Raw genomic sequence first — 57,671 nt, forward strand, 5'->3', positions numbered from 1 at the left:
GGCGGGGACGAAACCTTTCGGCCCTCGTTCGTTACTGTGCAATATTGTTACTGTGCAAATACCGCTCTGTGATGCCGCTCCAGCGCGAGCAACAGAATATTTCCGAGCACTCCGACTGCCAGGATCTCTCCGATTCCAACAGTTACCATAGCGAACGGAATCAGATCTGTGGAGCCATAGGCATAACGCAGGACCCACGGAATGATGATGGTGTTGGAAAGGATCGGCGGAACACATACCAGCCATTTGCTTTTCTTTCCAAGATAGTAGGAACCCAGTGCCCCGATGAGGGTTGCGATGCTGCCGAACACCACATCGAGCGGTGCTGCTCCGCAAAGCAGGTTTGCGAGGAAACAGCCGATGGTAATGCCTGGTACTGCACCCGGAAGGAAATACGGAAGCACGCACAGTGCTTCGGAAATCCGGAACTGGATCGGTCCGAATGCAATCGGTGCCACGATCATGGTCAGTGCCACATAAATGGCTGCAATGGCTGCACTCTGGGTGAGACGGCCGGTTACAGAGTTGTAGTTGTACCTCTCGTTCATCATATGATTCTCCTTTAGTTTTGTTTTACGAGTGGAAGGTCACGAACACTCGATTCATTTTCGCGCAGCAATGTTCCAGGCAAACACGTTATATGTGCATCTGGCAACTGCTGCGGAGGCATATACCAACGGTATATGACCTACGCCGGAAATCGGCGATAGCCCTGTAAGACCTTGTTTTTATGGGCTTTGCAACGTGGAAGAGTATAGCATAGGCTCTATGCAAAATCAAGAATAAAGTTCTGCGATTCTCTGTTTACAATTTATTATTCATTCATCTTACAAGTTCCGGTAACCCCCCAGGAATCCTTCCCCATAGGTTTCCTTGGTCGGTGACACGATAATAAAGGCCTTCGGATCATGCCGGTCAATGATCTCTTTTACCAGGTGAAACTGTTTGCGGTCCACGGCGCAAGTCAGGGTCAGGCCTTCTTTCCCGCTGTAGCCGCCGATGCTCTTATAAAATGTAGTTCCACGGTCCAGGGTTTGCATGATTTCCTGGGCGATCTCTTCGTTCTTTTCGGAGTGGACCGTGATCATGCTTCCCCGGTTCATACCGTAGAGAATGGTATCCATGGCCTGGGTTGTGCAGACAATGGAGATGATACCGTACATGGCTGCCTCAATCTCACCAAACACCAGAATGGAAGCACCGACAACCACAAAATCCACCAGCATGATTGCATAGCCGGTCTGCATATAAGGACGGAGCTTCTGCAAAAGCTTGGCCAGGATATCGCCGCCGCCCGTTGTGGAATTACGCATGAAGATCAGTGCCATGCCGACTCCGGCAAAAATTCCGCCGAACGCGCAGGCGATCAGACGGTCTCCTTCATACTGCCATATTCCGGACGCAGAGACAAAATCCTGGACCACACTCATCCAGATAACCGTGCGGATCGTTTTGAGAGTCATTTCCCGGTCCAGTAAAAACCAGGAAGCCAGAAGAAGCGGGATATTAAATACCAGACTCATTGTACCAATCGGCAGGGAAAACAAATGGTTTAACATCAGCGCAATACCAGACACGCCGCCCGGCGCAACGTGGCTTGGCTCGATAAAACACCAGATTCCGATTGCCTGCAAAAAGGCCCCGGCAAAATCAAACAATGCATCCAGTCCCAGTTCTTTCCATTTTTTCTTTCTACTCATCACATGTCTCCTTCCTGCGTCTGGCGCCCAGCCGTCCAACGCTAAGTTATTCCTTCATGATTCTCCCTGGTTGCTTCAGCAATCAGCCGCCTTAGCGCAAGTATACTGCTTCACGGTTTTCTTTGACCGGTGCACAACAAGAACCACGGTCCCTCGATACGCACCGTAATAAAAAAGAGGACCAACTTTCCCGTCAGCCCTCTTCTCATTCATGTAGCCGCTGCACGAAAATAGTCTCTTCGCGGCTGCAAGAGGTTTTGTACCCTCGCAGCTGCGTCTCTTCTATAATCCATGCAAGCAGCATTTCTTTTCTTTCTCGTGACTCTGTCACTCGCTTGTCTCGCCGTTTGCCAAGATCGTGCACGCACGCTCCTGGCTCACTTGCGCTCATTATACCATATTTTGTCGTTTGTTACTGATTTTTCTTTCTATTTTCCGCAAATTCTTCCTTGATCTGATCCATCAGTCCGTCTGTTGTGATCAGGTCGTAGCAGGCACCGGCAATGGCTTTTGCACCATAGATCACACAATTATGTGCGTTCTCGCTCTTGCCCGCATCTACGAACTCCTGGGAATGGGAAGCAGTTCCCTCCGGTACGAATGCCACACGGATGCAGGAACCCGGGATCTCATACATGACATTGCCAAAATCAGTGGAACCGGTCTTTTCTCTCGGCGGTGCCAGCTGCGGTGCTCCCGCAAGCTCAGCATTCTCCATCAGAAGCTTGTTTAAGCCAAGCACCGGAATCTTATTGTAGAAGAAGGTTCCTTCCTCGATCTCATAAGTAACGCCTGCGATCAGCGCAGCGCCCTTGATGATGTCCTGGAAGCGCAGGCTGACTTCTTCCAGTTCCTTTCTGGAGAAGGAACGCAAGGAAAATTCACCTTTTGCGGTAGCCGGAACTACATTGGACGGACCCGGAAGTTCGGTCATGCAGTAGTGCATGCGCACATCATCCGGCACATGCTCCCGTAAGAATTCTACGCCCTGGAATGCCACCAGCATTGCATCGAATGCACTTCTGCCTTTTTCCGGCGCAAGCGCTGCATGGGCGCGGTGTCCGTGGAACGTAACATTGTAACTTTTCTGTGCCAGACACTTGATATCGGTACAGGTATTCGGGCCGCCGTGCATCATCAGTGCAACATCCAGCTCTTTGAAGCAGCCATTCTGGATCATCTGGACCTTGCTACCGAAGGTTTCCTCTGCTGGAGTTCCATATACCACTAACTGGAACGACTTATCAGTATCCAGGTTCTTTAAGGCAACTGCCGCGCCAAGGCAGCCCGGACCCTGCATGTGATGTCCGCAGCCATGACCAAGATTGCGGAGCGCATCGTACTCACACAGAATGCCAATCACCGGGCCTCCTTCGCCATGGCTGTAGGTGGCACGGAACGCAGTTTTGAAGCCGCCAACGCCCATCTGCACATCAAAGCCATTCGCAATCAGATAATCGGTCAGAAGACCGCTCGCAAAAACTTCTTCGCCCTCATACTCCGGGTTATCAAAAATCTGGTCTGCCATGGAGCACAGCGTATCCCGCTGCGCATCGATGGCCTGAAACAGGGATTTCTTATCACTCATGATTTCCACAATTCCTCCTTTTATACATTACGGCCCACACGCTGCACAAACAGCAGCGCGCCAACCGTACCTTTTATGCAACTTCCGGATATCCTCGCATGTTGCAATTGTTGTAACTTTACATTGGTCCGTAATTGATCAGCTGTGCAATCACAAGCAGAACCGTACCGACAACCAGCCAGATTGCGAACATCTTCCACATGAAACGCATCCAGCGGTCATACGGGATGTTGCAGGCGCTGATGATACCCATCAGTGCGGTAGAGGTCGGCAGGATGTAGTTACAGAAGCCGTCGCCGAAGTTGAATGCCAGGACTGCGGTCTGTCTGGTAACACCGATCAGGTCGGAAAGCGGTACCAGGATCGGCATAACAGCTGCTGCCTGTCCGGAACCAGAAGTTAAGAATACGTTGATGATGGTGTTTGCGATCAGCATAGCCGGTGCCTGTAACAGGGTCGGCACGCTGCCAAGGCCGCCAGCCAGGGCATGGACAACGGTATCGATGATCTTACCGTCAGACATGATCGTGCTGATGGACTGTGCCAGACCAATGATGATCATGGCAGACATCATCTTCTTGCAGCCTTCCAGGAAGTTCTTCGAAATGGTCTCAGTATCGAAACCGGAAATAAATCCTACGATGATCGCCAGCCAGATAAACATAGCTGCCATCTCCGGCATATCCCAGCCAAGCTTGATGCTGCCGTAAATAACAACACCCAGGGAAACAACCAGAGCAATGATGCTTAAGACCTTGCGGGTATCGATGGTTCCGAAATCATCCAGACCGCCTCCGGCACGAAGCTCACTGGTCTGGTCCAGATCGTACATCGGGCTCTTGGTGGGGTCCTTTTTGATCTTTAACGCATAGCGTACCAGGAAAATATTGGTGATCACATAGTAAACAGCAAAACATACCCAGCGGTATCCGATACCGGAGTAGAGCGGAAGCTCAGCAATCTTCTGCGCAACAACTGTGGTATTCGGGTTTAAGGTACCGGTGGAAAATCCGATCGCGCCGCCCAGCAAAATGATGGCTGCGCCAGTGATGGAATCCAGTCCGATTGCCAGAGCCAGCATGACCATGACCGGAGCAAATGCGATGAACATGTTCACAGCCTGGGTGGTGCAGATCAGACCAAACATCAGGGTCAGAATCGGAATGAACACATACAGGTTGTTGGAGAATTTTTTTGCCAGCTTTGCGATCACTGCCTGCAGTGCGCCAGACTGGGTCAGCATGTGGAATGCACCGCCGGAGAATAAGATAACCAGCATGATATCTACACGTTTTACAAATGCTTTTACAATGTACATCGGGATCAGCAGCGGGTTAACCGGCGTTCTCTGGATGTAACTGAACTGGGTCGGATCAATGACCTTAATGCCATCCGCATTCTCCACACGGACATACTCACCGGCCGGAATGATCCAGGTTAAGAGCACAGCTGCAATAATAATAGAAAATACGATCACGAAACTGTGCGGTACGCGAAACTTTTTCTTGGTACTCATACAAAAAGCCACCTCCTGTTAAACTTTATTGTGTTAAAGTATAACAGGAGCGGCAATTTTTTTCCATTTTGTTTTTTTTAAAGTATCTTTAAATTTTTTGAATTGTTTGTCGAATTCGTGTAGTTTTTGTCATGTTTTGCATCCACTCCACATGACTTTCGGAATGCTGGTGATAGACCGGCGAAAGTTTCCTCACTTATTGCGCATCCATCTGGTATCGCTGGCGGATCGTATCCTCTAAAATATCCATCAGATACTGCTCGCATTCTGATATCACATGTCCTTTGCGGTAAACCAGTACCAGGCTGGACTCGTATGTATCTTTCCCGATCAGAAAATAGCGCACATGGTCGAATTTCTGCATATCCTTAATGTAGCCGAGCCGGTTAAAGCCGACTCCGAGTCCCTGGTTTACCATGCTCATGATAATATCGAAATGCCCGATCTCGATCAGGCGCCCCGGGCGGATCCGGGCCTGTTCAAAAATGTGGTTTGCTGTTCTGCGCATACTCTGCGACTGCGTAGGAACAATAAAAGTCTCCCGGTTTAAATACTGCATATCCAGATGCAAAAAATCATCTCCCTCAACCGGATATGCATACTGGATTGCCGGGTGGGTATCCGGCAATGCCAGAAGTACCTGTTCTTTCGCAATCTCCCTATAGACCGCATCCGGCAATTCATCCCGGAAAATGGAGATCATAAAATCCACCGTTCCATCCCGGTACATCCCCGTCAGATCTTCAAGATTTCCATCCCGGAAGATCACGTCCACATCCGGATAACGTTCCATGAAACGCTGCAGCGCCTCCGGTACAATGGAAATGGCGCGCCGTTGCTGGATTCCTACCCGGATCGTCGCATGGCTTTTATGCAGTTCGTTTTCCAAAAGGCCATCAAACTCTGCCTTTAATTCCAGCATTTTTTCTGCGCGCACCACATACTCTTCTCCAATAGACGTCAGCACAAATGCTTTTCCCTTACCCGTCCGCTCAAACAGGCGGACTCCCAGATATTTTTCCAGATTGCTGATATAGACACTTAGTGCCGACGGTGAGATAAAAAGCTCCTCTGCTGCCCGGGAAATACTCTGGCACCGCGCCAGCGTGCATACATATTGCTGTTCTTTTAAATTCATGCTGTCTCACCTTCTGTATTTTCTTCCAGCTGCATACAAAGCTGCCCGTCACATGTTCTTTCCCTATCCAGATTTGTCTCAATCAGTACAAAGCGGGAAAACAGCGGATAAATATAGGAAACTCCGCGGATATCTCCCAGCGCCTTTGGCCGTTTCACATAAGGCTTCCCGCCATCTGGAAGAGCTTCTTTCATCTTCAATACGTTTTGAAATGCCATCCGGACGGAACTCCAGGTAATGGACTTGCTGTTTTCTCTGCGGTCTACCCACAATTCTCTGGTAAAGCCACCGCGTTTTCCCTGTTTCAGCGTATAAGTATAGGGAAGTCCGGACATCGTCAAAAACGATTCTCCCTGAAACGCCACAATGCACTCCCAGAGATGTTCCTCCGAAAAGTCTTCCAGAAGTCCTGACACTGCGTTCTGTTTCTCATCCAGCTCCATGATCTCACCCTTTCTTTTTCCTGCTGTAGTTTCTCCCTGATCAAGAGCAACCGCACTTCTCGCATCATATAAGATATAGTATAGCACAGGTTACAAAGAAAAAATTGACTTTCCGGCAGAAAAAGCATACAGTTAATGACAACCAGACAAACACAATTTACAAGCAGGAAGATCCAAATATCAACGACTCCCGCAGAAAGAAGGTTTTTATGAATTCCGGCATCCTGTCCCTGCCTCCGGGTTATACCCACGTTCAGCACACCTTTGACCCTGTTTTTAACACATACTCCCGTATCCTGATCCTGGGAAGTTTCCCTTCCGTAAAGTCCAGGGAGAACCAGTTCTATTACGGACACCCGCAAAACCGGTTCTGGAAACTCATGGCCCGGCTTCTGAATGTTCCGGTTCCTCAATCCATAGACGAAAAAAAGACCATGCTTCTTACACATGGTCTTGCTCTCTGGGATGTCATCGCATCCTGCGATATTAAGGGTTCCAGCGACAGCAGCATCAAAAACGCGGTCCCGGCAGATATCAGCCGCATTTTAAAAACAGCAGATATCCACACAATCATCACAAACGGCGGTACTGCATTTAAGCTTTACAGTCGTTACTGTGAACCGCTCACCGGACGGCCTGCCATTCTCTGTCCGTCCACCAGTCCGGCCAATGCTGCCTTTTCCCTGGAGCGGCTGGCTGAAAGCTGGGAGCCGGTCATAAAACCAGTCATTTCCGGTTTCTGACTGTACGGAGCCCTTTGCATGGAACACGCAAAAATCTATGGGCGCGCCTGCTTTCCGTCTTCCATCCGCTGTTCCATAATCTTTCGCAGCTCATCGACACAGGCACCAAGGGTTTTTCCTGTCTCATCGATGGTCACATCTGCATACTTCTCGTAAAGCGGCACACGTTCCTTGTAAAGGTCCAGAAGTGTCATACCGTCTTTTAACGCTACGCCGCGGTCTTTTAAATCGCCAAGACGCTGCTTTACATCTTCATAGCTCAGTTTCAGGTACACAACCGTGCTGATCTCATGCAGGTGTTCCATCGCCTTGGGGCCGTAGATAACACTGCCGCCCGGGGCGATCACGGAATGCTCCAGTTCCAGTCCTGCATTAACATCTTCCTCGACTTTTAAAAAGCCTTCCGTCCCGCGCTCTGCAATGATCTCTTTTAATAACTGGCCGGTCTTTTCCTGGATCACAATATCTACATCAACAAAAGAATAACCCAGGCGCTTTGCCAGCAAAACGCCGATGGTGCTCTTGCCGGAAGCCGGCATGCCTACTAAAGTAATGTTTGATTTCATTTTGCGTTCCTCCTGCGTGTGTGCTTCGCTGCTTCTGAAAGTTTTCCGCTTCTATTTCCAGTTCTGCCGGAGGTTTTTGCGGATTCTTTTTTCTTTTTCGTACCAGCTTTTGCCGAATCTTTCCGCACCGAATATCCAAACGTTCCGATCTTTTCTCCGAGCTCAAAATAGGTTCCGTGGGAATAGCTCACCAGCTTCGCATCATTTAAATGGAAGGTTCCCTTCGCATCCATGTAACGGTCATCCACCGTCACACCCACGATCTCCGCGATGAACATGTCATGGCTTCCAAGCTCCACCACCTGTTTCACGCGGCACTCCAGGTTCAGCGGGCTCTCGGCAATGCCGGGTGCGCTGATGTGCTGCGATGGCAGGGGTGTCAGCTTCATCTCTTTGAACTTATCGGTGTCGCGGCCGGATTTCACACCGCAGTAATCGGTTGCAAAGACCAGGTCTTTTGTCACCAGATTTACAACAAACTCTCCGGTCTCCTTTAAGATGTCGTAGGAATAGCGCTCCTTGCGCACGGAAATGGAGAGCATGGCCGGGGCAGAGCAGACGGTCCCGGCCCAGGCTACCGTTATGATATTTGGTTTTTCGCCAGGCCGTGCACAGCTTACCATTACGGCCGGTACCGGGTACAGCATATTGCCGCCCCGCCAACTCTGTTTTCCCATAATAATCTTCTCCTCTTATGCCTCGCTGGCAATCATGATCGACGGGATCAGCTGTTTCTTTCTGGATACCACGCCCGGAAGCTCTACGACATTCGCCTCTGCATCATCACTGGCATTTTCCATATGGAATGCCAGACGGATCAGATCTTCTGCACCCTCTCCCTCGCAAAGAAGAGAGGTGGATTCTGTCAGAATGTTGGTCAGCATGAAGAAGATCATATCTACCCCGTGCTCCTCGTGCGGCTTCTTTAAGAACGGAAGCAGACGGTCTTTTAACTCAGTCAGCTCGTCTGCGTTTAAGGAGCTGATCTGACCTACGCCGTAGCTGATCTTGCCGGAATTGAACAGTTTGAAATCCTGATAGAAGATTTCCTCATTGCTCTTGCCGCGCAGGTTGCTGCCTGCTGAGAACATATCTGCCGCATAACGGTCCATATCGATCTCAGCGATCTTTGCAAGCTCGGTTGCTGCCATCTTGTCGACCGGGGTGCAGGTCGGAGAACGGAATAACAAGGTATCGGAAATGATCGCACTGCACAGCATGCCTGCGGTCGCTTTGTCAATCTCTACATTATTCTCATGATACATCTGGTATACGATCGTTGCGGTACAGCCAACCGGCTGGTTGCGGAAGAATACCGGGGAGATGGTCTCAACGGTTCCCAGCTTATGATGGTCAATGATCTCCTGGATGTCGGCATTTTCCAGACCGTCTACAGCCTGGTTTTTCTCGTTGTGGTCTACCAAGATGATCTGCTTGCCCTTTGCGCCCAGTAAGTTTCTGCGGGAGATCATGCCGAGGTACTTGCCATCTTTATTTAAGATCGGGAAATCACGGTGACGCTTGCTTGCCATAACCTCTTTGATGTCATCGATAAAATCACTGTCCTCAAAGGTGATCAGGTCTTCGGTCTTCATGAAATGTCCGATCGGCATACTCTGGTTGATGAGACGTGCTGCGGTGTAAGCATCGTACGGAGTGGTCATAACGGTGCAGCCATGCTCCTGTGCCAGCTTGCGAATGGTCATGGAAACGGCAGCACCCTCACAGACGATAATGCAGTCTGCCTCCATCTCAATCGCGCACAGCTGGGATTCGTAACGGTTTCCAAGGATAACCAGATCATGCTCGGAAATATAATACTCCATCATATCCGGGTTTGCAGCTGCAATCAGAACCTTACCCTGATTGAAATAGTCGTTCTCGTCGCCGACTACCATTGCACCTTCCAGTGTCTCCAGAATGTTCTTATACTGGGTATGTGCCTTAGACAAAATGCTGCTGTCTAAAACGTTCATGTAGGATTTGGTGATATCGCCAACAGTGATGAGGCCTTCCAGCACGCCGTTTTCACTGACTGCCGGTAAGGTTGTAACGTGGGCATCCTGCATCAGGTTCCATGCCTTCTTTAAGGAAATGTTGCGGTTTACACCCTTGGTCGCACGGATCTCGATATCCTTGACCTGTGTCTTTACGCTCTCGATCAGCTGCGGTGCCTCTACGTTAAAATAGTTCAGCACATACTGGGTCTCCTCATTCACATGACCTGCACGGCCCGGAACATACTCTTTTCCGGTGATCTTGGATTTTAATGCTGCATAGCAGATTGCGGAGCAGATGGAATCGGTATCCGGGTTTTTATGACCGATCACGATCGTCCGTCTTCTTCTCTCTTCTGACATAATGTCCTCCTCTTAGTGGTTGTTACCAATTTTTCTTTTTGCTATTTTCACAAAGAAACTGCACTTCACGAAAGATAATTATTAATTTTGCACTACTTTTTACATTTTGTTCATGTGTCGTTCATAATTTATTCACAACTTTTTCCTATACTGAAAACAACTTAAGAAAAGGTTGTAACTTGATGAAACAGTCAAATTGCACATAGATTTTTCATAATTGCCCCGGCTGGACGAAAGTCCACCGGGGTCTCCTCATTTTATACGATTTTACGCGGTTTTGCAATAGTTTGCCCGGAGCAATCATGCTCCGGGCGTTTCTTTTTTTGATACATGTGAAGTTCTAACCAAGAACCAGACGGGCTGCCCCGTAGATTCCCGCATCATTTCCCAGCTTTGCCAGACCAATAACGCCCTTGTTCTCTGAGATCGGGGTGTAATGCTGGTAATACTTGTCGATGATATCGATCAAAAACTGACCAGCTTTTGATACACCGCCGCCAATGACAAACATCTGCGGATCGACTGTCATGGCAATGGTTGCCAGCGTCAGTCCCAGATAACGTCCTACCGTCTCGACAACGGAAAGCGCCAGCTCATCCCCTGCCTTTGCCGCATCCAGAACATCCTTTGCGGTTACGTCATCGCCATACTGGCGAAGTGCGGAAGGAGTCTCTTCTGCCGCCATACGGCGTCTTGCTTCCCTGGCAATGCCGGTTGCGCTGGCGATCTGCTCTACACAGCCTACGCCGCCGCAGTTGCAGTGCTCCCACTCTTCATCGCGGACATGGATATGACCGATTTCGCCGCCCAGTCCATGCTTGCCTGCAATGATCTTTTCATCGATAATAATGCCGCCGCCAACGCCGGTCCCGAGCGTTACCATGACAATATCGGTAAAGCCCATACCGCCGCCACGCCACATCTCACCAAGCGCTGCCACGTTGGCATCATTTCCGCTCTTAACCGGAATGCCGTCTAACAGGGCGCTTAATTCCTTCTGCGGATTCAAATCTCTCCAGCCAAGGTTTACGCAGACCTCCACGTAACCGTCCGGCAGGACCGGTCCCGGAATACCGAGTCCGGCTCCCAGGATATCTGCTAAATGAATCTCCCTTTCCGCCAGCACTTCCCGGATGGAAGCAGCCACATCCTCTAAAATATACCGGCCGCCCTCTTCTTTTCTGGTGGGAACTTCCCACTTAAACCGTAAGGTACCGTCTGTCTCAAATAAACCAATCTTGACGGAGGTTCCCCCCACATCAACACCAATACATTTCTTTCCGTTTTCGCACATGGCCAAACTCCTTTCTCCGATCAGGGTCTTCCCCTGTTCCTCTTTCCTTTTAGAAACAGGCACCCCTTTTCCAAAATCTTGTATTTCTTGTATGTAGTATAAAAGAATTCTGAGATGAATGCAAGAAAAAACCGCCCGGCAGTTTTTCTGCCAGGCGGTATCGTGTTACTTGTTCACGCGTTACTGTTTACGCAATGCGGTATCAATTGCAAATGAATGTTACAGGCTGCGTGCTACCTCAGCAACATGCTCTGCGGTGAATCCAAAATGCTCAAAGAGCTGGGAAGCCGGGCCGCTTGCTCCAAAACCGGTCATGGTGACACATGCACCGTCCAGGCCAACATATTTGCCCCATCCGAAGTCGCTCAGTGCCTCTACGGCAACACGCTTGCGCACTTCTTTCGGGAGTACGGACTCTTTATATTCAGCAGACTGCTCCTCAAAAAGATCCATGCACGGCATGGATACGACGCGGACCTTCTTGCCCTCTGCTGCCAGGATTGCTTTTGCCTTTACAGAAAGCTCTACCTCGGAACCGGAAGCGATGAGAATCAGGTCCGGGGTTCCCTCGCAGTCATCGATGACATAACCGCCCTTTAAAGCATCCTTGCAGCTTCCCGGCATCGGAGCCAGGTTCTGTCTGGACAGTACCAGTGCGGTCGGTGTGGTCTTGGAGGTTACTGCGCTGTACCATGCAGCTGCCGTCTCGGTTGCATCACACGGACGGAATACATGGAAGTTCGGCATTGCGCGGAACATAGCCAGCTGCTCGATCGGCTCATGGGTCGGGCCGTCTTCGCCGACACCAATGCTGTCGTGGGTGAATACGAAGGTTAACGGCAGCTTCATCAGAGCAGACAGACGTGCCATCGGCTTGGTGTAATCACTGAATACGAAGAAGGTGGATACGTAGGTACGCAGTCCTCCGTGCAGCATCATACCATTTCCGATTGCGGTCATAGCCAGCTCACGCACGCCAAAGTGCATATTTCTTCCGGCATAGTCTGCCTTGGAGAAATCACCTGCATCGCTCATATTGGTCTTGTTGGACGGTGCCAGGTCAGCAGAACCGCCGATCAGGTTCGGCATGCGGTCTTTTAACTTGTTGATGACTTTACCGGAAAGGTTACGGGTTGCTTCAGCTTTCTCGCTATTTGCCCAGAAGGATTCATCCTCCATGAGAGCCTTTGCCAGCTCGTCGGTACCGCCGTAGTACTGGTTCCAGAGTGCTTCCATCTCCGGGTACTCCTGGCAGTATGCAGCAAACATCACATTCCATGCTGCCTCAGACTCAGCCTTCTCCTCAGCTGCCTTCTTGTAGTGGTCATAAACCTCCTGCGGTACATAGAACGGCTCTTTGGATGGCCAGCCGAGGAAGTCTTTCATAGCCTCAATGTTTTCCTCACCTAACGGCTCTCCATGTGCACTTGCCTTGCCCTGTTTTGCCGGACAGCCATAGCCGATCTGGGTGTGAATGGTGATGAAGGACGGGCGGGTAGTATCTGCCTTTGCTTCCTCGATCGCCTTGCCGATCTCCTCTAAGTTATTGCCGTCTGCAACGTCCAGGGTCTGGAAGCCGAATGCAGCCATGCGCTCCTGAACATTCTCGGTAAATGCGATATCGGTACTTCCCTCGATGGAAATACGGTTGGAATCGTATAATACGATCAGCTTGGAAAGGCCAAGGGTTCCTGCCAGGGAGAATGCCTCAGAGGAAATACCTTCCATCATACAGCCGTCGCCGCCCAGTACATAGGTGTAATGGTCAACAACCGGGTAGTTTTCTTTGTTGAAGATTGCTGCCAGATGTGCTTCTGCTGCTGCCATGCCGACTGCCATACCCATACCTGCACCCAACGGGCCGGTCGTTGCCTCAACACCAACGGTGTGGCCATACTCCGGATGACCTGCGGTCTTGGAGCCTAACTGACGGAAATTCATCAGATCTTCTTTGGACAGATCACCATATCCGAATAAATGGAGCAGGGAATATAACAGCATGGAGCCATGACCGCCGGATAAGATGAAACGGTCGCGGTTTGCCCACTGCGGATCTGCCGGATTGTGGTTCATGTGGTTCATCCAGAGCTCATAAGCAGCCGGGGCACTGCCCAGCGGAAGACCCGGATGACCGGATTTTGCTTTCTGGATCGCATCTGCGGATAATACGCGGATCGCGTTCACAGACATGGTATCGATAGTGTTCATTGGTGAGACCTCCTGGTATTATATGATTTTGTATTGCATACCTCTTTTGCTGCCGGAGCCTGTACATAACTGAAACGCAGTTACAGCGGCGTAATGATCCAGCGGTCCGGCTAGCGCAGCTTCAGCTCACGCATCTGCTGGGGACCAGTCACCACAAGCGTGCCCGGGAACCGTCCCTTTCTGATCTTTGATACAGGGAAATCGAAGGCCGCATCAAGCTTCTCCGTTCCGCTCATATTATAAATCCTGCATGAATCTTCATTATACAGGATGATCAGATCTCCATCTAAATCTGCATTCGTATATTCAAAATTGAATTCCTTGCTGAGCACATGGGTGCCGTCTTTTTTATAAACCTCGAGCCTGCTTCCATACTCCCCGGTGGTGTTGCGGACAATGGCTGCCGCATACTCATCGGAATAGAAAACACTGTCGATCCGCTCATCGATTGCCCTCTGCTCCACTAACTCCGGAGATGCCAGATTCCGGGATGAGAAGAAGGTCAGGGCCTTTCCGGAGAAGGCGCAGGAATACGGGTCACCCATATACGTTACCCGCGGGACCATATCTCCCTGGAATTCATCGTCGAAGCCGCCTACCAGACGGTTCGGGACATTCTTTCCGATCTCTGAAAAATCATAAAATACAACGCGGTTTTTCAGTTCACTGCCCTGCAGGTACACGAAGGAGCACATAAGCTGGGTGCCATCCTCCGATAGTGCGATATCGAGCGGGTAGCCGTCACCCGACATATTCGTTTTTACCGTAATATCGAGAGATGTTCCATCCTTCTTAAAAAAGGTTATGTAGCTGGATGTGGAATCCTCGAGTACTGCTGCCGTTACGCCGGTACCGGATACTGCAACCTTACTGATCGGAAGCACCGTGACAGCCTGTCCCAGTGTACCATCGGTATTGCAGATATAAATACTGTTTCCCTGCTGGTCTGCAATGGCTGCGTAATCTCCCTTTATGGAAACGATGGGAGATTTCATTTCATAGCTTTCCGTCCACACCGTGCGTCCCCGGTTATCCATATAAGAGGCACCGTCCTTTGTATACTTTAAAACATTTGTTCCAAAGCTTTCATAACCAACAAGGCTTCCCTCGTTTAAATCCACCTGCCACGCTGTTTCATAGCTGGAATAGTGGTAATTGCGCTGGTAAAAGATCCACGCGGTTGCCCCTCCCGCAACGAGAAGCACAAGCAGGAGCACCAGTCCCCATCTGCGGCGCAGCACCCGGTTATGGGCCTTGCGCACCACCGTCTCACTGTCTTCCTGCGGATCAGCGTTCCATGCGGCCTGCTGCGGCCTGACAACCTGTCTGCGCAGCTTATCTTTCTTGCTTTCTCTGCTCATGGAGCTGAAATCACTCATCTCATTTGTCTCCTAATGCGTAACATATCTCGTTCCAGTATACCTCATTTTGCAGGAAGATACAACTCCTGCCCAACTGAAATATGATTCTCATCTGCCAGTCCATTCCATGCACAGATCTGCGGGATCTGCGCCATACTGTGGTACTGCTCCATACAGATTCCATACAAGGTTTCGCCCTCTTGCACCACATGCTTTACTGCATCTGCCGGGATCTGTACGGAAGCTGCTGCCTGGGCAGCCACACCGGTCTTAGCCCCCTGAAGCGGTGTCTGGGCAGCCGCGCCAGCCTCCGCTTCTTTCGCGGCTGGGTCATCCGCATGGTTTCCTGATTCCTTCACCACCGGACCACGCTCCGTTTCCCCGGACAGCGCATCCGCTGAAGCCCCGGCGTTACCGCCGTGAAGTGTCCCTGCTTTTTCCTGGCTTTCTGCCCCCGCTCCGCCTGCCGGCGCACCAGCTTCTGTCTGGGTGTTTCCAGCTTTACCACCCTCTGTCCCAGCCGGTACGGAACTTTCTGTGCCGCTTCCTTGCTCCGGGCTGATCACAATATCTGCAAGTGTCGGGTATACCTCACCCGGCACAGCTTCCACCTCTACCTCATCACTGCCATCTGCTCTCGCAAAGGACCGGAATGCCCCAGACTTTCCATCCGAAGGCATCACCGAAGCAATGACCGCCTCCATGTCCTTCATCTTCCGGTAGTTTCCGAACATCACAAGACCTCCGGCAAGGACAAGGACTGCCATAACACTGCACGCACCTCCTAAAAGTCCGATCGCAGACCGGGCCCTCGCCGCCCCCTGCCGGTTGTCCTCCATCCGCTCGCGGAAATCCTGGATCACCGTATCCCGCGTCCCGCTTTCTACCCGTCTTGCATCCTTCCGGGAAACCATATAATCCTGCATCATCTGGTTGCGCTCATAATAAATACTATAGCCGCGCAGCTTGTAAAACCCATCCTCCGATGCCGTGTAGATGGCCTCATCCCCTTCCAGGCCCGAATTTAAATACATGAGCTGGTTTTTTCCGGCAAAATACTGCCCATGCTGCTTCCAGTAATCAAGCGGGCTAAGCGCACAGCCCGGTGCCCCGCACAAAAACCACCCCTGCACACTGCGATGCGGGAACATCTGCTCCATAACCTGATACGCCTTCTTCCAGGCTTCCTCGGTAAATTCTACCTTTTCCCCTTCCTTTGTTACCTGCTCCATCTCTATGGCACCGTCAATAAAAAGAAACGGGACACCGTCCTCTGTGCGGATCTCTCCCAGCAAAAGGCCGACCCGCAGATCCTGTCCGCCAGCCGGATACAGCCGTTTTAAATATGTATTGACATAATCCTCGATATAAAGCTTTACCACCTGGTCCCGCTCCCCGACCTGCCGGATATTCTTCGGCAGCTTCGGATACGGATTATAAAGTTCTCCCATGACCTCACCCCACTACATGATATTTTATACTTTGATGCATCATATCACGGAGTCTGCGTATAATTTGTCAGTTCCGGTCACCACGTTCAAAAAACTCTTCGACAAAAGCTGCGCACATCCGGGCGCAGTGCCTGCCGGACACTGGCACAGATGTAATCGGCCATCCGCATCACCACGGAAAGGCGCACACTCTGCAGCATGAGCGGGTCATAGCTTCCGTATCCTCCCACGATCCCGGTAATAAAAATATCCCCCACCGCCTGCAGCTCCTTGCTCACCCCGAGTCCCGGGCGGAGCGCTCCTCTTCCCAGGGTAATGCAGCCCACGTGCTCTGTCTGTCCCACCGATGCATCCACTGCCACGATCACATACTCCGGGTAGCACCGGTGTACCATGAAAACTGCCTGCTCCAGGTTCATGGCGTGGACCGGGCAATCCAGTGTCCCCACCACCTGGACAAAGCAGTCCTCCAGCCCGGCGGCCTTCAGCTTGTGGCCGGTCAACGGACCAAGACTGTCACCGGTCGAGCGGTCTGTTCCAATACAAAAGAGCAGGACACCCTTCCGGTTCTCCCGCTGCATGATCTCACTGATCATCTGCCGGAGCATGCCGGCACAACGTCCGGTGTCCTCCTGCTCCTTCGAATCGAAATAGTATATGTCCTGCTCTCTGGTTTTCTTTTTCATGTTTTATCCCGCCTGCGCCGTTTTATTACTCCTATTATAGGCACATGGGACAACTTTTATGCGTCAGCGGCTTTTTTCCTCTTCCTGGTAAACGCTGATCGCTTCGCTAATATTAGTGGCCCGTCCCTGCTGGAGGATATTGCTCAGATCCTGCAGCTTGAACGGATCTAAAAATTCTCTTCCAAGATGGCTTCCATACTGGTCTGTCAGGGTCAGGCGGCGTGCCTTCACCTCTGCCGTGGTAAGCTGAAGCTGCTTTTTCACATCCGCATACTGGTGCTCCAGCTCCCCGATCTTTTCCCGGTGGCTATGCTCGATCTCATCCTGGAGAATGTTTTTTGTCACAGTCTCAAACGTATTCAAAGCCTCTTTTTTCTTCGCAGCCACCTCATTCAGTTCCTGGGTCAGCCGTGCGATCTCATCATCATATTTCTCCAGATTATAAAGCGACTCGTTGCGGTCCTTGCGGATCGTCCCGGTGATGACCTTGATCTTTTTATCGTTGGCACGCATCTGGTCGAGAATCTGGCGTCCCTCCCTTAAACACTCCGCATACTGAAGCTTGGTATGATTGCCGATCCACATATAAATGCCGCCCACCACCAAAATATCGGCCACATAAATAAGCGCCAGGTACCAGGTCTTATGCTCCGGCAATACTGCATAAACGCCAAACGGCAGCGCCAGGAAAAATAATGCGATAAAGATCAGAAGACCGAAAAACTCCTTCGCCCATCTTGGCATGTAAAGGCTGTAGTAAAGGCGGCTCCGGCACCAGGACGGCGCATGGTATTCCCGGAATTTTGCCTTCATGCGGCTGACCAGCTCCTTGTTGTACTCATGAAGCTCTGATGTCTCCTCCGCGATCCGCTCCTTAATTCCCTGGTTCTTCGCCTTTTCCCGCTTTGCCCGGGCCTTTTTAAGAAGGTCCTGAGCTTTGTTGATCTCTACGTCATAGCTGGAGCTTAAATCCTCTCTCCGCTTTTTTACTGTACTTCCAACGGCATCTGCCATCTGCTTTTTTTCTGCATCCAGGGATTTTTTCAGACGGGCTTCATCCTGCTTTAACTGCTCCTCCCGGTCTGCTGCAAGTGACAGCTCCTCAACAGATTCCCTGGCTGCTGCCAGATAGTCCAGGCATTCCTCAATTGTCTGCGCCATAACAGTTTCCTCCTTCGAAAGCTTGTCTTTTGCAAAAGCTTTTCCCAATATATTATATACAGTTTACTACAATCGGATGGATTGGTCCAACTATTTCTGACCGGAATGTGAGCAGTAACGTGAAAGTGCCTTTACAGAAGGGGAAAAATCTTCTATACTCTTAGGATAGTGAGCGGGAATCTCCAGGTTATTCCATTACCTGTACCGTTTACTAAAAATGAACATAACTGCGAGGAAACGAAGCAGCTACAAACAAAAAGGAGCAAAATTTATGTTTCGTATGTGGGGAAAAATCTGGAAAGACAGCCACCTCATAACCGACACCGTGATCTGCCTGACCGATTACAGCATCTCCCGCACCAGCATGGTATTTCAGGCGCTGGATGATATCTGTTATGAATTTGATCTCGGGAAACCAATCTGGCTCTCTTCCAACATCAATGACTTTAAGCGCCATGCAAAAACACGGTTCACCAAAGACAGCTTCATTGAGCAGATCGATTTCGATTATCTGGAAATTGAAGTGATAGAAGAATAAAATGTTACCATAGGTGCCACGTACCAGTGAAACTGCTGTAATGCACCACAGAAAAAGGACGCATTTTCCTTGTAATATGGAAAATGCGTCCTTCTTTGTTGCAATTCATGCATGTGTGCCTGGCAACAAGATTTTGTCAATGCCACACATTTCAATTATTATACTATTTCATTCCGGGTGCTATGCCAGATACTGCTTTAAAATATCTCCGATCAATTCAATCTCCTCCGGCTTCAGATCCCGGATCCAGTTTTCATCACCGTTTCTGTTTTTCTCCCGGCTTGCAGCCATCTGTTCCAATCCCCGCTTAATAAAATCTGCATCCCGGATACTCTTTTCTCGGTCAGGCGCCTCCTGCGCGGGATCTGCCTGCCCCAGTCCTGCCGCTCCGGACGAGACGGCTGCTACTCCCGGTGTTTTTCCGGATACCGTCATGCGGCCACTGTTTCTGCGTTTTTCCCTGCGCCCGGAAGAAGCTGTGGCAGCCGTCTGCACGGACTGTACCGCCTGTTCCTGCTCCTCTTCCGGCTCCACCCGGCCCATTCTGCCAGCCCGGTCCACCAGACGGCTTACCTTGCGCAGTGCGCCCCGGTCACCCATGCCTTCCGTGCGTCCATTTTCCATAGAAAGGTTCCGCGCCATCTTCGGACCGATCACATTATCGATCTGGTCCTGCAGGCTGATCAGAAGCTGCTCTTTCAAATCTCCGGCAATGCCGCCATCAAACAGCATTGTAAGCATTGCCATCAATACCGCTCCGCCTCCATACATCACAACATAGTAGGTATCAAGCCGGTACCAGTAAGAAAAGAATGCACAGGCACCGCCAAAAAGCAGGCAGAGCCAGGTCAGCCGGATTCCAAGACTGGTCCAGTTTAAAAGCCGGATCCCCATTGCTTTAAAATCATATAGCTGATGCTCCAGCCAGGCCCCGCTGTCTACCAGTCCCTGGTTCACCCGGTATGTATTCTCCGCTCTCTGCCGGAGTTCCTTTAAGCTTTTGTTTTTTGTCATTGAAAGGTCTTTGCTTTCCTTCAGCAATCTTTTGTAAGCACGTCTGGTGATCATCCGTGTCAGGATTCCCAGTACACAGGCTGCCGTCAGCACATACAGCGCACGGCCACTTTCCAGTAATTGCAGCATAAAAACAGCTCCCCTTTCTTTTCCTTTTACAGCTGCAAAAATTTCCAGGTGTGGATCCTCTCCACCTGGAAGTGCAGCTGCCCTGGTGTCTCAGACAGCTATCATTATAACTGCCCATGCACCGTTTGAAAAGTTCAGGGAGCTCAGAATCGTTCGTCAAATTCTGCTAAAAAACGCGTCGTAACTGTTCAGTACCTTCACAGTCACAACGTGTCTTAATATGCAAGGATCAGGGCGCGGGTCAGGTTCGTGCTGTGGATGATAGCCTTGCGCTCAAATTCCGGATAGTCCATAGATGCACTGTCATCTGCCTTATCGGAGATGGCGCGCACGATCAGAAACGGGATCTTGTTTAAGTATGCTGCCTGAGCGATGGCTGCGCCCTCCATCTCGGTGCAGGCACCATGAAAGGTCTCGCCAAGCCATTCCTTCTTGCTCTTGTCGCAGATAAACTGGTCACCGGTTAATACTCTTCCTTCATAAACACTGATATCCGGGTTTACCTCCTCGCAGCACTTCTTTGCCAGACTGCGCAGGCGCTCATCTGCAACAAAGTTCAGGGTTCCAAGCTGCGGGATCTCGCCCAGCGGATAACCAAAATTAGTGGCATCTACATCGTGCTGGATCGCATCGGTAGAAAGCACCAGATCGCCAATGTTGATCTCAGCCTTCAAAGAACCGGCAATACCAGTATTGACTACGCCATCCACGCCAAACCGGTCTGCCAGGATCTGCACACATAAAGCTGCGCTGACTTTACCGATTCCGGACTGGACTACCACCACCTCTTTTTCGCCGATGGTTCCCTTATAAAATTCCATGCCGGCTACGGTCACAACCTCCGGCTGCTTCATTTCCTGCTTTAACTGTTCTACCTCCGCCTTCATGGCACCAATAATTCCTAACATTTATAAATTCCTCTGCTTTCATTTAACTTTTACGGCTGTTTTTTATCTCTGGCAACCGCTCTGCTGTTGCTGTCCATGAACCCGGCAAACCTTGTCATTACAGTTCCCGCATGTGTGGCAGCAATGTTTCTGCTATTAGTCTAGCAAACCTTCTCCCGAAAGGCAATCGTAAAACGATTCAGGGTTGACATTTTTGGCACGGCAGTTACTATAGTAGTACAGCTATGTACCCGCGCGTAACTGTGAGAGTGACAGACTGTTACGATTACACAGACTTTTATCCAACCGGAGGTATTTCTATATGAAGAAGATCGTTCTGACCGGCGGCGGTACTGCCGGACACGTTACACCAAACCTGGCCCTGCTTCCATCATTGCAGGAGCGCGGCTACGAGGTCCACTACATCGGTTCCTACAACGGCATCGAAAAAAAGCTTATTGAGGGAGCTGGTATTCCTTACGATGGCATTTCATCCGGCAAGCTGCGCCGTTACTTTGACTTAAAAAACTTTTCTGACCCGTTCCGCGTCATCAAAGGCTATGCGGAGGCCCGCGCACTTTTAAAGAAATACCGCCCGGATGTGGTCTTCTCCAAAGGCGGCTTTGTAGCTGTTCCAGTCGTTCTGGCTGCCAAGCACTATAAGATCCCGACCATCATCCACGAGTCCGATATGACTCCTGGACTGGCCAACAAGATCTGTATCCCATCCGCGGCCAAGGTTTGCTGCAATTTCCCGGAAACCCTGCAGTACCTTCCGGCTGATAAAGCAGTCCTCACCGGTTCTCCGATCCGCCGGGAATTACTTCAGGGAGACCGCCTGACCGGCTTAAACTTCACAGGACTTTCAGCAGCCAAACCGATCATTATGGTCATCGGCGGAAGTCTTGGCGCTGTTGCCATCAACAACGCTGTGCGTGAACTGCTTCCAAAGCTTCTGCAGAAATACCAGGTAATACATATCTGCGGAAAGGGACATCTGGATGAAAGCCTCATCGGACGCCCGGGTTATGTCCAATATGAATATGTAGATGCTCCGCTGCGCCATCTGTTTGCCGCCGCAGATATTGTCCTCTCCCGCGCAGGCGCCAACTCCATCTGCGAGATCCTGGCTCTCAGAAAACCAAATGTATTAATCCCGCTTTCCGCTGCTGCCAGCCGCGGTGACCAGATCTTAAATGCCCGTTCCTTTGAAAAACAGGGCTTCTCCACTGTTCTGGAGGAAGAAAACATCACCGGCGACTCCCTGTATGATGCCATCGAATCCACCTACGAAAATCGCAGAAAATTTGTAGACGCGATGGAAAAAAGTGAGCTGTCCGATGCTGTAAGCATTGTCATGGGGCTGATTGCTTCTTATGCGGAATAGCAATTTAAGCATATAACAAGGGTCGTCTGAGTTGCCAAAAGGCAACTCAGGCGACCCTGTTGAAGTTTTACATTGCTATTTTTTACAGCCCTGCCTTTAAAGCTCCTGCAGTCTGCGCCAGTTCTTCCTGCTCCGGCTTACCCGGCTTCCAGTTTACCATATCCGGGCCACCCTCGTAGCGCGGAATGACATGAACATGCAGATGGAAGACCGTCTGACCTGCACTGGTTCCATTATTCTGGACAACATTGAATCCACTGGCACCAAGCTGGCTCTTCATTGCTTTTCCGAGCTTTGCAGCAAGCGGCAGGATTTTTGCCATAACTGCCTCATCTGCCTCGCAGATGTCTTTATAATGATTCTTCGGCAGGATCAGGGTATGTCCCTTGGATGCCGGACCTAAATCCAGGATCGCACGGAAGTCATCGTCCTCATATACAGTAGCAGACGGGATTTCGCCGTTTGCGATCTTGCAGAAAATACAATTATCATCTCTCATGTTCATTTCCTCCATTTGGTTTCTTGCAGTGCGCGTTTTCAACGTCCGCAGTGCACGTTCAAAAACACTTCGTGTTTTTTCACTAACGGGCTTACGCCCTATCAAAAACTCGCCTCACGCTCTGGCTCGTGCAAGCACAACCAGGTCGTTCTGCTCGTTTTTGGCACTGCGTATTGCTAAAACACATTATACATCCCATATTGTGGATCGGCAAGTGGGGCGGGGTTTTCGGTAGAAAAGTGCTGCCAGTATAATGCCGATGATCAGACCGCCCACATGAGCTGCATTGTCGACTCCGGTGCTGGTAAATCCCAGATACAGGGAAAATGCCGCCATTATCACCAGCTGCCGTGTGCTCAAATCCTCCAGACGTCCCCTGTTTACCGCCACCACATAAATCAAACCACCAACCACACCAAAGATTGCGCCGGACGCCCCGGCTCCCACAGACCAGTCCTCAAACGGCATTTCCAGCAGCATAGAAACCACATTGGCGCCGACACCACAGATCAGATAAAAAATCAGATATTTCACTTTTCCCAGTGCCCGCTCCAGGTTATCCCCAAGCACAAACAAAACCAGCATGTTATTCACAATATGATTGATGCCAAAGTGCATAAAGACAGATGTCAGCAGCCGGTAGTATTCGTGGCCCCGCAAAACAAACGGACCATACATGGCCCCGTGTTCCAGCATAAAATACGCGTCCTCCGTGGATCCCGCCAGTTCCAGATATAAAAAATAAAGGATATTCAGGATAATCAGCGTGCCGTTTACCCAGGCCCGCGGCCGCCGCTGCGGCACCATATAATAAGGATTCTGATATTGGTTCATGCAAACTCCGTTCTGAATGTTATTTATTTCCGGGGATCAGGGGGCCATTAAGATTGTCTTGATTCAGCGTTTCCTTCATGATGCTGTGAAAATCACGAATCATATGGATCAGGCATTTCTCAGCTTCTGTTAATCTGGCATTTTTCCGATAAATCAATGCTCGATTCCAGTACGGATTTTGCCGTATCATCCGGTAAATTAACCGGTCAGTCTGACCATATACTCCGTAATAATAAGACTGCGGAACCAGACTCAAATAATTTCCTCCCGCCACAAAATTAATCGCTGAGGCATTATTACTTGTCTCCAACATTACCTTTGGGACAAATCCTGCGTCCTGAAATGTTTTATCAACAAGACGTCTCAGACGGATTCTCGTTTCTGATGGAATCACAAATCCCTCCTCCTGAAAGTCCACAAGATTCACCACACTCTTTTCTGCTTCCAGACCGAGACGCTGCAACTTTTTCTGATAATACGGCGTATTCGGCATGATCAGCATAATCCGCTCTGTGTACAAGTCTACTGCCTTTACATCCGAACTTAAGCTGTTGGGTATCTGCGGCATATACGCAGCTTCTGCCAGATCCAACATGTTGTTGCATACCATCTGTTCCATTTCATATAAATGGTTTTCCACAATCTGGATCTGAACATTCGGAAATTTTTTCCGAAATCCCGGAAATATCTGCTGTATCATTGCATTTCCACGCTCTGGTCCGACTCCAATCAAAATTCTCCCGCGGTCCGGATTTGCGCAATCCTCCATTTCCCGCAATGCCCGGGCATGAAGTCCCAGAATTTCCCTTATATATCGGATATAGATTTCTCCCTCACGAGTCGGAATTAATTCATTATTTACCCGTTGAAACACCGGCATACCCAGTTCTTTTTCCACACTGGCCAACTGCTGGCTCATTCCAGATTGTGAAATATAACACTGCTCTGCTGCCCTGGAGATGTTTTTTGTTTCTACAACAGCCAACAGATATTCCATCTGTCGTAAATTCATATCTTCCCTCCTGCCTGCGTTTTGTAAAATTATAGCATGGAAACGCAGAAAAAAACAGTGCGAGAAATCCCACACTGTTCTTTCCACAAAATCAATAATGAATCAGTCATCATCTTCAACCTGTGCAAATGTTTTCGCAAAAAAGCGATTCCGGATTACCGGCCAGAAAACAGTTGCAAGAGACACAACAATCAAGACACAGGAAATCGGTCTGGTGAAAAAAGTAGCAACTCCAGAGTAACTTAATGCCCGTCTGAAATAGGTTTCCAGAATGGTGCTTAACACAAATGCCAACGTAAATGGACTATTCGGGATGCCTGCAAACTGCATCCAAATTCCAAGCAGAGTGAAGAAAATAGAAGCAAATACTGCAAAAATATTGCCAGAACTGATATACACGCCAGCAAAACAAAGTACCACAATTGCCGGGTACAGATAATGGTATGACACAGTCAGCAGCATTGGCAACGCTTTCATACCAAAAATCTCACCGAGAAGAACAAAAATCGCTCCAAAAATTGCTGCAACAAAAATGCAATACACCATAACCGGCTGGTTTCGGAACATTAACGGTCCAGATTCTACTCCATGAATTACCAGGCCGCCAAGCATCAAGGCTGTTGCTGTATCACCAGGAATTCCAAGCGCAATTGCCGGAATCAGCGCACCGCCAATGGACGCGTTGTTTGCTACTTCCGGTGCAAAAACACCATCAATACAGCCTTTTCCAAATTCTTCCGGATGCTTGGAAGAACTCTTTGCAACTGCATATGCTACTACATTAGATAAGGCTGCTCCCATTCCCGGAAGAAAACCAATCCAAAGACCGATCAGGAATGAAACAATCATATTTTTGATATTTTTCAGCACATCGGTGATTGGCAGATGGAAACCACCTACTTTGATCTTATTTTCTTTCGCTCCATCTCCCAGTTTTTCACCCTTAGCATATTCCATGATGATGATTCTTCCGGCAAAAATGCCCATCATGACACACACCAGAGAAAAACCACCGGAAAAATAATAGCTTCCAAAAGTAAATCTCGGTGTTCCACAAATTGGAGCAGTACCAACAGCAGATAACAGCAATCCCAAAGCCGCTCCAATCAGACCCTTGATCATATTTCCCTTGGAAAGAGTAATAACCAGTGTTATAGCACAAAATCCAAGAGCAAAATACTCCCACGCACCAAGTTTGATGGCATACTTTGCAATGATCTGACAAGAGAACATAGCAATCAGAAGGCTAGGTACCGTTCCCACAAAATTTGCTACAGTTCCCGCTGATAGCGCACGAACCGGATCACCCTTTCTTGTAAATTCATATCCATCATAAACTGTCGCGATAGATGCCACTGATCCCGGAATTCCCAACAAAATGGAGCCGATAAACGAACCAGAAGTTCCACCAACCCAGATACTGGTCAGCAGTGCTACTGCCATATTGGTATTCATGGCATATGTAATCGGAAGCGCTAAAATCATGCAAGTACCGCCAGATAATCCAGGAATTGCGCCGAAAATTACGCCTGCCAGTCCGCCCACCAGACACACAAGCAGCATGGAAGGTGTGAAAAAAATCTGTAATGCCTGTAACGCAAATGTCATGTCACATTCCTCCTAAATCACAAAACGAATGATACTGCCCGTTGGAAGCTTTAAGCTAAGCAACGTGTAAAAGCAATAATATACCACCGCTGTCACAATCAGTGAAAATACAGCAAGTTTCCATTTAGCAATTTTTCTGCTTCCACTCATCATGATACATAGCACAAAGCATGCCACTGGTGTGGCAATCAAAAATCCTACTGCCCACAGAAGAATTCCATACAAAACGTATACCAGCGTTATCACAAGAAAGCGCTTTTTCTGTATCATTTCCGGAAGAAACGGTGCGCTGTCTTCCTTTTGCCGACGGACAGCCAAGATTACACCACATACAATCAACATAACTGCAGCCATATAGGGGAACACCGCCGGACCAATATCCCCTTCAATTCCCGATTTAGGGAGCATCCACGCATACACCGCCACAAGCACTCCCAGCAATGCAGCAATGATCCCTGTCGCACGATCCCGCTTCATGATATCACCTCGTCTTTTTACCCACATTAATATCCAAGAGCCTTTGCTGCTTCCGCAAAACTTGCATTCGTATCTTCCACCAATTTTCTGGATGCTGTACGGTCTACATATTCCGAATAACTAACTTTCATATTGGCCAGCGAACTCTGTACAGTCTCATCCTTCGCATATCCCTCCATGGTTGCCGCTACTGCTTCTGCAATTTCGTCAGACATCCTCTTCGGACCTGCAATAATCTGCAATGCGTTCAAATCCATTCCTTCAACACCCTGTTCTGCAATCGTAGGAACATCCGGATAATTTTCAGAACGCTCTGCCTGACAAATTCCAAGAAGCTTCATGTCACCAGTCTGTGCATACTGAGTTGCATTTCCTGCCTGTACGAATGCAAAATCAAGATTGCCTCCTAACAGAGCTGTGATCGTATCTGCTTCTGAACCACTATCAACCATCTTAAAATCCGTCTCTGTTGCTGCTTTCATAGCACCTGCCAGGAACTGTCTGGTAGAACCATTCTGAATTCCCGTAACCAGTTTGCCCGGCTCTGCTTTCATGGCATTCACAAGATCTTCCACATTTTCATACTTAGAATCACCGGCAACACAAAGAATAAATCCATCTGGATTGGTAGCATATCCTACTGTACAGAAATTAAAATCATCCAGAAGACTATACTGATACGCACCAGTATATTTTGCAATCAGCATTCCGGTATTATAAAACAGCAGTGTACTGCCATCCGTATCCTGACTGTTTCGTACGGTTTCCATTGCAACTGTTCCATTACCGGTATTATCATTATTTACAATAAAGTTTGTATCTGGAAACTGTGTTCCAAGATAATTTGCCCAAATACGTGCCGCACTATCGGTAAGTCCACCTGCTGAAGCCGGGCAGATAATCTCTACATTCTTTGTCGTTGGCCATACCCGCTCACCAGCTTCTGAACCGGTTGTTTCTGCAGTTTTATCTTCGGTTTTCGCTTCTGTTTTTGTTTCTGCTCCTGTTGTTGCTGTCCCTGCACTGCCACCGGAACATGCGCTTAATCCCAATACTAATCCCGCTGCCAGCATCACTGATAACATTTTTTTCATACCTTTTTTCTCCTTTGCTTATTCCTGTTTTTCGTGAAAGACCAATCAGTTTTCTGATGCCTTTACTATAGCCAATTTACAAAGGAGGCGCAAATCCATTTCCTGTTTCTTCATAAGTAAAGCTTATACTTTCCCGTATTTTCCCTCTGATTTTTCAGTTTTTTTCTGTTTTGTATAAGTGAAACTTCTGTTTTTACATTTTTATGAATGGCATATCTTCTTCGCCTGCTTTATGATAGGATTACAATATAAAATTAACGAGGAGGATTTCTCTATGTCCATCATTACCAATGTCCGCACCATTCGCCTGGAGCAGTTTCCAAACAGCATCTGGGTTGAGATTGAAACTGATGAAAACCTTACCGGACTGGGCGAAGCCTGGCGAGGTACCGCTGCGATCGAAACCATCATCCATCACGATATCTGCCCGTGGCTGATCGGACAGGATTCCAGAAATATCGAACTTATTTCCAGAACCCTGCTGACCCCTTATGTCGGCTTTCACAGTGCCAGCGCAGAAGTCCGCGCTGCCAGTGCGATCGATATCGCACTCTGGGATCTGGCCGGAAAACGCCACGGCATTCCGGTTTATGAGGCACTGGGAGGCGCTTCCCGCTCTTCCATCCAGGTTTACAACACCTGCTCCGGTTATTCCTTCAATGCCAGCAGCAGTGCCTATAACTCCGGAAGCAGCCGCCGCATGATCACTGACAAGGATGAAATGCGTGGACCTTATGATGACCAGGTCGCATTCAACCGTGACGCCGGTGCCCTGGCAAAAAGCCTGTTAAGCGAGGGTTATAAAATCATGAAGATCTGGCCGTTTGATCCATTTGCAGCCAAGACCCAGGGAAACTGGATCTCTGCCACAGATCTGGAAGCCGGCCTGAAACCATTCCAGCAGATACGCGATGCAGTCGGCAACCAGATTGAGGTCATGTGTGAGATGCACAGTCTCTGGAGTGCACCTGCTGCCCTCCGCATCTGTAAAGCACTGGAACCTTACGACATTTTCTGGGCAGAGGACCCGCTCTGCAAAATGGATGATATCCAGCAGATCAAAGAACTCCGCCATAAGACCAGAACACCGATCTGCGGCAGTGAAACGCTCGCCGGAGCCGTCACCTTCCGCCAAATGTTCGCAGCAGGTGCATTTGATTACGCCATGCTGGATCTCGGCTGGTGCGGTGGCCTTACAGAAGGCCGCAAGATTGCTGCCCTTGCAGAAAGCTATAATATTCCGATCGCACCGCACGACTGCACCGGTCCGGTCCTTCTGTGGGCTGGCCTTCACCTGGGCTTAAACTCCCCGGCCGGGCTGTTCCAGGAGGTTGTGCGTGCAAACCTTGCGACCTGGTACCAGGATATTGTGGAAGCACTTCCGGTCATTGAAGATGGTCATGCCAAGCTTCCAACCGCACCAGGCATCGGAGCCGTACTCCGTCCTGAAGTAAAGAAACGGGCAGATGCGATCATCCGGGAGACTGGGGCTAGTCATTCATAAGACAAAAATAAATCTCCCTACTCAAACCGGTACCTTACCCCCGCAATGTTTACTTCCACTCCATCCCAGATTTCCATGGTCTCATTATTTTCCAGCATATGACCGCCCACGCTGGTCCCATTTGTAGAATTTAAATCCTGTACATAATAGCGGTCATCTTTCCGGTCAATCCTAAGGTGAAGCCGGCTGACCGTTTCCCGGGCCAGGACGTAGTCTACCAGATTTTCCTGTTTTCCAATGATAAACGGGTAATATGCGATGGCAATATCCTCTGTGCCTGCATCCAATGCCACAAGCCTTCGGATGCGGGCACTGCTTTCGGAAGCTTCCCCATTCAAAAGAACGGTGTCACTGCTCTGCATAGGCCGTTCAAATGACTGCACTGCTGTTTCCTGTTTTCCCGCCTGATTTCTTTGCGTGACCGCCCCGTATTCCTGAAAATCTTCCGGCGATTCCGGAGAATCGTTTTCTGCAAACATCATCTCCCAAGGCATCTGGAGCGCCCGCTCATACTCCCGCTGTTTCTCCTCCTGCCGTTTTTTTCTGCGCTCTTTCCACCTTCCAAAAAAGCCACCCTGTTCCGGTTCTGAATCTGTCTGGATCTTGCTGGTACGCACCGTTCCCAGCTGCCATTCTGCCGGGTGGTTTCCGTTTGGCATCGATTTCCAGTCAGCTTCCCCAGTCTGGTACTGATCCTGCTCCTGCCACTTCCACTCAGAGCTTTCATCCGCGACAACAGCTCTGTCTGTAGCAGCAGCTCCGTCTGTTTGTGTTATTTCATCAGTCCCCATTCTTTCATTTCGTCTATATCCTGTTCGAAACTCACTTGAATCGCTCCTGTGTTCCGATCCACTCACACTGTATTTCTGCTGCGCAAGCCGTAAAATATCTCCCATTCCATAATTTTCTTTTCTGGTTTCCTGGTAGAGTCCATACGCCAGCACCACGGATTCCTTATCACGGTGGTCTACTTTTCCAAGAAGGTACTCCAAAAACTTACTATAGTCCTCCGGGAAATCGCACTCTCTTCCAGGAACCAGGCACAACCAGACCTTTAGGTTTTCCGGATCTACATACAGATATTCCGGATCCAGCAATACACTTTTCTCACTGAGCAGGTACTGCTCCATATGATCCAGGGCACGTGCGATTCCAAATACCAGGGCGCGGATCTGCGGTGCCTGCACAGACTGCCCCTCCAGCATTCGGATCAATGGCTGTCTGGATGTGATCTCATAAAAGAAACGGATTTTTTCATCCTTCTGTCTTACCTGAAAATGCAGGATTCCGTCAATCTGGTTCTGCTCCAGCATTTTCTGCTCAAATGGAATCATTTCCGGAATCTCCGACAGTTCCGGGTCTACGATCAGGTAATTTCGCTTCATTTCTCTCTGATAACTGGTCTTCATGTTCTATCCTCCACCAGACTCCACATCCTAAGCAAATTTTCCGGCCGGAATACAGGTGCCGAAATCTCTAAGCTCCAATTTCTTCCGCCTGCCTGCCTCTGAATGCGATTCTCCTGGTCATGCTCAATCTGATGACGTTCCCTCTCCACAGTTTCATGCAGCTTGAAATTCCCTGCTGCCCTGGCACTCCAATTCATTGCCTGTCCCATCAGGACCATAAGTGTGACCAGCACTGCCGCCATAACGCCTGCGGCCTCTACCGTCATACTGGCCCGCAATCCTTTTTTCTGACGTCTTTCTCCCGTGTATATCACTCGCTCTTGCCTATCCCCTTCCTGACAGCCACCTGTCTTTATGCGAGGTGCACTCTGCATTCCCTTCTAATAGCTCCATAACATGCTCAATCACTGCTTTGCATTCCACGAAATATTTCGGATGTCTTAGGAAACAATTTCCTATAAAACCAAAATTTCCATCTGTACCAGCCGGCTTACCACAATCCCAATTCCAGGTATCACTGCAAAAGGCAAAAACGGAAGCTCTGTCTTTCCAATCCCTATTTTTCTCTTCTGATCGTTGTTTCGGTTCCAGCAGCGGTTCACACAGTGAAACACATAATAGCCCAATCCAAATAACCCGCTGCTAAACACTGCCCCGCACAAAAGGAGCAGATTATCTGCCAGCCCCAGGAGCAGACCGCTTACCAGAAAAAAGCAGCCGTCCCCTGTTCCGATTCCCTGGCTCAGCCAGGAAAATACCAGCAGGGCCACACCTGGCAGAAGGCCAGACAGATAAGGCAGACAGACTTCCCACACGCTCCCAGTGCCTGAACCATCTCCATATAAAGCAGCTCCTCCTGCCATGATCATTGGACGCACCACTGACTCCTCCCCGGTATACAATGCCATAAAAACGGTCAGTACCTGAAACAACACTGCTGCCATTCCGGCCAAACATAATACCCATATCCTGATCTGTTTTGCTTTTAAGTCCTGCCAGGCCGCTGTCATCAGAAAAATTATAAAGATGCCCATGCGGGCCAGAACCAGAGTCATCGTCATTTTTGTCATCCTCCACCGCAATAAGAGCAGGCCCCCAGATGCTTTACCTCTTTTAATTTTACGGCCCGCACATAAGCCATGATCGCATTACAGTCCTGCATCGTATGGTAGCGTCCCCCGCTTGGCATAATGTAAACGGTGCTTCCCTTTCCTGCGTTTTTTGCACAGGAGGCGCATGGATAATATTTGCTGCCGTCTGTGTTCCGCTTACCGGATACACTTTCCCAGGCTACCGCAGTCAGTTTGTTTGACAGGTAATGGCAGCTCCGGTCCGGATGATAGCGCGTGCTGTTCTTCCCGACATATACAATCTGCTCATCCTCATCACCGGCATTCGCATCTGCCCCATAACGCCCTTCTCTTCCGATCCAGCACCGTCTCCGGCTTCGCACCGTGCGATGAAGGGAGGAAAGTCCGAGTACCGGAAACGGAAAGGAAATATCATATTCCATAACCAGATCCAGCGTCTCCCCATCCTCACGGATAGAAGATCCCAGCATACTGACGTGGGATACCCGTGCCGTGTCACAGTAATCCATTGTTTTTCCGTAGGCATAAATGGGAGCTGCTACGGCCGCTGCATTCTGGCAAAATGCCAGGGCTGCTTCCCCTGCCCCTGGAATGCTGCCTAAGTTTCCCCGCTCGACACTGTCCAGGAGATACGCATACTGGCTCAGTTCCTCTCCCACAGCTTCCAGGCCTGCCTGCATTTTCCGCTCTGTCATCATGATCCTGGCCGGAAGCATCAGACAGACTGAAGCAAAGATCAGGAGTGGCAGCACCAGGGATGCTTCCAGTGTCAGGGACGCGTTTAGGGAGGTGAAAGGGAATGCCCTGCTGGACTCATATTTCCTGCCGCATTTTGGGGCTGAGAACCATTTGTCTTTCTGAAAGGGGCTTCGTACTTGGAGAGGTACATTTGTTTTATTTTTCTGATTCGCCCGTTGTTTTCCACGGCTGACCAGATCTTTCATCCAGCAGAGCATTCCTTTTCACCTCCTTTTTAATAGCGCCGTTCTACTTTCACGGTCAGATTCATTCCCGTTTCCCGGTTTCCTGTCATGTTTTCCACAAATGCCGGAGAAAAGAACAGGTATTTTCCACAAACATTCCCGGACATGTGCACCTGATACACTCCGTTTCGCATGCGGAATCCGCTTTTTCCCTGTCCCAGATTCAGCTGGATCACATCCATGATCCGGTATTCCTGCCGGACTGCCGGTTCCACAAATAGCAGGATCTTCAGCCAGGAAAGATACGAAAGTCCGCGTTCCCCGCCTCCCGCTTCCAGTGTTCCATCCCGTCCTAAAACCAGCAGGTTTTCCACATCTAACGTCCAGTCCTCTGATGTTTTCAACAAAACCACCTTTTTCCCGGCCAGAAGTCCTTTTACGTCCATAAGTGCTTCCCCTAAAGCCCAGACTGACATAACAAAAAAGGTTGTCACCAGAATCAGCGGTGTGATGGAACCGGCACCTGTGATCACGGCTGCCAGCGCCCTGGCCTGTTCCCGCTTCCCGCTGTCAGAAAGAATATGGATCAGATTCAGGCCGGACCGGACTGCTAAAAGCCGGTGCACCGCATCGCTTAAATTTTCCCGGTCACTTGCGTTTCCAAACAGGAGGTATTCTATCTCGTAATCCAGAACCTGCGCCTGTGTTTCCAGCTGTATTTCCGGCTTTGTGCCGTCCCCCGTTGTTTCGCCTGGATCTGTCCCGGTCTTTGACAGACCTTTCCGTTTCTCCCTTTTCTCCGAAATATTCTTCTGCTCTGCTCCCGAACAAAACTGTGAGAAAAACATCCCGCAGTATTCATTCACCAGAACATGATCCACCATGCTGCCGCTCCCGGCACCCTCCTCATAGCTTTCTGTATGGGAAGGAAGCTCTGCTGTGCTGGCGAGCTTTTCCGATATCTGGTGTCCATCTGGTACCAGAAGGCCCAGCATTCCCTCCTGGTAAAGCTGTTCCACCTGCTTTAACCAGCCTTCTTTTTCTTTATCCTGAATGCCATGCGCAAACGATAAGACCGGGATTACGATACCCTCCAGTCCATTGCGCACCGGTCTCCACAGGCTCTCATAATCTGGCTCGCCGCCATCTCCGTCTTCATCGTCATCATCCTCCCATTCCTCAATCTCCCGTTCCACTTCATAGGAGAGCTCGATCAATGCTTCCAGACGCTGGATCTGCTCAGCACTGCTTAGGTCCAGATCCCGGATTTCCTGACGCCGTTTTCCATCTTCCGCTATGTATGCCTCGTATTCCTGGATTTCCTCCTCCAGGGCCGCTGCTGTCCCGGCACTGAAACGGTCCGCACGTGCATTCTGCTCCTGCCGGTCTGATGCCAGGACAGTGGCCAGCTTGTCTGCTTCTTTTTCATATTGCCGGACCAGTCCCGGAATCTTTCTTAATTCCCCGATCATCCGCTCTGCCTCCCGGCGAAATCCTGCACCGTCATAAGACGAGAGACTGTTTAAGCCCTGTTCACGGAATGTCCGCTGCCGGTCCAGATTTCCGCTGATATCTTCCAGAACCCGCTCCAGCTTCCACACATCCCGGGTCCTGAGGCGGTAGCTCTGTGCCATCTCAGTCACCGCCTCTGCCTCCCGCTCATAGTCCCAGAGCTCCGGCACGGCATCACCCTCAAAATCCAGCTTCCATACTCCGTATTTCATGTAATCCAGGATTTCTTTCTCCAGATATGCACCATGACCGTCCGTGGCCCGCACAATTTCCTCCGCAACCGTCTGCTCCAATGCCATAGGATACCAGTTTTTTGTTTCCAGATAAGGCAGCAGAAATCCTGCGAAATCCTGCTCAATCTCTTCCGGGCTTTCATATTCCGCAAACAACAAGCGATACCGGTCCCACAGTTCCCGATGATACTGGCTGAATACAGAATCCATGGCAGAGGATGCTGCCATCTGCAAGTACCATCTTGCCCCGGCCGTCCGCGCCGACTCCATCAGCACACACAAAAATGCAAAAAGGATCATTAGGATCATGCTGATAAACACTGTGATCTGTCCGCTTAATCCCTGTTTTTTTCCATACTGCCTCATCCCGCATCACATCCTGACCATGTATTCCTAATACACTTCCTTTGACTGGCTCTCGATCTCCTTAAAAATGTTTTCCAGCAGCTTGGTGATCTGGGCCTTGAAAATGATGACCAATCCAATGAGCACGACAAGGAGCAAAACAATCTCGATTGTGCCAACGCCTTCTTCCTGTTTCCAGAACGCGTTCCACTCCTGCAGCAGCTTATGTTCCTTCCAATTCTTCTTATTCATATGTTTCCCCCATTTCTTTTGTTATTTCGTAACTGTCCAATATGTTTGCGCATTTACTTCACCCCATTGTCATCATGGCAGGCACCATGATAAAGATCATCACTACAAACAGCAGGAGCAGAAGCGGAGCCAGAAGTTTAGTCCCCGCTTCTTCCCCCAGTCTTCTCGCCAGATTTTTCCGCAGTTCAAATGCATCCACCACCTCTCTGTGCAAAAGCTCCCTCAGGTTTTTTGTTCCGGTCTTCCGGTTCTGTTCCAGGATGCTGCTCAGCTTTAAATATGGCTGAAGGCGGCACCGCCTTCCAAAATCCCGGTATGCGACTCCCTCTGCCGTTCCATTTTCCATCTGGTAATAGGTCTGGCGCATTTCTTCGTAAGCAGGCCGTACCTTTTTCCCAGATACGTTTTCATAATCATGGACCATGCGGCCCCAGGCATTGCGCACTGTCATTCCTGCGCCTACCAGCACCTGCAGCTTTGACACCACCTCCGGATAATCCAGCAAAAGCTGCTGCTCCCGTTTTTTCTCCAGCTTCTGCTGGCCCGATTTCTCCTGCAACAGAAGAAGCATCGCCATCAGCACACCCAATAATGGGATCACAGCATAACTGTTTTTTTCTGCGCTTCGGTAAGACAACGCTTTCCCCTGATATTCCATTGGAAGCTGCAGCGATGATAACTGCTTTTGCTGTTCATCCAGACGGTTTACCTCTTTCGAAAAATGCTTTCTCAGCAGTTCCTCCTCCGTCAGTTTCTTAGGCACCAGCGTTACCGGCAGTTCAAAATCTGCCCGGTACTCGCCTGCTGAAAGCTCTGCCTGAAGCACCACCTCCTGTTTCTTTTCAATCCCAGCTTCAATCGTTCCGGCTGAAGACAAAAGCTCCGGCTCTGAAGAATGCCAGCGCACCCGCACACCATACTCATCCAGATAAGAGGGAAGCTTCAGATTTTCCGACACTGCCTGAAGACTCTCGTTCTTTCCGCGGATTTCTTCCTCCAGACTGTCCATGATCTCAAAAAACACCTCATCCGCTTCTTCTCTTGTGTAGACCCTTGGACTGACCTTTACCGTCACCGTCTGCTCTTCAGTTCCAAGGCCGCTTACTACCAGCTGTTCTTCTTTTAGTGAGCCACCATAGCCTTCCCTTTCCAGCTGCCCCTGTGACAAGCCATTTTCCTGATCCGGTGCCAGATAAGTCAGATACCCCCAAAGGAGCAGGCTGACTGCAACACAGACTCCCGGGCGCAGGAAGCTGCTTTTTGCAATCCTGCTTCGCCACATTCTGATCTGTTCTATCCACCTTCGGTTGTTTTTGCCCGCTACTGTTTTGCTTTGTCCAGTTCTTTGCGGCTCTGTTTTGCCATAACGTATTCCGTTTTGCAGCGGTCTTCTCTGGACACTCCTGCCCTGCATTGATTTATATTTGTTTCTTTCGTTTTGTCCTCCACCGCCTGCTCTCATACTACACCTCAATGTCGAGAATCCGCTCTGACAGCCAGAAGGCAGTCAGATATAATCCCATACACAATGTCATAAGGCACCGTCCCATTCCGGTCCGGTACATCTGGTCAAAGAAGCCCGGCGAGGTTCCTTCCACATAGAAAACGATGAAAAAAGGAATCAGGTTCATGATTTTCTGCTCAAACTGTCTCGACGCTGTCAGCGTCATGATCTCTTCTTTTACCTGCATCTTATCCCGGATTACTTCCGCCGTGTGGCGCATGATGCTTCCCAGATCACCTCCTGTCCGCTTTCCGATTCCCAGCACCTCTGCCAGATTCTGCACATCCTCCAGCCCGCTCCGGGCGGCAAACTCCAAAAGCACCTGCTCCACATTCCGGTTGGTCCGGATCTGCTGCACCATTCCGGAAAACTCCTGAACGATCAGTCCTTTTTCCCCATACAAAAGCCGCAACTCCTCCAGACTCACTGCCATGGCATTTTCCATGGCGTAGCCTGCACTAAGCGATGCTGCCAGGATCACCATAGCTTCCTTAAACTGCTGTGCTAAAAGGAGCTTGCGTTTTTTTAAACGCTGTCTTCGCTCCCTCCAGAAAAGAAGAAAAACACTGACCGGCAGCAACAGCAGAAATACCTGCATGCTGCGGTAAAACACATAAGCAAATAAGCCGCTCACTGCCGCACTTTTTCCAAGCACCCATGCAAACTCCTTTGCTGACAGGTGATACTGGTTATAATCCAGTCCCTGCTGTTTCCCAGCCTGCTGCCTGCAGTTTTTCCCGGTTTTTAAGGTTCCCGACCCGGACCAGCGTGCCCGAAACCCTTCCTTTTCCGCTCCGTTGCAAAGTTCTGCTCTTACTGCACTTTTCTGGCTCTCCCCGCTCCTTTTCCTCATCTGCATCCCTTCTTTCCATAAAACGGTAAAGCGGGTTTAGCTGGATCTCCCCATCCGAAAAGCCTGTCACCTCCATAATCTCCAGCACCCTCCTGCTCCGGTCCCGGAGTCTCCCAAGGTGAACCAGAATATCTATCGCCGAGGCGATCTGCCCCCTTACCGCAGGCAGCGGCAGGTCTGCAGCCATCAGCGTCATGGTTTCAAGCCGGGAAAGCATATCCCGCGCACTATTCCCATGTCCTGTGGAAAGGCCAAAATGTCCGGTGTTGAGCGCCTGCAGCATATCCAGGCATTCTTTTCCACGGACCTCCCCAACAATCAGGTAATTGGGGCGCATTCGCAAGGATGCCCGGATCAGATCACTGATCTCGACTGCACCTTCGCCCTCTGCATTCGCTCCCCGGGTCTCCAGGCGCACCAGATTTGGCACCTGGGTGATCTGCAGCTCTGCAGAGTCCTCAATCGTAATGACCCGCTCTGTCTCGGGAATATAAGATGATAACGCATTCAAAAATGTGGTCTTTCCGGATCCGGTTCCGCCACTGATGAAGATGTTATACCCGGACCGCACCAGCATCCCAAAAAATTCTGCCGCCTCTTCCGTTAAAGAGCCATAGTGGATCAGACGCTCAATGGTGATCGGTTCCGGAAATTTTCGGATCGTCACCACCGGTCCCTCCAGGGCAATGGGTGGAAGTACGATGTGTACACGGGAACCATCTTCTACCAGCCTTGCATCCGCGATCGGCCTGCTTACATTCACCACCCGGTTGATCTTGCTGACAATCTGCTGGATCATATCCTCAAGCTGCTCCACGCTCTCAAAGCTGTGCTCCCAGCGTTCCAGCCTTCCTCCCCGCTCAACAAAAATATGATCTTTTCCATTTACCATGATCTCTGTCACTTCCGGGTCATCGACCAGCTCCTGCAAAATATCAAGCCGCCGGAAGCTGTCAAACAGCCGGTTTTTCAGCTCAATGCGCTCTCCCAAAGGCAGGTAGCGGTGTTCTGCCTGACCTGCGATTGCCTGGTCGATGCAGTCGTACAATTCCTCATCCCCGATCTGATCCAGACCAGACAGTCCTTCCCGCACCTCCATGCGAAGAAGGTCCAGAAGATTTTTCTCCTGTTCTCGCGGGTCACTTCCCGCTGCCGCATGGTCCACTCCCACATTTGTCAAAGCCACATCTATCACCTCCCCACAAAATTGTTATCCTTCACATGTATATGCCCGGCAACGGGGTTTTGGTTTTTCCTCCTTATCTTAATTCCCGCACAAAGTCTCCCAGCTCTCCCCACAAAAGCTGCTCCAGGTAATTTTCCCGGACAAGAGCCTGCCCTGGTCCCGGGAGCTTTAAAAACCGCAGCTTTTCCCAAATCACACTGCGCCCGGACCGTTTTAAGTATTCCTTCCACTCCTCCAGCTTTGCAGCTGATACGACATCCTCCTTTACCGGGACATATACCAGGTCACAGACTGACAAAAGTTCCTCTGCCCCGCCGCAAAACATTCCTATATCCAGAAGCAAGGTTTCATAAGCACCGTCTGCTGCGATCCGCCGGATCAGCCCGGTAAATACTTCCTGGCTGATCCCGTTTTTATCCTCCGCATTGGTAAGCGGCGGAATATAATCCAGCCCACCCCAGTTGTAAGTCACGCTGCCCAGACGCACTGGACTGTATTCCCGCTGGATGTAATAATACAGCAGGTCTGAGAGTCCGCTGGTATACACCGTTGCTGTCAGGGCAGACAATGCGGAAAATTCCTCCAGCGTAAGATACAAGACCTTTTCATCCCGCGCCAGCACCTGTCCAAGTGTCAGTGCAAAGCTTGTTTTCCCGCAGCGGCCAATTGGGGAATACACACCAACGATCTGGCTTCTTCTGCCTGTTACCGTCATAAGCGGCAGAATTTCCTGTGGCTGGTACCAGGACATCACTTCCCGCAGAAGGCTGTCCGAAGCCTGGTATTTATACACCACGGCTTCTCCTTCTTTTGCCAGTCCGGTCTCACTAAGGCGCACAATCTGCGCCGCCCGGATGCCGATCAGCTCTTCTTGCGTGACGGAGTCCCCCACCAGGAGGATCGCAATCTCCTCCCGCTCCGAAAATTCCCGCAGCTTCTCCAGACTGGTAAATGCCACCACCCGAAACGGTACCTGTTCCCTCTGGTTTGCAAATTCTGCAAACCGGTCCGCATACCTGGAGTCCACGTCATAAACCGCCATAATCTTTTTTATTTCACTCATCCCCCTTATCCTGTGACCTCTTGGCCTGATCCCTGCCACATGCCCACGCCAATGTGCAGTTTCCACAGCAGCCTTTCTCATTACACAGGCGGCTTTCTTTCAAAACTCCTTTCTTTCACAGGCTTCCATTTTCTACAAGAAAGAATGTGCCTTGGCACATTCTCGCGCCGAGGCGCGGTTGCTTTGGCAACCATCCACCTTTGCGCCGAGTGCGCATCCAAGCGGAGCGCTTTTTGTTTCATAGGACGCAATTTCCTATGAAATAAAATAAACAACAGCCTCATATCCCCACACGCCTGCAGCCAGGCAAACTGCGAACGGAATATGGTGCGGCGCATCGGCCTGCCCTAACGTGTCATAGGGACGGATCTCGCCGCTCACCCATGTGCTTACCACATAATTTCGCAGATAGCAAAAACGCTCTGCCGCCAGGCCATGTCTCCTCATTTTCCATAAGCTCCAGACTGCACCGGTGAAAAAGCCCAGTGCCACTGCATAGAAGCCTGCCTTTATTCCCAGATATCCGCCGATCACTGCCATCAGCTTTCCATCCCCCGCTCCCATGAACCGGAACCGGAACAATGCCATGCCAAACACCAGAAACAATGTGGCACCGGAAAAGAAACCAATTCCCCGCTGCAATACACCCGCAAACGCAAGCAGCATGAGCCAGATATTTTGCACCTTCCCATATTTCCAGTCCGTCCATGCACACAGTGTCACTCCTGCGCACAAAACCAGATTGTCTGCCCCGTATGCAATAAAAGACCACCCCCTTCTTTCCATTCACAACTGGTAAATACCTAAGTGAATATTCTGCCGAAATGGCTGATGTCTGAAAATCATGCATCTTCAGAACCTTATGAATCCCAGTAACTGCTTCGCACCTGCATATTTCGTGGCCGCATGCTTCATGGCCGCATGCTTTATAGCCACATATTTCATGGCTGCACAGTTACAAGTGAATGCTGCATCAGAACGATGCTGCGATCGTGCCCCTATCATACCCGATGTTAAGAGAAACCGTCAACGAAGACCAGCTGCATAATTCGACAAAATTTGCACAACCAAACAACAAATAGACAGTTTCCCTTCCAAATGCTATACTGTCTGTAACTGCTGCTATGTTACTGTTCACGCGTTGTGCAAACAGCAGCCTTACTTCTTCTGTCTGTCCGCACCCGCAGGCAGACCCCAAATCAAAAAAACAGATCAACCAAAAGGAGTATGAACATGAACGAATTATACGAAGCAATCGAAGCAAAGATCAAAGAGTCCGGCTACCCAAGGGAAATTTCCGGTGAAGCTGTTTACAACGATATCTGCGACCAGATCGAGGGCAAGGAAAATGGAGATTATGTACTGCTCTCCAAATTTGAGGAGGATGTCGTATTTGAATACCACATCACCATCTCGGATGAGGAGTTTAATCTTGGCGTTCTCACCATGCGCACCCCGGAAGGTGTATTTGAGACAGATTTCGACAAATAAATCTTCCTCTGTTCGCTGCACTTCCACACGATCACACCGCCGCCGGCCTCAAAGGCCTGGCGGCTTTTTTGTTTTCATAACAATCCCGTACCTTCACAGTCACGGACCGTTTTTCCAGCTCAAGCGCCTCGTATCATGTAACATTTTGACGAAAAACATCCTTTTTCTCCCACCTGCTTTGGTTGACATGAACAATCATTCGTGATAGAATGAGCTTAGTTCAATTTTTTAAACCAAAGGAGGTTTTTATGGCGGACTCCAAAGAACTACAGGAACTGTTTCACAGCTGCATGCCGCTGTTTATCGCCCTCGGAGATGAGGTCCGCTTAAACATCATCGAAGCATTGTGTATCGCCTCCCAGAACGGCCATGCGGAAGGGCTGAACGTAAACGAGATCACCCGGCAGACAAACCTGTCCAGACCGGCTATCTCCCATCATTTAAAGATCATGAAAAGCTGCGGACTGGTGGAAGTCACCCAGTCCGGTACTTCTAATTACTACCGTCTCACCTTTATGGACTGCACAAGGCAGCTTATGAAACTGGGTTATCTGGTTGAAGAGATTTTCAGCCAGGAATAAGTGTTATTTCTTACGCATAATTTTTCCATACATTCCAGATACTACACTCTAAAAGGAGTGTTTAAACCCATGAAAAAGAATGGAATGTCCTTCACGCGCAGGGAGTTTCGACAGGCTGCGGCGCGTGAAAACGTAAGACTGAAAGCCGAAATCCACCAGACGCAGTACAAAATGGAATCCTTATTAAACCAGTTTGACCAGGTGACGGACCCACCGCTGATCGACTGCTGTATCTACGAGCTGAACGCGGTCTGGCTCCGCTATCAGTTTCTGCTCCGGCGCTTCAAGCTGCTGGAGAATTTAGAGTTTTAGTAACTGTGAAGGTACTGGACAGTTACGATTTTTACACGAAAAATTACAACAGGAGGACTTGTTATCTATGGCATCATGGTATGAAAAAGCAGTGTTTTATCATATTTATCCGCTTGGTATGCTGGGGGCACCCTTTGCCAACACCGAAGACGCCGCAGCTGACTGCTTCCCTGAACTGGACCAATGGGTTCCCCATATGGAAGCGCTAGGCTGCACCGCACTTTACATCGGACCACTCTTTGAGTCCTCCTCCCATGGATACGACACCCGTGACTACCGCCTCGTAGACCGCCGTCTCGGCACCAATGAAGGCTTCCGTCATTTCACAGAGCTCTGCCACAAAGCTGGCATTAAGGTTGTGGTAGACGGGGTATTCAACCACACTGGCCGCGAATTTTTTGCCTTTCAGGACATTCAGAAGAACCGGGAACAGTCCCGCTACTGCGGCTGGTACAAGGGGGTTAACTTTGGCTGGAACAGCCCTTACAACGACGGCTTCGGTTACGAGGCATGGCAGGGACATTTTGAGCTTCCCTGCTTAAACCTGCAGAACCCGGAGGTAAAACAGTATCTGTTCGATGTCATCCGCTTCTGGATCTCTGAATTCGACATCGACGGCATCCGCTTAGACTGCGCCAATGTCATGGATTTCGGATTCATGCAGGAAATGCGTTCCCAAACCGCTTCCATGGAACCGGACTTCTGGCTTATGGGCGAGGTTATTCACGGCGAATACGGACGCTGGGTCAATGACGGCATGCTCCATTCCGTCACCAACTACGAATTACATAAGAGCCTGTACTCCGGACTCAACGACCATAACTTCTTTGAGATTGCCCACAATGTGCGGAGACTAGAGGCCATCGGCACAAAGCTTTACACATTTCTGGACAATCACGACGAAAACCGCATTGCCAGCAAATTAAATAAAAAGGCACACCTGCCATTAGCATGGACACTGCTCTTTACCCTTCCGGGCATTCCTTCTATTTATTATGGCGGGGAATGGGAACTCACAGGTACCCGCACCCAGGAAAGCGATGCTGCACTCAGGCCACATATTACACTGGAAGAAGGCGAGGCAAAGCACTGTGACCTCACAGACCTGATCACAAAGCTGGCCCGTATCCACACGGAAAACCCGGAATTCCATGGCGGCCGCTACCAGGAGCTTCTGCTGACAAACCGGCAGTATGCATTTGCAAGACACGCACAAGGAAGCATCTGCATGACTGCCGCTAACAGTGACGACCAGGAAAGCCACCTTTCGGTTCCGGTCCCGCTGCATGCCTCCAAAGCCGAAAATCTGATGGACGGTTCCATCATTCCAGTTGAGAACGGAAAATTAAACCTTACATTACCGGGCAACAGCAGTGTTGTCTTAAAGATCAGGGAGGACTAACCTTATGGCAGTCAGAGATAAGAAAAAGCAGACGGAAACTGGCTTTATCACCGCCGGTGACCGTTATCTCTTCGGAGAAGGCACCCATTATGAGATCTATAACAAGCTCGGTGCGCACCCGAAAACCTATGAGGGGAAGGACGGCTATTATTTTGCGGTCTGGGCTCCTCATGCCGCATCCGTCAGTGTTGTAGGCGACTTCAACAACTGGGATCCGGATGCCTGCCCAATGCAGGTACTGGAAACCTCCGGTATTTACGAACGTTTCATTCCTGGCATCAAGCCGGGAGAGCTTTATAAATTTGCCATCACGACCCAGACCGGCAAAGTCATCTTCAAGGCCGATCCTTTTGCCCAGTACGCAGAATACCGGCCTGGTACGGCTTCCATCACCGCCTTTCACGACTTCTTCCGCTGGAGCGATGCTTCCTGGATACAGAAACGGGAAAGCACCAATCCGCGTGAAGCGGCCATGAGCATTTATGAGGTGCATCTGGGCTCCTGGAAAAAGAAAAACCGCCCGGAAAAAGATGGTTACTATACCTATAAAGAGGCAGCCGCAGAGCTCGCCGCTTACGTCAAAGATATGGGCTACACCCACGTGGAGCTTATGGGTATTGCCGAACATCCTTACGATGGCTCCTGGGGTTATCAGGTAACCGGCTATTATGCCCCGACCTCCCGTTACGGCACGCCGGAGGAGTTTAAATACTTCGTAAACTACATGCACAAAAAAGGCATCGGCGTCATTCTGGACTGGGTTCCAGCACACTTCCCGCGGGATGCACACGGCCTTGCAGATTTCGACGGGCAGGCCCTCTTTGAGTACCCGGACCCGCGAAAAGGCGAGCATCCGGACTGGGGCACCAAGGTTTTCAACTATGAAAAGCACGAGGTTTCCAACTTCCTGATCGCCAACGCACTCTACTGGATCGAGCAGTTCCATGTAGACGGCCTGCGTGTAGATGCGGTTGCGTCCATGCTCTATCTGGACTACGGCCGCAAGGACGGCGAGTGGGTTGCCAACCAGTACGGCGGCAACCAGAACCTGGAAGCCATTGAATTTTTTCGCCATTTAAACAGCATTGTCGTGCAGCGCGGTCACGGTGCCATGGTTATTGCTGAGGAATCCACCGCATGGCCTCTTGTCACCCACGATCCGAAGGAAGGCGGACTGGGCTTTACCTTCAAGTGGAACATGGGCTGGATGCACGATTTCCTGGAGTATATGAAGCTGGACCCGTACTTCCGCAAATTCAACCACCACAAGATGACCTTCGGTCTTACCTACTTTAACAGCGAAAACTTTATCCTGGTACTCTCCCACGATGAAGTCGTTCACTTAAAATGCTCCATGATCAACAAGATGCCTGGTCTCTTCGGGGATAAATTCGCAAACCTGAAAGCCGGTTACACTTTCATGCTGGGTCATCCGGGCAAAAAGCTTCTGTTCATGGGACAGGATTTCGGCCAGCTCCACGAGTGGGACGAAAAGGTCAGCCTGGACTGGCATCTGACCGAGGAAGACCTGCACAGCAACCTGCAGCATTACGTGCGTGACCTGTTACATATTTATCAGAAATATCCGGCACTTTATGAAGCCGACGATGACTGGGACGGCTTCTCCTGGATCAATGCCAACGATGGTGACCGCAGCATCTACAGCTTCGTTCGCTATGCGAGAAACCATAAAAAGAGCCTGCTGTTCGTATGCAACTTTACTCCGGTAGCCCGTCCGGATTACCGGGTCGGTGTTCCGAAACGCGGCAATTATACACTGATCCTGGATAATGAGCACGGTGCCTACAAAACAGGCGAAAAAGCTCCTGTTTTCAAGGCCGTCAAATCCGAATGCGATGGACAGCCATATTCCGTATCCCTGCCGCTTCCGGCATACGGAACTGCGATTCTCCGCTTCTCCTGAGACGCTGCTTTGGCAAACGGCTTCTTTCAGCACCAGACAGCTCCTGTGCAAAAGAAATAATACGTCTAATATTTCGTTAAATAATTATCAAAAAGTTGGTGACATTCTTCCAGCTTTGTAGTAAAATAGGAACCGACGTAATTGTGAAAATGCAGTAACCGTTACGTACAGCCTACCTGGTGATCCGGTTATCAACCTGTCGGCAAGCATCAGCATCATAAATAAGGAAGGAGAGTTTCGTATGGCAAGAGAGTTAATATCCAAAAACGCGACCAAAAGTGTCTATCGCGATGGCGATAAAGCGGTAAAAGTGTTCTGCAAGGGCTTCCCAAAAGCAGAGGTTTTAAACGAAGCTTTGATCAACGCACGTGTTGAAGCCATTGGCGGCATCAACATCCCGTCCATCCAGGCAGTTTCTGTCGAGGAAGACGGCTGCTGGTCCATTACCAGGGACTACATCGAAGGTAAGACACTCAAAGAGCTTATGGCGGAGAACCCGGATAAGCGCGACGAATATCTGAATCAGATGGTTGAACTGCAGCTGATGATTCATTCCAAGACCTGTCCATTACTGAACAAGTTAAAAGACAAAATGGCGCGGCAGATCTCTGAGATGGAAGAATTAGATCCCGTCAACCGTTACGATCTTCTCACCCGCCTTGACAGCACTCCAAAACACGCCAAACTGTGCCACGGAGACTTCCAGCCGGACAACATCATCGTAAAAGAAGACGGCACCATGTATGTGGTTGACTGGGTTCACGCAGCCCAGGGCAATGCCAGCGCAGATGTAGCCAGAACCTATCTTCTGTTCTGCCTGACCGATCAGGCAGCAGCGGAAAAGTACATGGATCTCTTCTGTGAAAAGACCGGTACCGCCAAACGCTATGTCCAGCAGTGGCTGCCTCTGGTAGCTGCGGCACAGCTCACGAAAAAACGTCCGGAAGAGAAGGAACTGCTTCAAAGCTGGCTGAATGTATGTGATTACCAGTAGGAAAATCTTATTACGTTCTGTGCAATCTTACAGAAATCGTAATAAAAAGAAGAGGGTCTTGCCGATTGCGGTAAGACCCTTTTTGATATATACTAAAAGTAACGCTGCCGCCATTTCCAGAAACCCGGCGGCAAAAAACGGATGCAGCTGACTGCATTCCACATCAAAGGAGGACTCCATGCAGACCATTTTAGTATGTGACGACGATAAAGAGATCGTCGACGCGATAGATATTTACTTAACCGGGGAAGGCTTCCGTATCTTAAAAGCCTACGATGGCTACGATGCCTTAAAAATTTTAGAGACCGAACACGCTGATCTGATGATCATCGATGTCATGATGCCGGGGCTGGACGGCATCCGCACCACCTTAAAGGTGCGTGAGACCAGCAGCATTCCCATCATCATCCTCTCTGCAAAATCCGAGGATTCCGACAAGATCCTTGGCTTAAATATTGGTGCAGACGATTACCTCTCCAAGCCGTTCAACCCGCTAGAGCTGGTAGCCCGAGTCAAATCCCAGCTGCGCCGCTACACCCAGCTTGGCAACATGAACCAGGGCAGCAATGAAAACGTCTACAAATGCGGCGGTCTCACCATCAACGATGACACCAAGGAAGTATTTGTCGATGATGAACCCATCAAACTGACTCCGATCGAGTACAACATCCTTCTGCTGCTGACCAAAAATGCCGGCAAGGTTTTCTCGATCGACGAAATCTACAAGCAGATCTGGAACGAGGAAGCCATTGGCGCAGACAACACCGTTGCTGTACATATCCGCCATATCCGCGAAAAGATCGAGATCAATCCGCGGGAGCCGCGCTACTTAAAGGTAGTCTGGGGTGTCGGCTACAAGATTGAGAAACAGTAGGAGCCGCCCATGAGACTAAAAGATTATTCCATGCGGATTAAAAAAAATATTGCGGTATTCCTGCACATTTTGTTTTTACTCATGACGGTGCTTTCCATCAGCGTCATGTATTTAAACACCAGTATCGGCTCCGGCGTTTCCTGGATCTTAGACCGCCGCTACGATGACTCCGATGCCTTCCGTGAACAGTTTCAGGAAGACCTGGACCATGTGTTTAAATATGTTGCCTACCGGGATGTCTTCGAAACCGACGGCAATCTGGACCTATCCAAGGAAATGTTTGCCGTCAGCCGCGACAACGGCCCGGAAATCACCTATACCCTAGAGGAGGTCCTGCGTTACGCAAAAAGCCAGGGCTTTTATTTAAACGACCAGTTTGAAGTAGTCAACGACCTTTTTATCTACGATGACGCTTCCACCGCAAAGGACCAGGTGGTATACTGGCGCGCCTACGACCCGGATGCTACATTAAAGGAACCCGGCGATGCCTTTTCTTCCCTTCTGGATCTTTCCAAGGAGGTATTAAACTGTTTAAGCGAATACTACATCGTAAACTACCGGCTGTTATCCAATCCCTCAAACTTTCTTTTCCGGATCACCTATCAGGATGATGAAACCGTAGTTTCCGAATATTCCAATGCCGGGGATCTGACCGATGCCCAGTTAAGATCCATGGGACGCTACTGCTCCGTCGACAGCAGCTCCATCCTGATCGACAGCAATTTAGACGAGCTGCCCAAAAACGTCGTATCCCAGCTGGAGCAGCTGAATGTAAACGATGCTGACCGCTATCATATGACGGTTGCCGTAAACACCCATTACGATTCCGATGACATCTACGCCAGACAGGCGGCCGATTACCGCCATCTGCGCGGACGTTTTGTGGAAGCCATGTTTTGTCTGGCTCTTGGCATCATTGGCTGCCTGGTCACCTTATACTACCTGATCCTGGTATCCGGCTACCGCACAGAAGACCGCACAAACCCGTATCTGCACGGTTTTGATATGATCACCACCGAAAGCGGCATTCTCCTGACTGCAGTCAGCACCATGTTCATGCTGTTTCTTGCAGAAAAGATAGGCTACCCGCTGATCCATCTGGTAGCCGCAGACGCAGCCTGGAGCTTTTCCGAGCGCATGCTGCGTGCCGTGATCATTTACGGCTGCTGTATGACTGGCGCATTCAGCATGCTGCGGCGTTACAAAAGTCGCCAGCTCTGGACCAACAGTATGCTTCATCATGTGCAGGAAAACCTCAATCTGTACTTTGCGAATCGGACTTATTCCCGAAGACTTTCCTGCCTGTTTCTGGCCTTTATCTCCGCACAGCTTCTCGGAACCGGCATTCTGTTTGTGTGCATCTATTTCCGCGCCCACACAGCTGCCCAGGTCATCGGCATCCTCAGCTTTCTTCTGCTGGTCATTCTGGATTACCAGACCTTCCACCGGCTGTTTTTACAGTCCCGCCAGGAAGACCAGATTGCAGATGCGATTGAAAAAATCGCCGGTGGCGATACCAGCTACCAGATGAATCTGGCCGGGCTCGACGGAAAAGAGCTAAAGATCGGCAATATGATTAACAGCATCGGAACCGGACTGGAGCGTGCCCTTCAGGAGCAGGTCAAGAGCGAACGCTTAAAAGCTGACCTGATCACGAATGTCTCCCACGACATCAAGACACCGCTTACTTCCATTATCAACTATGTCGACCTGCTAAAGCGGGAACAGATTCCGGGAGAACGTGCCCAGGAATACTTAAAAGTCCTGGATCAGAAGTCCCAGCGTCTTAAAAACCTGACCGAAGACCTGGTCGAAGCCTCCAAGGCAAGCTCTGGCAACGTCAAGCTGGAGATGACAACCCTGGACATCGTAGAGATGATCTGGCAGACCAACGGCGAGTTCGAGGAGAAGTTTGCCACCCGCAATCTGGAACTGGTTTCCACACTTCCGGAAAGCAGCATCCTCATCGAGGCAGACGGCCGCCATCTGTGGCGTGTCCTCGAAAATGTTTACAACAACGCATTCAAATACGCCATGGAGCACACCCGCGTCTACACCGATCTGGAGCGGAAAGACGATAAAGTTTACTTCACCATTAAGAACATTTCTGCAAACCCGTTAAACGTGCAGGGTGAAGAACTCACCGAACGTTTCGTCCGCGGCGATGTCTCCCGCACCACCGAGGGAAGCGGCCTTGGCCTTTCCATCGCCCAGAGCCTGACAAAGCTTCAGGGCGGAACCTTTGAGATCCTGATCGACGGGGATCTGTTCAAAGTGCGCGTGGGATTCCCGGTAAAAAAAGCAGAACAGCCAGCATAATCTGTCTGATTCACGAAAAGACGCAGGCCACATTTTTGTGACCTGCGTCTTTGTTGTCTTTCAAATTCTATTTTCTACGCGTTTTTCACCTGCACATTTTTCACGCCTTTTTTCTGAAACAGCTCTTTCCCGGATGTATACACAATGATCACACCCAGAACCATCAGTAAGATCGCAATGATCAGCTGCAAGCCTTCCACCATAAAGACTGCGGTTCCTGCGCCGAACGCCTGAACCAGTGCAACGGTTCTCTCGACCAGGGCAGTAAAGGTTACGCACAGCATGATGATGAGTGGCGGGAACAATGTCTTGTTTTCTCTTCCGGTTACCTTTAAGAATACACATAAAGTAATCAATACCAGGGCACTTAACAGCTGGTTTGCACTGCCAAACAGCGGCCAGATGTTGGAGTAACCGATCTTGGTTAAGATAAAGCCGCAGGCCAGGGTTACCACAGTTGAGAAGTACTTGTTGCATAACAGCTTTCTCCAGCTCTCTGCATGCTCCATATCGTCAACGGAGAACAGCTCCTGGAAGGACATACGCCCGATACGAGCTACGGAATCCAGACTGGTCAATGCCAGTGCGGAAACGCACATGGTCATAAAGCACTGTGCTACATATACCGGGATGCCAAACATTTCCAGGAATCCTGCAACACCGGCGGAGAAGATCTGGAACGGGGTTCCGGTTGCTGCGGTACCATCTGCTGCAGCTGCCGCACCGGCAACACACAGAGCCAGGACAGCCAGCAGGCTCTCCAATACCATGGCGCCATAGCCAACCTTCAGCATATCTTTCTCATTGGAGATCGTCTTGGAAGAGGTTCCTGAGGAAACCAGGCTGTGGAATCCGGAAACCGCTCCGCATGCAACCGTCACAAACAGGATCGGGAACATATCTCCCATCTTGGCATTCTTAAATCCGGTGTAAGCCGGAAGGTTCATGGTCGGGTGTGCAACCACCAGGCCAACTACGGCACCGACAATCATACCAGCAAACATAAAGGTTGTCATGAAATCACGCGGCTGCATCAGAAGCCACATCGGCATAACGGCTGCCAGGAAGATATATGCAAAGGTCAGATAAGACCAGGTGTCCTTGCCGGCAACCAGCGGGAATGCCATGCCGACTGCAAAAGCAGCAACGGTACATGCCAGTCCGGCCAGCGTTTCTTTCCAGCCTGTCAGGTGAAGATGCTTCTGCATCAGACCAAATACCATAGCGAACACGATGAACATCAGGGAAATGGAACCTGCTGCACCATTCGTCTGTGCTGCCGGAGATAAAGAAGTGACTCCATCGGTTACGGTGTAAGCATTGAATGTGCCCGCAACCATATCAGCAAAAGCAGCGGTAACGATCAGGGTAAACAGCCAACAGAACAAAAGGAACAGCTTCCGTCCGGTCTTGCCGATGTATTTCTCGATCAGAAGTCCCATGGACTTACCTTCATTCTTTACGCTTGCATACAGGGCGCCAAAATCGGTTACCGCACCAAAGAAGATGCCTCCGAGGATGACCCACAGAAGAACCGGAACCCAGCCAAATGCTGCTGCCTGAATGGCACCGGTGACAGGGCCTGCACCTGCAATAGAAGAAAACTGATGCGCAAAAACGGTCCAGCCATCAGTCGGCACGTAATCCTGTCCATCCTCTAAAGCAACGGCTGGGGTCTTCGCCTTCGGATCGATACCCCATTTATTTGCAAGCCAGCGGCCATAAAATGTGTATCCACAGAAGAGACACACAGCTGCGATTAAAACGATAACAAGTGTATTCATAATTGTTCTCTCCTCTCAAAACTATGCAACGCGGGAAATCAGCAAACAGACCGCGGATGAATCTCTGATATGCGACGCAGCCACAGAAGCAGCCACCTGCAGTTTTCCTGTAAATGTATCGCAACAAAAAAGCCTCCGTCTCCCCGCAGAACTTTTTCTGCAGGAAGACGAAGGCATAGTTACCACAATATTACCGGATGCGCTCCGCGTTACCACTTCCCTTGCTGACATACTGCCAGCCACTCTGACCATATCCTTCCGTCTCTCAGTCCGGAGGAATACGCGCCCGGTTAACGGTGGGTTTCCGTCCCGTCTTACTTTCGCTTAACGTCCGGTATCACCGGAGCGTTGCTGCTCATGTGTTGCACAAAGCATAACACACAAACTATGTTTGCATTTCAGACAAGCTGCTTGCAGGGGATAACCTCTTTGCCCCGCTGCTTCCTCACACCGGCCGGAAGCTCTCTGAAAACGGTTCTGGCAAAAAAGCCTTGTCCTGTTCGTCGCATTTGTTTGTTTCAATCCTCAGTCAGTATTTTCGTAGAGACTGATGGAATGTCAACTCTTTGAATAACTGCCATTATAGTCCCATTTTTTGATTTGTCAATTATTTTTTCCAAAAGTTTTTTATTTGGAACAATACAAAAGCCAGAAACCCATTTTCTGATTTCTGGCTTTTCGATCCTGTTATTCCTGTTATTTTAGAAGATTCTCCATCCACAGATGAAGTTATTTGCCCACCAGGAGCTTAAGGAACGGTGTACCACCTTACCGTTACCGGAGGAAGCATCGATTACGGTTCCGCCGCCTGCCACGATTCCGACATGGCCGCTTACTACGATGATGTCTCCGGCACGCAGACTTGAGAAGCTGCTGATTCTGGTATATCTTCCGGCATTTCTCCAGCCGGAGGAAGTCATGTAGCTCTGGCGCACACCTACCTGGTTTAAGCACCAGTATACGAAACCAGAGCAGTCAAACGAGTTCGGTCCCTTAGAGCCCCATACATACGGGCAGCCAAGCTTGGAGCTTGCCACTGCGATCAGGGCACTTGCACCGCCGCTGGCTCCACCGGTATTCGGAACCGAAGTACTTCCGGAGCTTCCCTTCTTACTTCCGCCACTGGTCGTATTGTTTTTGCTGTTGTTCTTGCTGGTGCTGGTCTTCGGCTGTGCCGGTGCCTTCTTGGCATCCCCTGCAGTCAGCTTTGCCATAGTCATGACGCCGACCGTACCATCTGCACTCAGTCCGTTGGTGCGCTGGAACAGCTTGACTGCATTCTCCGTCACCTCACCGTAATAGCCAGTTACATTTGCAGATTTTAAGTAGCCTAACTTGCTTAACAGGTTCTGGACACGCTGGATATTATCGCCGCTATCACCCAGGCTTAAGCCGTTCGGAACCGCATCCGAGCTGTTCAATGCGACACGGGTTGCCGGTCCAAGGTAACCATCCACAACCTGGTCATTCCGGGACTGAAACTGTTTTACCGCAATGATCGTATCGTTTCCGTAGCTGCCGTCCGGCTCCGTGGTCATATAGCCCAGCTCTTTTAAGCGCTTCTGCGCCGCCAGGACCAGATCACTCTTCTCGCCGTATGCCAGCATGTTTGCCTTCACGTCTTCACTGTAAAGAAGATTCATGGTCTTTCTTCCGACTTTACCATCCTGGTCCAGACCATTGACACTCTGCATCTTCATGACCGCCTCTTCGGTCGCGTCACCAAAACTGCCCGTCACCTGACTGTCGCTCGCCAGATAGCCCAACTCATACAGACGGCTCTGGATCCGGGTGATATCGGTACCCTCATCGCCCTTCTGCGCCGCATAATACTTGGCATCCGGGGAAAGGATCGCCTCCAGGGTATCCGGGCCGATGATACCGTCCTGCGCCAGTTTGTTCTGACGCTGGTAGATCTTGACCGCACTCTGGGTTACCTCACCATAATAATCCGTCGGCTCATCGTTATCCATAAAGCCTAAATCCATCAGGCGCTGCTGCAGCTTTAAAACGATCGGATGTTTCTCACCGATGCGCAGGTAATCCGGGATCGGTTCACTGTATTCCGCATCCACGCCCTCTACAGACGGAAGCAGCGGACCATCCGGTGAAAGTGCCATGACCGTTTCATCTGCCGCGGTCTGCGGCAAGGTCTCTTCCATAAGAACCAGGTTTTCCTCGGTGGTCTCACTCTCTGCCTGGTTTGCTGTCTGGGCTGCGCCGCATCCCGCCAGAAGACCAGCCATGAGAAGCGCCGCACTCACGCACTGTACTTTTCTTTTCCAATTTCTTTTTGTATTTCCAGTTGTCAAAATTCTGACCTCACTTCCTGTGGTAAATGTCAAAGGGGTTCCCCAGTTTGAGACCCCAGTTGACCTATATTTTATCACAGTTCACAATTTCTGTGAAGTGTCTGCCAGAAAAACAGCCTGAAGAATAAGTTTCATAGGATATCATTTACCCTGTCTTTGTTCTTTTAATCACCTTCAGCCGCGTAAACTCCTCACGGTCTTTCTCCTCCAGCGCATTGCCGATGGTCGTAACCAGACTCTGGTACGTCGGTATGGTGATGTTCTTTAAGGCATTCGCCCGTTTCTGGGTCTTGCGGATGCTGGACGCCAGCCGGTAAGCGGAATTTTCCACCATGGAAAGCTTTACCGTCAGCTCCTTCACCTTCTCAAAATGCATCCGCGCCTCGTCGAGCGCCGGACTGGTGCTTGCGAAGGCATAGCCCGGTGTCAGCGGCACCGGCTCATGCTGTACCAGTGGAATCTCCGTTCCCATGATACTCCTTGTCTTGATCTTGATGGTATCGTCCACCGGAATCGTCGCAGCGATATCCTGGATAAAACCAATACCAAGCTCAATATTGGCTTTCTGAAGTGCCTTGTAGGCTTCCGTGAATGTGGTATCGATCTCTGCCTGAATGTCCTTTGCCTGGTCGATCAGGCCCATCAGTTCCCGAAGAAGGATGTTCCTCTTTTTATCCATCAGCTCGTAACCCTGGCTCGCCAGGGCAAGGGAATTCTTTGCTAAAATCAAATTGCCCTTGGTAGGAAAGGTATTCGGATTCATACAGATTCCCCCTTACTGCCGCGCTGTTTCGACCTGGGCTGGTGTCACGACCGTGCCAGCCACCGCGCTCTTTTCTGTTTCCTCAGCCACCAGATCCCCGTTCTCATCCAGCTTCATCGGCCGGTAATACTGATCCAGGATCTTCGTATCGATCCGGTCGAGCTCCGCTTTTGGCAAAAGTCCGAGAAGCTGCCAGCCAATGTTCAAGGTGGTTATGATATTCCGGTTATCATGGGGATCCTGTCCGACAAAGCGGTGCTCAAACTCCCGGCCAAAGACCAGATATTTTTTATCCAGCGGGGACAGCTCATCTTCGCCGATGACGGATGCCAGCGCCCTCGCATCGCCCACCTTGGCATAGCAGGAAAACAGCTGGTTTGCCACTGCCTGGTGATCCGCACGGGTGTAGCCTTCGCCGATGCCGTCCTTCATCAGACGAGACAGGCTCGGCAGCACGTTGATCGGCGGGTAAACCGACTGACCGTTTAACTCCCGGTCCAGAACGATCTGACCTTCCGTAATGTAACCGGTCAGGTCCGGGATCGGGTGGGTGATGTCATCGTTCGGCATGGTCAGGATCGGGATCTGGGTCACGGATCCGTTCACACCCTTTACAATTCCGGCGCGCTCATAAAGCGCTGCCAGTTCGCTGTACAGATAGCCCGGGAAGCCTTTTCGGGACGGGATCTCGCCCTTGGAAGAGGACACCTCACGCATCGCCTCTGCAAACGAAGTCATATCCGTCAAAATGACCAGGATGTGCATGTTCTTCTCAAATGCCAGATATTCCGCTAAAGTCAGCGCACATTTCGGCGTGATCAGACGCTCGACCACCGGGTCGTTTGCCAGGTTCATAAACATCGCCACGTGGGAGGAAACACCGCTCTCCTCAAACGTCCGGCGGAAAAATTCTGCCACATCGTGTTTCACGCCCATGGCCGCAAAGACGATCGCAAACTGCTCGTCGGAATCATCGCCCAACGATGCCTGCTGCACGATCTGCGCCGCCAGCTGGTCATGCGGAAGTCCGTTGCCGGAAAAGATCGGCAGCTTCTGACCGCGGATCAGGGTCATCAGACCATCAATCGCAGAGATTCCGGTACGGATGTAGTTACGCGGGTACTCACGGGTCACCGGGTTTAACGGCTTTCCGTTGACATCCAGCATCTTTTCCGGCAAGATCTCGCCCAGTCCGTCGATCGGCACGCCGATTCCGTTCATGGTACGACCCAGCATTTCCTCCGAAACGCCAAGCTCCATCGGGTGACCGGTCAGGCGGGTATGGACATTTTTCAGTCCCATGCCTTCGCTTCCCTCAAAGACCTGGATCACCGCCTTGTCTTCGTATACTTCAATGATACGGCCCAGCTTCCGTTTGTTCCCGTCGACCGTCATCTCCACGATCTCGTCGTAAGCCGCACCGGAAACACCCTCTAACACTACCATGGGGCCGTTGATCGCACTCAAACCTAAATATTCAATTGCCATGTCACAGCCCTCCTATGCATTCCGCTCGATGACGCCGTCATAAAAGGCATCAATCTTCTTTTTATAATCATCCAGCATTGCCAGGTTATCGTTCGGTACATCGTACTTGATGGCAATGACCTGGTCAAAGACCGGATCTTCTTTTAATACTGACATCGGCATGCCCATCGAGATCAGGGAACGGGACTTCCGGTACAGGTACAGAATAATCTCCATCATCTTAAACTGCTTCTCCATCGGGACGCAGGTATCGTCCTTGTGGAAGGCATTCTGCTGCAGAAAGCCCACGCGGATCACCTTGGCGATCTCCAGGATCAGCTTCTGGTCGTCCGGCAGGACATCGCCGCCGATCAGCTTCACGATCTCCATCAGGCTGCTCTCCTGGGACAGCAGATAAACGATCTGGTTGCGGTAGTCCACAAACTTTTTATCGACATGCTCCGTGTACCACGGACCGAGATCGTTTAAGTACTCAGAATAACTGGTCAGCCAGGAAATGGCGGGGAAATGTCTCGCGTAAGCCAGGCTCTTGTCCAGCCCCCAGAAGCAGCGCACGAAACGCTTGGTATTCTGCGTTACCGGCTCGGAGAAATCACCGCCCTGCGGCGATACCGCACCGATGATCGTCACGCTTCCCTCAGTTCCGTTTAAATTCTGCATCATACCGGCACGCTCATAAAAGGCAGACAGCTTCGATGCCAGATAAGCCGGGAAGCCTTCCTCCGCCGGCATCTCCTCCAGACGTCCGGAAAGCTCACGCAGAGCCTCTGCCCAACGGGAGGTGGAATCCGCCATGATCGCAACATGATAACCCATATCCCGGTAATACTCTGCCAGCGTCAGACCAGAATACAGGCTCGCCTCACGGGCTGCCACCGGCATATTGGACGTGTTCGCGATCAGGGTAGTGCGGTCCATCAGCGGATTTCCGGTCTTCGGGTCGATCAGCTCGGAGAATTCCTCCAGAACCTGTGTCATCTCGTTTCCGCGCTCACCACAGCCAATGTAAATGATGATGTTCGCATCCGACCACTTTGCGATCTGATGCTGGGTCATGGTCTTTCCGGTACCAAATCCGCCCGGAATTGCCGCCGTACCGCCCTTTGCCAGCGGAAACAGCGTATCCAGGATACGCTGGCCGGTCACAAGCGGCTGGGTTGCCGGAAAACACTTTGCCGTCGGTCTTGCCACACGGATCGGCCATTTCTGGGTCATCGTCAGCTTTTCTTCAGTGCCGTCAAAATGCTGGATCGTTACCAGAGGATCGTTGATCGTGTATTCTCCGTCTTCCACCACATCCAGCACATAGCCTTCCTTATCCGGCGGCACCATGACCTTATGAAGGATTGCCGGAGTCTCCGGCACCTCCGCAAGGATCGTGCCCCCGTATACCCGGTCACCTTTTTTCACGGTGATGTGGGTCTTCCATTTCTTTTCGGTATCCAGTGCGCTGACATTCACGCCGCGGCTGATGTACGCGCCGCCACTTTTCGCAATCTCACTTAATGGTCGCTCGATTCCATCAAAAATATTGGTCAGGATGCCCGGTGCCAGGGTAACGGACACCGGCGCACCGGTTCCGGTTACCAGCTCACCCGGCCGGATCCCGGCTGTCTCCTCGTAAACCTGGATAATGGTATCCCCGGCTTTTAAGCCGATGACTTCGCCCACCAGATTTTCATGGCCTACATAGACCATCTCATTCATGGTAAAGCCCGCGTCCCCTTTCACATGGACGATCGGGCCGTTGATCCCGCAGATCACACCCGTCTTAGACATCTCCATTTCCTCCTTCTGTCAGGCTTAAGTCGAAGTGGAACTTCTCCCTGGCTTCCTCCAGCTTCGTCTGGAAGGAATT

At 50.3% G+C, this 57,671-nt stretch carries 52 protein-coding genes (1 of these 52 cut by a window edge); 12 read left to right on the top strand and 40 right to left on the bottom strand.

Features of this window, described 5'->3' with window-relative positions; genetic code table 11:
* Window positions 1-47: 47 nt before the first annotated feature.
* The 6 genes from DW922_RS02215 to DW922_RS02240 all read right to left on the bottom strand — a co-directional run bounded on the left by DW922_RS02215 (window position 48) and on the right by DW922_RS02240 (window position 6,385).
* On the bottom strand, window positions 48-551 hold the full coding sequence (locus tag DW922_RS02215) for a QueT transporter family protein (protein WP_118718642.1): 504 nt from the start codon (window positions 549-551) through the stop codon (window positions 48-50).
* Window positions 552-827: 276 nt separating this feature from the next.
* Window positions 828-1,700, bottom strand: coding sequence for a YitT family protein (locus DW922_RS02220; protein ID WP_118725665.1), 873 nt, complete (start codon window positions 1,698-1,700; stop codon window positions 828-830).
* Window positions 1,701-2,112: 412 nt separating this feature from the next.
* Entirely contained in the window at window positions 2,113-3,288 is a 1,176-nt protein-coding gene (locus DW922_RS02225; protein ID WP_118725666.1) for a M20 family metallopeptidase, read from the bottom strand.
* Between the two features lie 118 nt (window positions 3,289-3,406).
* Window positions 3,407-4,804 (bottom strand): Na+/H+ antiporter NhaC family protein, encoded by a 1,398-nt coding sequence (locus tag DW922_RS02230; protein WP_118718640.1) that lies wholly within the window; start codon window positions 4,802-4,804, stop codon window positions 3,407-3,409.
* Window positions 4,805-5,000: 196 nt separating this feature from the next.
* On the bottom strand, window positions 5,001-5,942 hold the full coding sequence (locus tag DW922_RS02235; protein ID WP_118718639.1) for a LysR family transcriptional regulator: 942 nt from the start codon (window positions 5,940-5,942) through the stop codon (window positions 5,001-5,003).
* The gene (locus DW922_RS02240) at window positions 5,939-6,385 is read right to left on the bottom strand and encodes a hypothetical protein (RefSeq protein WP_207666281.1); all 447 of its coding nucleotides are present in this window, start codon (window positions 6,383-6,385) and stop codon (window positions 5,939-5,941) included. The genes DW922_RS02235 and DW922_RS02240 overlap by 4 nt, the downstream gene beginning before the upstream one ends.
* A 209-nt stretch (window positions 6,386-6,594) precedes the next feature.
* On the opposite strand from DW922_RS02240, the gene DW922_RS02245 reads away from it, so the two are divergent.
* Window positions 6,595-7,128, top strand: coding sequence for a DNA-deoxyinosine glycosylase (locus DW922_RS02245; protein WP_118725735.1), 534 nt, complete (start codon window positions 6,595-6,597; stop codon window positions 7,126-7,128).
* Between the two features lie 35 nt (window positions 7,129-7,163).
* On the opposite strand, the gene DW922_RS02250 is transcribed toward DW922_RS02245, so the two are convergent.
* The 9 genes from DW922_RS02250 to DW922_RS02290 form a co-directional block, all read right to left on the bottom strand.
* The gene (locus tag DW922_RS02250) at window positions 7,164-7,694 is read right to left on the bottom strand and encodes a shikimate kinase (RefSeq protein ID WP_118718638.1); all 531 of its coding nucleotides are present in this window, start codon (window positions 7,692-7,694) and stop codon (window positions 7,164-7,166) included.
* Window positions 7,691-8,371, bottom strand: a complete 681-nt coding sequence (locus DW922_RS02255) for a flavin reductase family protein (protein ID WP_118718637.1) — start codon at window positions 8,369-8,371, stop codon at window positions 7,691-7,693. Before DW922_RS02255 ends, DW922_RS02250 begins: the two co-directional genes overlap by 4 nt.
* Before the next feature lie 15 nt (window positions 8,372-8,386).
* Window positions 8,387-10,054, bottom strand: coding sequence for a putative manganese-dependent inorganic diphosphatase (locus tag DW922_RS02260; protein WP_118725667.1), 1,668 nt, complete (start codon window positions 10,052-10,054; stop codon window positions 8,387-8,389).
* 340 nt (window positions 10,055-10,394) lie between these two features.
* The gene (locus DW922_RS02265) at window positions 10,395-11,348 is read right to left on the bottom strand and encodes an ROK family glucokinase (protein WP_118725668.1); all 954 of its coding nucleotides are present in this window, start codon (window positions 11,346-11,348) and stop codon (window positions 10,395-10,397) included.
* Window positions 11,349-11,567: 219 nt separating this feature from the next.
* The gene (tkt, locus tag DW922_RS02270; protein ID WP_118718635.1) at window positions 11,568-13,556 is read right to left on the bottom strand and encodes a transketolase; all 1,989 of its coding nucleotides are present in this window, start codon (window positions 13,554-13,556) and stop codon (window positions 11,568-11,570) included.
* 110 nt (window positions 13,557-13,666) lie between these two features.
* Window positions 13,667-14,935 carry a DUF5711 family protein gene (locus tag DW922_RS02275; RefSeq protein WP_118725669.1) on the bottom strand — a complete coding sequence of 423 codons (1,269 nt, stop codon included), beginning with the start codon at window positions 14,933-14,935 and terminating at the stop codon, window positions 13,667-13,669.
* A gap of 44 nt (window positions 14,936-14,979) precedes the next feature.
* Complete coding sequence (locus DW922_RS02280; RefSeq protein WP_118725670.1) at window positions 14,980-16,368, bottom strand: LysM domain-containing protein; 1,389 nt, start codon at window positions 16,366-16,368, stop codon at window positions 14,980-14,982.
* An 86-nt stretch (window positions 16,369-16,454) separates the two neighbouring features.
* Window positions 16,455-17,054: a spore protease YyaC gene (gene yyaC / locus DW922_RS02285; protein WP_118718633.1), complete on the bottom strand. Its 600-nt coding sequence runs from the start codon at window positions 17,052-17,054 to the stop codon at window positions 16,455-16,457.
* A gap of 63 nt (window positions 17,055-17,117) precedes the next feature.
* On the bottom strand, window positions 17,118-18,215 hold the full coding sequence (locus DW922_RS02290; RefSeq protein ID WP_118725671.1) for a hypothetical protein: 1,098 nt from the start codon (window positions 18,213-18,215) through the stop codon (window positions 17,118-17,120).
* A gap of 271 nt (window positions 18,216-18,486) precedes the next feature.
* On the opposite strand from DW922_RS02290, the gene DW922_RS02295 reads away from it, so the two are divergent.
* The gene (locus DW922_RS02295; RefSeq protein ID WP_118718631.1) at window positions 18,487-18,753 is read left to right on the top strand and encodes a hypothetical protein; all 267 of its coding nucleotides are present in this window, start codon (window positions 18,487-18,489) and stop codon (window positions 18,751-18,753) included.
* A 180-nt stretch (window positions 18,754-18,933) separates the two neighbouring features.
* On the opposite strand, the gene DW922_RS02300 is transcribed toward DW922_RS02295, so the two are convergent.
* Together DW922_RS02300 and DW922_RS02305 are read right to left on the bottom strand one after the other, a co-directional pair.
* Window positions 18,934-19,896 carry a hypothetical protein gene (locus DW922_RS02300; RefSeq protein ID WP_118725672.1) on the bottom strand — a complete coding sequence of 321 codons (963 nt, stop codon included), beginning with the start codon at window positions 19,894-19,896 and terminating at the stop codon, window positions 18,934-18,936.
* Window positions 19,897-20,111: 215 nt separating this feature from the next.
* Window positions 20,112-20,804 carry a 5'-methylthioadenosine/adenosylhomocysteine nucleosidase gene (locus tag DW922_RS02305; protein ID WP_118725673.1) on the bottom strand — a complete coding sequence of 231 codons (693 nt, stop codon included), beginning with the start codon at window positions 20,802-20,804 and terminating at the stop codon, window positions 20,112-20,114.
* Window positions 20,805-21,105: 301 nt separating this feature from the next.
* On the opposite strand from DW922_RS02305, the gene DW922_RS02310 reads away from it, so the two are divergent.
* Complete coding sequence (locus DW922_RS02310) at window positions 21,106-22,170, top strand: undecaprenyldiphospho-muramoylpentapeptide beta-N-acetylglucosaminyltransferase (protein ID WP_118725674.1); 1,065 nt, start codon at window positions 21,106-21,108, stop codon at window positions 22,168-22,170.
* An 82-nt stretch (window positions 22,171-22,252) separates the two neighbouring features.
* On the opposite strand, the gene DW922_RS02315 is transcribed toward DW922_RS02310, so the two are convergent.
* The 6 genes from DW922_RS02315 to DW922_RS02340 all read right to left on the bottom strand — a co-directional run bounded on the left by DW922_RS02315 (window position 22,253) and on the right by DW922_RS02340 (window position 27,694).
* Window positions 22,253-22,669, bottom strand: a complete 417-nt coding sequence (locus tag DW922_RS02315; RefSeq protein ID WP_118718627.1) for an HIT family protein — start codon at window positions 22,667-22,669, stop codon at window positions 22,253-22,255.
* A gap of 186 nt (window positions 22,670-22,855) precedes the next feature.
* Window positions 22,856-23,503 carry a rhomboid family intramembrane serine protease gene (locus DW922_RS02320; protein WP_243031978.1) on the bottom strand — a complete coding sequence of 216 codons (648 nt, stop codon included), beginning with the start codon at window positions 23,501-23,503 and terminating at the stop codon, window positions 22,856-22,858.
* A 19-nt stretch (window positions 23,504-23,522) separates the two neighbouring features.
* Window positions 23,523-24,515 carry a LysR family transcriptional regulator gene (locus DW922_RS02325; protein WP_118725675.1) on the bottom strand — a complete coding sequence of 331 codons (993 nt, stop codon included), beginning with the start codon at window positions 24,513-24,515 and terminating at the stop codon, window positions 23,523-23,525.
* A 102-nt stretch (window positions 24,516-24,617) separates the two neighbouring features.
* The gene (locus tag DW922_RS02330; RefSeq protein ID WP_118725676.1) at window positions 24,618-26,123 is read right to left on the bottom strand and encodes a tripartite tricarboxylate transporter permease; all 1,506 of its coding nucleotides are present in this window, start codon (window positions 26,121-26,123) and stop codon (window positions 24,618-24,620) included.
* 12 nt (window positions 26,124-26,135) lie between these two features.
* Complete coding sequence (locus tag DW922_RS02335; protein ID WP_207666283.1) at window positions 26,136-26,600, bottom strand: tripartite tricarboxylate transporter TctB family protein; 465 nt, start codon at window positions 26,598-26,600, stop codon at window positions 26,136-26,138.
* Between the two features lie 26 nt (window positions 26,601-26,626).
* Entirely contained in the window at window positions 26,627-27,694 is a 1,068-nt protein-coding gene (locus DW922_RS02340; RefSeq protein ID WP_118725678.1) for a tripartite tricarboxylate transporter substrate binding protein, read from the bottom strand.
* Window positions 27,695-27,968: 274 nt separating this feature from the next.
* On the opposite strand from DW922_RS02340, the gene DW922_RS02345 reads away from it, so the two are divergent.
* On the top strand, window positions 27,969-29,198 hold the full coding sequence (locus DW922_RS02345; protein WP_118725679.1) for a mandelate racemase/muconate lactonizing enzyme family protein: 1,230 nt from the start codon (window positions 27,969-27,971) through the stop codon (window positions 29,196-29,198).
* Between the two features lie 17 nt (window positions 29,199-29,215).
* On the opposite strand, the gene DW922_RS02350 is transcribed toward DW922_RS02345, so the two are convergent.
* From DW922_RS02350 to DW922_RS02400, 11 genes are all read right to left on the bottom strand, one after another.
* Window positions 29,216-30,607, bottom strand: a complete 1,392-nt coding sequence (locus tag DW922_RS02350; protein WP_118725680.1) for a DUF6382 domain-containing protein — start codon at window positions 30,605-30,607, stop codon at window positions 29,216-29,218.
* Window positions 30,604-30,873 (bottom strand): hypothetical protein, encoded by a 270-nt coding sequence (locus tag DW922_RS02355; protein WP_147353355.1) that lies wholly within the window; start codon window positions 30,871-30,873, stop codon window positions 30,604-30,606. Before DW922_RS02355 ends, DW922_RS02350 begins: the two co-directional genes overlap by 4 nt.
* 189 nt (window positions 30,874-31,062) lie before the next feature.
* Window positions 31,063-31,668: a hypothetical protein gene (locus DW922_RS02360; RefSeq protein ID WP_118725682.1), complete on the bottom strand. Its 606-nt coding sequence runs from the start codon at window positions 31,666-31,668 to the stop codon at window positions 31,063-31,065.
* 5 nt (window positions 31,669-31,673) lie between these two features.
* Window positions 31,674-32,654, bottom strand: coding sequence for a hypothetical protein (locus DW922_RS02365; RefSeq protein ID WP_118725683.1), 981 nt, complete (start codon window positions 32,652-32,654; stop codon window positions 31,674-31,676).
* Between the two features lie 17 nt (window positions 32,655-32,671).
* Window positions 32,672-34,732, bottom strand: a complete 2,061-nt coding sequence (locus DW922_RS02370; protein WP_118725684.1) for a DUF5702 domain-containing protein — start codon at window positions 34,730-34,732, stop codon at window positions 32,672-32,674.
* A 27-nt stretch (window positions 34,733-34,759) separates the two neighbouring features.
* The gene (locus DW922_RS02375) at window positions 34,760-34,963 is read right to left on the bottom strand and encodes a Flp1 family type IVb pilin (protein ID WP_118718616.1); all 204 of its coding nucleotides are present in this window, start codon (window positions 34,961-34,963) and stop codon (window positions 34,760-34,762) included.
* Between the two features lie 58 nt (window positions 34,964-35,021).
* Entirely contained in the window at window positions 35,022-36,245 is a 1,224-nt protein-coding gene (locus DW922_RS02380) for an immunoglobulin-like domain-containing protein (RefSeq protein WP_118725685.1), read from the bottom strand.
* Between the two features lie 181 nt (window positions 36,246-36,426).
* Window positions 36,427-37,122 carry a type II secretion system F family protein gene (locus DW922_RS02385; protein ID WP_243031980.1) on the bottom strand — a complete coding sequence of 232 codons (696 nt, stop codon included), beginning with the start codon at window positions 37,120-37,122 and terminating at the stop codon, window positions 36,427-36,429.
* Window positions 37,123-37,156: 34 nt separating this feature from the next.
* The gene (locus DW922_RS02390; protein WP_118725737.1) at window positions 37,157-38,419 is read right to left on the bottom strand and encodes a CpaF family protein; all 1,263 of its coding nucleotides are present in this window, start codon (window positions 38,417-38,419) and stop codon (window positions 37,157-37,159) included.
* A 160-nt stretch (window positions 38,420-38,579) separates the two neighbouring features.
* A complete protein-coding gene (locus DW922_RS02395) occupies window positions 38,580-39,569 on the bottom strand; it encodes a hypothetical protein (RefSeq protein ID WP_243031982.1) in 990 nt (329 codons plus the stop codon).
* 255 nt (window positions 39,570-39,824) lie between these two features.
* Window positions 39,825-40,355: an A24 family peptidase gene (locus tag DW922_RS02400; protein ID WP_118718614.1), complete on the bottom strand. Its 531-nt coding sequence runs from the start codon at window positions 40,353-40,355 to the stop codon at window positions 39,825-39,827.
* 447 nt (window positions 40,356-40,802) lie between these two features.
* Here DW922_RS02400 and DW922_RS02405 point away from each other — a divergent pair, with 447 nt between their 5' ends.
* From DW922_RS02405 to DW922_RS02440, 8 genes are all read left to right on the top strand, one after another.
* Window positions 40,803-41,060: a hypothetical protein gene (locus tag DW922_RS02405; protein WP_118718613.1), complete on the top strand. Its 258-nt coding sequence runs from the start codon at window positions 40,803-40,805 to the stop codon at window positions 41,058-41,060.
* A 248-nt stretch (window positions 41,061-41,308) separates the two neighbouring features.
* On the top strand, window positions 41,309-41,641 hold the full coding sequence (locus tag DW922_RS02410; RefSeq protein ID WP_118543139.1) for a metalloregulator ArsR/SmtB family transcription factor: 333 nt from the start codon (window positions 41,309-41,311) through the stop codon (window positions 41,639-41,641).
* 69 nt (window positions 41,642-41,710) lie between these two features.
* Window positions 41,711-41,953 carry a DUF2508 family protein gene (locus DW922_RS02415; protein WP_243031983.1) on the top strand — a complete coding sequence of 81 codons (243 nt, stop codon included), beginning with the start codon at window positions 41,711-41,713 and terminating at the stop codon, window positions 41,951-41,953.
* Window positions 41,954-42,020: 67 nt separating this feature from the next.
* Window positions 42,021-43,355, top strand: a complete 1,335-nt coding sequence (locus tag DW922_RS02420) for an alpha-amylase family glycosyl hydrolase (RefSeq protein ID WP_118725686.1) — start codon at window positions 42,021-42,023, stop codon at window positions 43,353-43,355.
* Window positions 43,356-43,359: 4 nt separating this feature from the next.
* Window positions 43,360-45,279: a 1,4-alpha-glucan branching protein GlgB gene (gene glgB / locus DW922_RS02425; protein WP_118725687.1), complete on the top strand. Its 1,920-nt coding sequence runs from the start codon at window positions 43,360-43,362 to the stop codon at window positions 45,277-45,279.
* 241 nt (window positions 45,280-45,520) lie between these two features.
* Window positions 45,521-46,273, top strand: a complete 753-nt coding sequence (locus DW922_RS02430; protein WP_118718611.1) for an aminoglycoside phosphotransferase family protein — start codon at window positions 45,521-45,523, stop codon at window positions 46,271-46,273.
* 178 nt (window positions 46,274-46,451) lie between these two features.
* Entirely contained in the window at window positions 46,452-47,147 is a 696-nt protein-coding gene (locus DW922_RS02435; protein WP_118725688.1) for a response regulator transcription factor, read from the top strand.
* 9 nt (window positions 47,148-47,156) lie between these two features.
* The gene (locus DW922_RS02440) at window positions 47,157-49,466 is read left to right on the top strand and encodes a HAMP domain-containing sensor histidine kinase (RefSeq protein ID WP_118725689.1); all 2,310 of its coding nucleotides are present in this window, start codon (window positions 47,157-47,159) and stop codon (window positions 49,464-49,466) included.
* 74 nt (window positions 49,467-49,540) lie between these two features.
* Here the strand turns inward: DW922_RS02440 and DW922_RS02445 are convergent, their stop codons facing one another.
* The 6 genes from DW922_RS02445 to DW922_RS02470 form a co-directional block, all read right to left on the bottom strand.
* The gene (locus DW922_RS02445) at window positions 49,541-51,250 is read right to left on the bottom strand and encodes a carbon starvation CstA family protein (protein ID WP_118725690.1); all 1,710 of its coding nucleotides are present in this window, start codon (window positions 51,248-51,250) and stop codon (window positions 49,541-49,543) included.
* Window positions 51,251-51,951: 701 nt separating this feature from the next.
* Window positions 51,952-53,562 (bottom strand): peptidoglycan-binding protein, encoded by a 1,611-nt coding sequence (locus DW922_RS02450; protein WP_347560250.1) that lies wholly within the window; start codon window positions 53,560-53,562, stop codon window positions 51,952-51,954.
* Between the two features lie 145 nt (window positions 53,563-53,707).
* Entirely contained in the window at window positions 53,708-54,325 is a 618-nt protein-coding gene (locus DW922_RS02455) for a V-type ATP synthase subunit D (RefSeq protein ID WP_118725691.1), read from the bottom strand.
* 12 nt (window positions 54,326-54,337) lie between these two features.
* A complete protein-coding gene (locus DW922_RS02460; protein ID WP_118725692.1) occupies window positions 54,338-55,813 on the bottom strand; it encodes a V-type ATP synthase subunit B in 1,476 nt (491 codons plus the stop codon).
* Between the two features lie 12 nt (window positions 55,814-55,825).
* Window positions 55,826-57,592: a V-type ATP synthase subunit A gene (locus DW922_RS02465; protein ID WP_118725693.1), complete on the bottom strand. Its 1,767-nt coding sequence runs from the start codon at window positions 57,590-57,592 to the stop codon at window positions 55,826-55,828.
* Window positions 57,585-57,671: the 3' end of a V-type ATP synthase subunit E gene (locus tag DW922_RS02470; RefSeq protein WP_118543129.1), read on the bottom strand. 519 nt of this gene lie beyond the right edge of the window; the window shows 87 of its 606 coding nt (coding positions 520-606); its start codon lies beyond the right edge, outside the window — the gene reads right to left on this strand; its stop codon occupies window positions 57,585-57,587. The genes DW922_RS02465 and DW922_RS02470 overlap by 8 nt, the downstream gene beginning before the upstream one ends.

The organism is Clostridium sp. AM42-4, assembly GCF_003480105.1.
GTDB lineage: Bacteria > Bacillota > Clostridia > Lachnospirales > Lachnospiraceae > Brotaphodocola.

What these genes read in the sequence shown, in the direction of transcription:
- DW922_RS02215 (WP_118718642.1), bottom strand. Translation starts at nt 551, where the DNA reads ATGATGAACGAGAGGTACAACTACAACTCTGTAACCGGCCGTCTCACC.
- DW922_RS02220 (WP_118725665.1), bottom strand. Translation starts at nt 1,700, where the DNA reads ATGAGTAGAAAGAAAAAATGGAAAGAACTGGGACTGGATGCATTGTTT.
- DW922_RS02225 (WP_118725666.1), bottom strand. Translation starts at nt 3,288, where the DNA reads ATGAGTGATAAGAAATCCCTGTTTCAGGCCATCGATGCGCAGCGGGAT.
- DW922_RS02230 (WP_118718640.1), bottom strand. Translation starts at nt 4,804, where the DNA reads ATGAGTACCAAGAAAAAGTTTCGCGTACCGCACAGTTTCGTGATCGTA.
- DW922_RS02235 (WP_118718639.1), bottom strand. Translation starts at nt 5,942, where the DNA reads ATGAATTTAAAAGAACAGCAATATGTATGCACGCTGGCGCGGTGCCAG.
- DW922_RS02240 (WP_207666281.1), bottom strand. Translation starts at nt 6,385, where the DNA reads ATGGAGCTGGATGAGAAACAGAACGCAGTGTCAGGACTTCTGGAAGAC.
- DW922_RS02245 (WP_118725735.1), top strand. Translation starts at nt 6,595, where the DNA reads ATGAATTCCGGCATCCTGTCCCTGCCTCCGGGTTATACCCACGTTCAG.
- DW922_RS02250 (WP_118718638.1), bottom strand. Translation starts at nt 7,694, where the DNA reads ATGAAATCAAACATTACTTTAGTAGGCATGCCGGCTTCCGGCAAGAGC.
- DW922_RS02255 (WP_118718637.1), bottom strand. Translation starts at nt 8,371, where the DNA reads ATGGGAAAACAGAGTTGGCGGGGCGGCAATATGCTGTACCCGGTACCG.
- DW922_RS02260 (WP_118725667.1), bottom strand. Translation starts at nt 10,054, where the DNA reads ATGTCAGAAGAGAGAAGAAGACGGACGATCGTGATCGGTCATAAAAAC.
- DW922_RS02265 (WP_118725668.1), bottom strand. Translation starts at nt 11,348, where the DNA reads ATGTGCGAAAACGGAAAGAAATGTATTGGTGTTGATGTGGGGGGAACC.
- tkt (WP_118718635.1), bottom strand. Translation starts at nt 13,556, where the DNA reads ATGAACACTATCGATACCATGTCTGTGAACGCGATCCGCGTATTATCC.
- DW922_RS02275 (WP_118725669.1), bottom strand. Translation starts at nt 14,935, where the DNA reads ATGAGTGATTTCAGCTCCATGAGCAGAGAAAGCAAGAAAGATAAGCTG.
- DW922_RS02280 (WP_118725670.1), bottom strand. Translation starts at nt 16,368, where the DNA reads ATGGGAGAACTTTATAATCCGTATCCGAAGCTGCCGAAGAATATCCGG.
- yyaC (WP_118718633.1), bottom strand. Translation starts at nt 17,054, where the DNA reads ATGAAAAAGAAAACCAGAGAGCAGGACATATACTATTTCGATTCGAAG.
- DW922_RS02290 (WP_118725671.1), bottom strand. Translation starts at nt 18,215, where the DNA reads ATGGCGCAGACAATTGAGGAATGCCTGGACTATCTGGCAGCAGCCAGG.
- DW922_RS02295 (WP_118718631.1), top strand. Translation starts at nt 18,487, where the DNA reads ATGTTTCGTATGTGGGGAAAAATCTGGAAAGACAGCCACCTCATAACC.
- DW922_RS02300 (WP_118725672.1), bottom strand. Translation starts at nt 19,896, where the DNA reads ATGCTGCAATTACTGGAAAGTGGCCGTGCGCTGTATGTGCTGACGGCA.
- DW922_RS02305 (WP_118725673.1), bottom strand. Translation starts at nt 20,804, where the DNA reads ATGTTAGGAATTATTGGTGCCATGAAGGCGGAGGTAGAACAGTTAAAG.
- DW922_RS02310 (WP_118725674.1), top strand. Translation starts at nt 21,106, where the DNA reads ATGAAGAAGATCGTTCTGACCGGCGGCGGTACTGCCGGACACGTTACA.
- DW922_RS02315 (WP_118718627.1), bottom strand. Translation starts at nt 22,669, where the DNA reads ATGAGAGATGATAATTGTATTTTCTGCAAGATCGCAAACGGCGAAATC.
- DW922_RS02320 (WP_243031978.1), bottom strand. Translation starts at nt 23,503, where the DNA reads ATGAACCAATATCAGAATCCTTATTATATGGTGCCGCAGCGGCGGCCG.
- DW922_RS02325 (WP_118725675.1), bottom strand. Translation starts at nt 24,515, where the DNA reads ATGAATTTACGACAGATGGAATATCTGTTGGCTGTTGTAGAAACAAAA.
- DW922_RS02330 (WP_118725676.1), bottom strand. Translation starts at nt 26,123, where the DNA reads ATGACATTTGCGTTACAGGCATTACAGATTTTTTTCACACCTTCCATG.
- DW922_RS02335 (WP_207666283.1), bottom strand. Translation starts at nt 26,600, where the DNA reads ATGAAGCGGGATCGTGCGACAGGGATCATTGCTGCATTGCTGGGAGTG.
- DW922_RS02340 (WP_118725678.1), bottom strand. Translation starts at nt 27,694, where the DNA reads ATGAAAAAAATGTTATCAGTGATGCTGGCAGCGGGATTAGTATTGGGA.
- DW922_RS02345 (WP_118725679.1), top strand. Translation starts at nt 27,969, where the DNA reads ATGTCCATCATTACCAATGTCCGCACCATTCGCCTGGAGCAGTTTCCA.
- DW922_RS02350 (WP_118725680.1), bottom strand. Translation starts at nt 30,607, where the DNA reads ATGAAGACCAGTTATCAGAGAGAAATGAAGCGAAATTACCTGATCGTA.
- DW922_RS02355 (WP_147353355.1), bottom strand. Translation starts at nt 30,873, where the DNA reads ATGACGGTAGAGGCCGCAGGCGTTATGGCGGCAGTGCTGGTCACACTT.
- DW922_RS02360 (WP_118725682.1), bottom strand. Translation starts at nt 31,668, where the DNA reads ATGACGATGACTCTGGTTCTGGCCCGCATGGGCATCTTTATAATTTTT.
- DW922_RS02365 (WP_118725683.1), bottom strand. Translation starts at nt 32,654, where the DNA reads ATGCTCTGCTGGATGAAAGATCTGGTCAGCCGTGGAAAACAACGGGCG.
- DW922_RS02370 (WP_118725684.1), bottom strand. Translation starts at nt 34,732, where the DNA reads ATGAGGCAGTATGGAAAAAAACAGGGATTAAGCGGACAGATCACAGTG.
- DW922_RS02375 (WP_118718616.1), bottom strand. Translation starts at nt 34,963, where the DNA reads ATGAATAAGAAGAATTGGAAGGAACATAAGCTGCTGCAGGAGTGGAAC.
- DW922_RS02380 (WP_118725685.1), bottom strand. Translation starts at nt 36,245, where the DNA reads ATGTGGCGAAGCAGGATTGCAAAAAGCAGCTTCCTGCGCCCGGGAGTC.
- DW922_RS02390 (WP_118725737.1), bottom strand. Translation starts at nt 38,419, where the DNA reads ATGGAGGTGCGGGAAGGACTGTCTGGTCTGGATCAGATCGGGGATGAG.
- DW922_RS02395 (WP_243031982.1), bottom strand. Translation starts at nt 39,569, where the DNA reads ATGAGTGAAATAAAAAAGATTATGGCGGTTTATGACGTGGACTCCAGG.
- DW922_RS02400 (WP_118718614.1), bottom strand. Translation starts at nt 40,355, where the DNA reads ATGGAAAGAAGGGGGTGGTCTTTTATTGCATACGGGGCAGACAATCTG.
- DW922_RS02405 (WP_118718613.1), top strand. Translation starts at nt 40,803, where the DNA reads ATGAACGAATTATACGAAGCAATCGAAGCAAAGATCAAAGAGTCCGGC.
- DW922_RS02410 (WP_118543139.1), top strand. Translation starts at nt 41,309, where the DNA reads ATGGCGGACTCCAAAGAACTACAGGAACTGTTTCACAGCTGCATGCCG.
- DW922_RS02415 (WP_243031983.1), top strand. Translation starts at nt 41,711, where the DNA reads ATGAAAAAGAATGGAATGTCCTTCACGCGCAGGGAGTTTCGACAGGCT.
- DW922_RS02420 (WP_118725686.1), top strand. Translation starts at nt 42,021, where the DNA reads ATGGCATCATGGTATGAAAAAGCAGTGTTTTATCATATTTATCCGCTT.
- glgB (WP_118725687.1), top strand. Translation starts at nt 43,360, where the DNA reads ATGGCAGTCAGAGATAAGAAAAAGCAGACGGAAACTGGCTTTATCACC.
- DW922_RS02430 (WP_118718611.1), top strand. Translation starts at nt 45,521, where the DNA reads ATGGCAAGAGAGTTAATATCCAAAAACGCGACCAAAAGTGTCTATCGC.
- DW922_RS02435 (WP_118725688.1), top strand. Translation starts at nt 46,452, where the DNA reads ATGCAGACCATTTTAGTATGTGACGACGATAAAGAGATCGTCGACGCG.
- DW922_RS02440 (WP_118725689.1), top strand. Translation starts at nt 47,157, where the DNA reads ATGAGACTAAAAGATTATTCCATGCGGATTAAAAAAAATATTGCGGTA.
- DW922_RS02445 (WP_118725690.1), bottom strand. Translation starts at nt 51,250, where the DNA reads ATGAATACACTTGTTATCGTTTTAATCGCAGCTGTGTGTCTCTTCTGT.
- DW922_RS02455 (WP_118725691.1), bottom strand. Translation starts at nt 54,325, where the DNA reads ATGAATCCGAATACCTTTCCTACCAAGGGCAATTTGATTTTAGCAAAG.
- DW922_RS02460 (WP_118725692.1), bottom strand. Translation starts at nt 55,813, where the DNA reads ATGGCAATTGAATATTTAGGTTTGAGTGCGATCAACGGCCCCATGGTA.
- DW922_RS02465 (WP_118725693.1), bottom strand. Translation starts at nt 57,592, where the DNA reads ATGTCTAAGACGGGTGTGATCTGCGGGATCAACGGCCCGATCGTCCAT.